This is a genomic window from Mesorhizobium sp. LMG 17147 (assembly GCF_024297145.1).
Taxonomy (GTDB): domain Bacteria; phylum Pseudomonadota; class Alphaproteobacteria; order Rhizobiales; family Rhizobiaceae; genus Mesorhizobium.
Genome location: NZ_JANCTC010000007.1, coordinates 1 through 54,868, shown reverse-complemented (window position 1 = coordinate 54,868; position 54,868 = coordinate 1). Strand labels below are relative to the sequence as shown.

Sequence of the window (54,868 nt, the reverse complement as noted above, 5' to 3'; positions counted from 1 at the left end):
CCCAGCGAGCGCCAGCCGGGAATGGCATCGAGCCAGTCCTGCATCAGGCCGGCAATGCGCGCCGCATCATAGGGGTCCTTCAGCAGCCCGCCCTTGCCGATCGCCTCGCGGCCGGCCTCGAATTGCGGCTTGACCAGAAACACAGCCTTTGCGCCGTTCCCGGCCAAGGCAAGCGCTGGCGGCAGCGCCAGTTTCAGCGAGATGAAGCTGACGTCCGAGACGATGAAATCCGGCACACGCCCGCCGAGATCGGCTGCCGACAGTTCGCGCGCATTCAGGCCTTCAATTACCGTCACGCGCGGATCGCCGGCAACGTCGGAGTGCATCTGGCCGTGCCCGACATCGATCGCCGTGACATGCGCCGCGCCGCGTTCGAGCAGCACCTGCGTGAAGCCGCCGGTCGAGGCGCCGACATCGAGGGCTTCGCTGCCGGTGGGGTCGAGGCCGAAATGGTCGAGACCAGCCTTCAGCTTCAGTGCGGCGCGCGACACGTAACCTTGCGCCGGATCGTCAACGACGATGTTGCACTCAGGCAGAACGGCCTGGCTTGGCTTGCGGGCGACGATGCCATCGACCGTCACGGTGCCGCGCGCCACCGCATCGCGGGCCCGCGAGCGGCTGGCAAACAGGCCGCGCTGGACGAGCAATTCGTCGAGCCTCTGGCGTATGCTGGCTGGCGGAAGGGAAGTCATCGGCCTTCATGGCGAATGCCAACGATGATGGCAAGGATATTGGCGATGAGACAAGGCATGGGTGGAAAAGCGGTGAACGCATCAAGCCGCTCCGCTACCAGTCGAACCTCGCGCCAGGCGCGACGCAATGCTAAGAACGAGATGCCGTTTTGCGGTCGAAACGCGGAGGAGGAAATGCTGACGGGAACCTGCCACTGCGGTGCCGCCCGCTGGACCCTGGAGGGCGATCCCGGTTCGGTAACTGCCTGCAACTGCACACTTTGCCGTCGCTACGGCACGCTCTGGGCTTACGATTTTGTCGACGAACGCATCCGCCTTGCCGGGCCCGTAAGCGCCTATCGGCGCGTCGGAAAGGCTCATCCTTCACTTGAGATTCTCTTCTGTCCAACGTGCGCTTGCGTCCTGGCCTGGCACGGTTTGCATCCCGATGCGGCTGGGCGCTACCGCATCGCCGTCAATGTGAGGCTTGCGCCGCCCGAGGCCGTCGCCGATCTCCCGATCGACCATTTCGATGGTCTCGATACATTCGAGGATTTGCCGAGAGATGGTCGCTGCGTGCGGGATATGTGGTTCTAGTTCTAGAGTCTCTTCGGGATCATGCTTTAGAATATCGTCCGCGAAACCCGCCGTTCGACGGGCGGCGCCAGACCGTCGCTGCTGTCGCCGGACACCTGCGTGCGCGGCCGATCAGCGGAACTGGACGCTTCGGCAAGGTATCGGGCACGACGACGAATTGCGGCGACTGCTTGTAGGAGAAGCCGCCACGGATTTCGCCGATCTTGCGGCGATGCCCATCACTGCCTCTTCGACTTTGCGGTCACAGCGCGTTTCGGCTGTAGCTGTCGCGGCGACGGTGGCCGTTAGCGCGATGCCGCCCAAAAGCGATCTCATTGGTCTTCTGTTCCCCTGCCTGTTGCCGTCTAGCAGGGCAACGTTGAAGAACGGCCAAACGACACGGTAAGCAAATCGCCAAACGGCAGCGTAATCAGCATGTTACGACTGTTCGCCGGCAATTTGATTCAAGCAGTTGAGATTTTGATTCAGACCGGCGTCTTGCAGCCAAGTTGAATCGCTTCGGCGTCGCGGGAAATGCGTCTAAAAACTAGGCGCGCTGGGCCTGCGCGGTATGCCCCAACGCCACGAACACTGTGCGCACGATGCCGGCGCTGTCCAGCCCGGCATCGGCATACATTTTTTCCGGCTTGGCATGGTCGACGAAGGCGTCGGGCAGCACGAGCGGGCGCACCTTCAGGCCGCTCTCCAGCAGCCCTTCATGGGCCAGGAACTGCAGCACATGGCTGGCGAAGCCGCCGACCGCGCCCTCTTCCACCGTCACCAGGATCTCGTGGGAACGGGCCAGCCGCCGGATCAGGTCCTCGTCGAGCGGCTTGGCAAAACGGGCATCGGCGACCGTAGTCGAAAGCCCGGCCGCGCCAAGCTCCTCGGCCGCGGCAAGGCAATCCTGCAGCCTGGTGCCGAAGGAAAGCAGCGCAACCTTGGTGCCTTCCCTGACGATCCGGCCCTTGCCGATCTCCAATACCGAGCCGCGTTGCGGCATCTCGACGCCAACGCCGTTGCCGCGCGGGTAGCGGAAGGCGATCGGGCCGTCATCGTAGTTTGCAGCGGTGCGTACCATGTGGCGCAACTCGGCCTCATCGGCCGCGGCCATGACGACGAAACCGGGCAGCGTCGCCAGGAACGTCGTGTCGAAGGCGCCGCAATGGGTGGCACCATCGGCGCCGACGAAGCCGGCGCGGTCGATCGGAAAGCGCACCGGCAATTTCTGGATCGCCACGTCGTGAACGACCTGGTCGTAGGCGCGCTGGAGAAAGGTCGAGTAGATCGCCGCGAAAGGCTTGAAGCCTTCCGTGGCAAGGCCGGCGGCGAAGGTCACCGCATGCTGCTCGGCGATGCCGACATCGAAGGTCCTCGCCGGAAACGCTTCGCCGAACAGATCAAGCCCGGTGCCGTTCGGCATGGCGGCGGTGATGGCGACGATGCGGTCGTCCTCCCGGGCCTCCTGGATCAGACTTTCGGCAAACACCTTCGTATAGCTCGGCGCATTGGCGGGCGCCTTGGCCTGGGCGCCGGTGATGACGTCGAATTTGTTGACGCCATGATATTTGTCGGCCGCCGCCTCGGCCGGGGCGTAGCCCTTGCCCTTCTGGGTCACGACATGGATCAGCACCGGGCCGTCGGCATTGTCGCGGACGTTCTTCAGCACCGGGATCAGGTGCTCGAGGTTGTGACCGTCGATCGGGCCGATGTGGTAGAAACCCATCTCCTCGAACAGCGTGCCGCCGGTGACGTAACCGCGCGCGTGCTCGACCGCGCGCTTGATGGCGCGATCCGCGCGCTCGCCGAGATAGGACGTCAGCTTCTTGCCGAAATCGCGCAACCCAAGATAGGTCTTGCCTGAGGCGAGCCGCGCCAGATAGGCGCTCATCGCGCCGGTCGGCGGAGCGATCGACATGTCGTTGTCGTTCAAGATAACGATCAGCCGGGCATCGAGTGCGCCGGCATTGTTCATCGCCTCATAGGCCATGCCGGCCGACATGGCACCGTCGCCGATGACGGCAATGACATTGTTGCGGCCATCGGACAGATCGCGCGCCATCGCCATGCCGAGGCCGGCTGAAATCGAGGTTGAGGAGTGGGCTGCGCCGAACGGATCGTATTCGCTCTCGACGCGACGCGTGAAGCCGGACAGGCCGCCCTCCTGCCGCAGCGTGCGGATGCGGTCGCGGCGGCCGGTCAGGATCTTGTGCGGATAGGCCTGGTGGCCGACGTCCCAGATCAGCCGGTCGTCCGGCGTGTTGAAGACGTAGTGCAGCGCGACAGTCAGTTCAACGACGCCAAGGCCGGCGCCGAGATGGCCCCCGGTGTGGGAAACGACGTCGATCAGTTCGGCGCGAAGCTCTGACGCCAGCTGCGGCAGGTCGGCTTCGGTAAGCGTGCGCAAATCGGCTGGGACGCGGACCTTGTCGAGAAGCGGCGTATCGGGCTTTGCGTTCACTGTTTGCGAGCCTGGTCAGATTTTCTGTTCATCGTGAAATATGCCGCTGGCCGGCGAATGTAAATGTGGCGGTAACGCGCATCAGCTTTCGGGCAGCGGGATGAACTCTTGCTCGTCTCCAGGAACGATATCGAAGCGGCCCGTCTTCCATTCTTCTTTCGCCTGCTCGATGCGTTCCTTTGAGGACGATACGAAATTCCACCAGATATAACGTTTCGAACCGAGGGAAGCGCCGCCAAACAGCATGAAGTGGGCGCCGCGATCCGATGAGACAACGATCTCATCGCCGGGCCGGAAAACCAGCAGCCGCTCGGCCGGGAAGCGGTCACCGGATATCGAAACCTCGCCTTCCAGCGTATAGATGGCGCGTTCCTCGGCTTCGGCCGGGATCTTCACGCTGGCACCCGGCGCCAGCCTGAGGTCGGCATATAGCGTGTCCGAAGCGGTGGCGACCGGGGAGCGCAGTCCGGACAATGCACCGATGACGATACGGCCGCTGACACCCTCTGCATCGATTTCGGGCAGGAGCAGGGCCGCGGTGTTTTCGAAGACCGGCGCGACCTCTTCCTTGCCGTCCGGCAGCGCCAACCATGTCTGCAGGCCGGAAACCGACATCGGCAAGCCGCGCAGTTCTTCCGGCGTGCGCTCCGAATGGACGATGCCGCGGCCGGCGGTCATCAAATTCACGTCGCCGGGCTGGATCACCATCTCGGTGCCGAGCGAATCGCGGTGCCTGATCTTGCCGTCGAACAGGTAAGTCACCGTCGACAGGCCGATATGCGGATGCGGGCGCACGTCGAGCGCCTGGCCGGCCCGCAGAACGGCTGGACCCATGCGGTCGAAGAAGATGAAGGGTCCGACCAACCGGCGCCTGGCCGTCGGCAAGGCGCGGCGAACCTGAAATCCGCCGATGTCCTTGGCATTCGGAATGACCATCAGTTCGATCTGATCGCTGGCGAAGGCATCGCCCATCTGCGGATCGTTTCCGGGAAAGAAGCTCACGCGGTCCCCTCAGGCGAAGCGAAGTGCAGATTTGGCCTTCGCCTTGGCCGCCACTTCTTCGCGATTGCGCGGATGCTGCGTCGTCTCGAGGCTGTCGAGCAATTCACGCGCCGAGGCGGCAATGGCCTCGACGGCATGGTCGAACGCATGCCGGTTCTGTTTCGACGGCCGTGTCGTTCCGCTCAGTTTGCGGACAAACTGAAGCGCGGCATCGCGGACCTCGTCATTGGTAGCCGGCGGATCGAAATTGAACAGGGTTTTGATGTTTCTGCACATCGTTCGCAATCTCCTCTCGTCCTGGAGCCGTTTCAAACGGGATGAGTTTTACCCTCAATCGTGATGATGTCCAAAGCCGGTAAGCACAATCGTCGTTCGAGGCCGCGCCTCAGTCCGCATCCAGCGGCTCTGTCCCCACCGGCTTGCCGTCACGCGACAGCCTGATTTTCTCGACCTTGTCCTCGGCCGCTTTCAGCAGCCGGTCGCAATGCGCCTTCAGCGCCTCGCCGCGCTCGTAAATGCGGATCGACTGGTCGAGCGGCACGTCGCCGCGCTCCAGATCGTCGACGATCCGTTCCAGCGCCTCGAGCGCCTGCTCGAAGCTCATCGCTTTGACGTCCTCGTTGGTCTCACCAGCCATCATCTATCCCTTCATCAGCCGCCCGATATGGGCGGCGACCGAAAATGCCAATCCCTGCAGATCGTAGCCGCCCTCGAGAACGCTGACGAGCCGATTGCGGCTATGGCGCCCGGCTCGTTCGAGCAACTGGCCGGTCGCCCAGTCGAAATCATCCTCGGTCAGGTTGATCTCGGCCAGCGGATCGCGGTGGTGGGCGTCGAAACCGGCGGAGATGATGATGAGATCGGGCGCAAAATTGTCGAGCGCCGGCAGGATGCGTGACAGAAAGGCGTCACGGAAAACATCGCTGCCGCTCTGCGGCGCCAGCGGCGCGTTGACGATGTTGCCGGCTCCGGTTTCGCTCGCGGCCCCGGTTCCGGGGTAAAGCGGCATCTGGTGTGTCGAGCAATAGAGCACCGACGGATCGTCCCAGAAGATGTCCTGCGTGCCGTTGCCGTGGTGCACATCCCAGTCGACGACGGCAACGCGGCCGGCGCCATGGTTCTTCTGCGCGTAGCGTGCTGCGATCGCCGCGGTGTTGAACAGGCAAAAACCCATGGAGGTGGTCTTCTCGGCATGATGGCCGGGCGGCCGTGCGGCGACGAAGACGTTCTCGGCACGGCCGGTGAAGACGTCGTCGACCGCGGCGTTGGCAGCGCCGATCGCGGTCACGGCCGCCTGCCAGCTCTTCGGGCTGGCGGTGGTATCGGCATCGATACGGGCGATGCCGGTGTCCGGTATCGCTGCGCGGACACGTTCGACGAATTCGGGCGGATGCGCGTAGAGGATGGTTGCCTCGTCGCCTTCAGGCGCCTGGACGCGATCGAGCGCCGCGAAGGCCTCGTCGTCAAGCACACGCTCTATGGCGCGCAGACGGTCCGGCCGCTCCGGATGACCGGGCGGTGTTATGTGCTCGAGGAAAATCGGATGGGTGTAAAGTCTCGTGACCATGCCCCGATATAGGCGCGCCTTACCGCTTTGGCCATGTTTTCGCGCGCTGGCGACGCGATGTTCAACAGGGTTTAGGCAACCGGCGTCGGCTGAGCCCACCGCGAGCCGCCTGGGATTGGCGAAAAGATGATCTCAGGCCGGTGATCGGTCAACCTCGGGCTGCATCGCTGACGGTCGATCAGGTTGATGCAGCTTGCCGGTGCGATTGAGCAGCCCCTCCAGAAGAACCTTGAACGCCTTCACTGCCTTCTTCGACGTCGCTTCGGGATCGTTCGAATTTGCGATCCACTGCGCCGCATGCAGCGAGGCGCCGCTGACCAGCCTTGCCGCGGCTTCGGGATCGACGGCGAGAATTGTCCCCTCGTCGCTCAGTCTTTGCAGACTCTCTGTCATCGAGCGGATGCATGTGCTCTGGCTTGGCCATTGCGATGGATCGCCGAGCACCGCCGGCCCGTCGCGAAGCACGATACGCTGGATCTCCGGCTCCAGCGCCATCTCGATATAGGCGGTGCATTCGTCGACAAAGCCCTGCCAGAGATTGTCCGGCTTGGCCGAAACGACCTTCAGCCGGGCTGCCATTTCGGCGTCGATCTCGGCGATAACCGCCTGGAGTAGGCCCTTCTTGTCGCCGAAGTGATGATAGAGCGCACCGCGCGTCAACCCGGCCGATGCCGTAAAGTCATCCATCGAGGCTTCGGCATAGCCGAGCGTGCCGAAGGCCTGGCGCGCCGCCCCGATCAGCTTTGCGCGGGTTTCGGCAATCATCTCCTTGCGCGGTCTGTGCATGCTCTGGCCCTATTAACATACGCTTCGTATGCCAATTGACATACGCCGCGTATGATCTATTTAAACTCATACGCTACGTATGTAATCGCCGAAGCGGCCGTTGTCGAGGAGCCAGACCATGCAAAATCCCTATTCCCAGATCTTTCGCGCGCCGGGCGCCAAGGGCTTTGCCGCCGCCGGCTTCGTTGCCCGGCTGCCGATGGCCATGGCTCCGATCGGGATCGTCGCAATGCTCTCGCAGACCGATGGCCAATACTGGCTGGCCGGTGCCGTTTCCGCGACATATGCGCTGGCCAACGCTTTCGTCGCCCCACAGGTATCGCGACTGGTGGACCGCCTCGGCCAGACGCGGGTTGTGGTGCCGACCACCATGATTTCAACGCTCGCCTTCGCGATCCTGATTGCAGCGGCCAATCAGCATTGGCCGATATGGACGCTATTCGTCTCGGCGCTGCTCGCCGCCGTGATGCCCAGCATCCCGGCAATGGTGCGCGCACGCTGGACCGAGATTTTTCGCAACCGCCCCGAGTTGAACACGGCGTTCGCCTTCGAGTCGGCGGCGGACGAACTGGTCTACATCGCCGGCGCATCGCTGTCGGTCGGACTGAGTGTCGCGCTTTTCCCGGAAGCGGGAGTGCTCGCGAGCACATTGTTCCTGGCCTTCGGTTCGACGGCCTTCATCCTGCAGCGCTCGACCGAACCGCGAGCGCGACCGGTGGAACACGGTTCGGGCGGCTCGGCAATCCGCCTGCGGCCGGTCCAGATCATCACCGTGGCCCTGATCTTCATCGGCGCGACTTTCGCCACCACGGAGGTGAGCACCGTGGCGATCACCAAGGAGCTTGGCCAGCCGGGCGCCGCCAGCTTCGTCATCGGCGTCTACGCGCTCGGATCGTTCGTCGTCGGCATCGTCATCGGCGCCCTGAACCTGAAAGTGCCGCTGCAGATTCAGCTTGCCATTGCAATCGCCATTATCGCGCTCACCACGCTGCCGCTGCTCGTCGCCGACACCGTGCCGCTGCTGGCACTGGCCGTCTTCGTCAGCGGCGTGGCAATCTCGCCGACCTTCATCACGGCATTCGGCCTGATCGAGCGGCGCGTGCCGGAGGCGGTGCTGACAGAGGGCGTGACCTGGGTGATGACCGGCATCGGCATCGGCATGGCGCTCGGCTCCTTCGCCGCCGGCTGGGTGGTGGACGCTTTCGGCGCGCAGAACGGGTTCTGGGTCTCGGTGGCATCGGGCAGCATCGCGCTAGCCATCGTGCTCGCCGGCCAGCGCAGCCTTGCCGCCCACACATGCGATCTGGACGGACGCGACGCAGCCTCCGTTCCCGCGGAATAGAAACACATACGTCCGGTTCAGCTCACGGACCGGACGCTGTTTTGTCCGTAGGAACCCCGGCTTGCTAGGACTGTTCAAACCTGGTGCGAATCTCGTCCCCGTCAACAACGACAACAGGACTCCCCAATGCTTCGACCATATCCGGGTTCAGATGGGGTATGGTTTCAGCTCGCCCGACCATCGGCGGGCATTCTCCAGGGCAATAAACGGCAGAATTGGTGGCACGCAGAATTTCCCACAACGCTTTGTAGAGACGCGGATCGTCCGGCGGCCGGGCGACGGTGAAGCCTGAACATCGCGACGCGTCATCGGGGTCCAGATTGAGATAGAGGTCGGCCGACGAATTATCGTCGTAGGTGACGACCCAGCACGAGAATTCAGGTTCACGTCTGGTGATGAACGGCGCGAAGGCATCGTCTACAATCGACGTGGGGAAATAACTCTGCTCCCCATCCTCAAAACAACCGAGATATGCCTCGAAGCTCATCCCGCTGCCCCAAACGTCTAGAGAATTTCGGTCTTGGCGATGTGGATGCCAAAACCTTCGAGGCCGACATAATGGCGCTCGCGCGAGGCGATCAGATTTATCGAGGAAATTCCGAGGTCCTTGAGGATTTGCGCGCCGAGGCCGATCTCGCGCCATTCGTTTTCGCGGCGGCGAGCCTCTTCGTGATCCTCGCGGTCGCCGGCAGCTGGGCGCTTGCGCTCCTGATGGGCGACGCCGACTGAGCCTTCGCGCAGATAGACGATGACGCCGCGCTTACGCTCGCCCATCGTCTTCATGATAGCGTCCAGTCTGTGGCTGGTGCCGAACACGTCGCTGACCACGTCCTCGGAATGAAGGCGCACCGGCACCTCCTCGCCGTCGCGGATGTCGCCGAAGACGATCGCTACATGATGCATCGAATCCCAGGGCAGCGTGTAGGTGAAGACCTGCGCCTTGCCGCCTGCCGTCTCGATGTCGGAACAGGCGACACGCTCGACCAGCGTTTCCTTGCGCTGCCGGTAGGCGATGAGGTCGGCAACCGAGATCTGCTTCAACCCGTGCTTTTCGGCGAAGGCCTGCACCTGCGGGCCACGCATGACGGTGCCGTCATCGTTGACCAGCTCGGAAATCACGCCGACCGGCGGCAGGCCGGCGAGCTTGCAGAGGTCGACAGCGGCCTCGGTATGGCCCGAACGCATCAGCACGCCGCCTTCGCGCGCGATCAGCGGAAAGATGTGGCCGGGCCGGACGAAATCGGAGGCGCCGACATTGCCGTTGGCGAGATTGCGCACCGTCAGTGTGCGGTCGTCCGCTGAAATGCCCGTCGTGGTGCCGTGCTTGAAATCGACGCTGACGGTGAAGGCGGTGGTGTGGGCCGAATCATTGTCGGCGACCATCGGCGACAGGTTGAGCCGCTTGGCTTCCTCGCGCGGCATCGGCGTGCAGACGATACCCGACGTGTTGCGAACGATGAACGCCATCTTTTCCGGCGTGCAATGGACGGCGGCTACGATCAGGTCGCCCTCGTTCTCGCGGCCGTCATCGTCCATAACGACGACGATCTCGCCGCGCTCGAAGGCGCGCAGGGCTTCGACGATCTTCTTCTGGTCGTAAGGCATAAGTGCTCGCTTCGCTCGCAGGGACTAGGGGAGTAGGGCAGTACGGGAGTAGAGAAAAGGAAAAAATGCTGTCGTGGGAGCTGCGTAACCTGCTCCCCTACTCTACTCCCTACTCCCTTCCCGTTTGTCCCCGATGACGCAGATAATGATCGGCAATGGCGCAGGCAACCATCGCCTCCCCGATCGGTACGGCGCGGATGCCGACGCACGGATCGTGCCGGCCCTTGGTCATTATCTCGACGTCGTTACCGTCCTTGTCGATGGACTTTCGCGGCGTCAGGATCGACGAGGTCGGCTTGACGGCGAAACGCGCGACGATCGCCTGGCCGGTCGAGATGCCGCCGAGGATGCCGCCGGCATTGTTGGACAGGAAGACCGGCTTGCCGTCATTGCCCATGCGCATCTCATCGGCATTCTCCTCGCCGGTGATGCGGGCGGCCTCGAAACCGTTGCCGATCTCGACACCCTTGACGGCGTTGATCGACATCAGGCCGGCGGCGATGTCCTGGTCGAGCTTGGCATAGATCGGCGCGCCAAGCCCCGCCGGAACGCCGTCGGCGACGATCTCGATGACCGCACCGACCGAGGAGCCCGCCTTGCGGATGCCGTCCAGATATTTGGTGAAGACGGCGACGGACGCCGGATCAGGCGTGAAGAACGGGTTTTCGGCGTCGCCGACGAAATTCCAGTTCCAATTGGCGCGATCGATCGATTTATCGCCCATCGACACCAGCGCGCCGCGCACCACCATGCCGGGCACGACCTTGCGGGCAAGCGCTCCGGCCGCCACCCGCGCCGCCGTCTCACGCGCCGAGGAGCGGCCGCCGCCGCGGTAGTCGCGCAGGCCGTATTTGACCTCGTAAGTGTAATCGGCATGGCCCGGCCGGAACTGGCGGGCGATGTCGCCATAATCCTTCGAGCGCTGGTCGACATTCTCGATCAGCATCGACACCGGCGTGCCGGTGGTGATCATCGTCTCACCGTCCTCATCGAGGATGAAGCCGGACAGGACCTTCACTTCATCCGGTTCGCGACGTTGCGTCACAAAACGTGACTGGCCGGGACGGCGCTTGTCGAGTTCGGCCTGGATCTCGTCGCGAGTGAAGCGGATGCCTGGCGGACAGCCGTCGACGACGCAGCCCAGCGCCGGCCCGTGGCTTTCGCCCCAGGTGGTGACGCGGAAAAGATGGCCGAACGTGTTGTGCGACATGGAACCAGCCCTGCCGGCGTCGGAGCCGGCCTTGCGCATAACCCCGAAAATCGGAGCGATTTTCGGAAAGGATATGCACAAAATCAAAAGTGCTACAGCGTCCTTTGCGCGCCCAGGAGGGCGCGCGGCGCTGTCGCCTGCCTTCTATTGGCGTTTTCCACAGTGGTCAAACTGTGATCCGGCGGATTTAGTTTTGACACATTCGATTGGTTTCTGCTCAGTTCCGTTCCGTTGGACCGAGCCGCTGTACCGGCAATGATTAAAGAGGACGATGATGCGTATCCTGATTGGCGCTGTTGCCGCCACGCTGTTGATCTCCACCGCCGCCTTCGCCGGCCAGACCGAAGGCCTGATCAAGAAGGTCGACAAGGATGCACTGACGCTGACGCTGGACGACGGCAAGTCCTACAAGCTGAACGCCGAAACCGACCTCGATGCGCTGAAGCCAGGCATGGACATCGTCCTCGCCTATGACGTGACGAATGGCGAGAATGTCGTCACCGATATGGAACTGCCGGACACCGGATCGACCGAGTAGAGTCTTTCCCGCCGATCCATCCCGAAGCCGGCGGGTGGAAACGAGCACATAGCGCCCTGAACGGCATGGGAATGCTTGTCACTGAACGGCTGAAATGAGCCGGGAGCGGACTGGCATCTTTCGAGCATCTAGTTGGCAAAGCAGCCATTCAGCTCATGACCGTATTTACGAGGCGGCCACGCAAGTCCGCAGGTGAGACGCCAATAGTTCGGACGCGGGCTTGCTCGGGCTCTGCAACGGGCTCATTAAGTAGTAGGCGCCACCGGGGATGATGGACTGATTACGGAAGATCACCAACCGCTCTTCCCGGACAAGGTCACCGGTGTTCGCAATCCATCCGAGCATCACTCCCATCCCTGCTAGCGCAGCCTGAGTTGCCTGAATGTGGTTGTCAAATGAGAGATCTCCTTCCCGGTCATGCGGTAGACCGACCGCGTCGAAATATTCGTCCCAGCCGGGCGAAAACTCCTCGTCGGCATTAACGTGGAGGAGGGTAGCTTGCCCGAAATTGCCAGAGCCGAGCCGTTCAACGGCCTTCGGGCTACAGACTGGGATCAAGCGCTCATCGAACAGCGGTTCGCATTTGCCATCAAGCCAGTCGCCCGCCCCATAGCGAATCACCAGGTCGGCTTCGGGCGTAAACTGCGGGCTGCCGGATGTTGGTACAACCCGGACAATAATGTCGGGGTGTCGAGCGTAGAACGTCGCCAAACGTGGCATTAGCCAATATGTGCCAGTGCAGACGGTGCAAGCGATCGTAACGACGTTCTGCTCGCTTCGCTGTAGTGCTCTAATTTTTCCGATTGCGCTCTCGATCCGGTCCATTCCGTCCGAAACTGCGTGAAGCAGAACCTGGCCTGCGTCTGTCAACGCAGAAGGACGCATCCGTCGATCAAGCAGCTTCGTGCCGATGTAGTCCTCGAGATTCCGAAGCGCTTGGCTGACGGCGGGCTGCGTGACATTCAACTCCGCCGCCGCGCTCTGGACACCGCCGGCACGAACCACGGTTTCAAAGGCTGTCAGAAGCCGGAGAGGAGGGAGATGTCGACGCAATATCATAATCCCTTGCTTATGTCAGATTAGACTTTCAGATCTTCCAGACCTAATCAAATAACGCAATTATCGCAACTAGCGAGGGCCGATCCACAGTTACAATATAAGCACACCTTAACCAGAGCGAGTTCATGAACGCCCATCCCCATCCCTCCGAACTGACTGCGGAAGAAACACAGTCGCTCCGGGTCGATCTTGCTGCAGCCTTTCGTCTGGCAGCTCAGTTCGATTGGCATGAATCGGTGGGAAATCATTTCAGTGCCGCACTTTCCGCTGAAGGGAAGAAATTTCTCATGAACCCACGCTGGCGGCACTTCGGGGAGATTCGGGCGAGCGATCTCTTGGTTCTTAACGCTGGCGACAGCGAGGTGATGACTCGCCCTGACGCTCCAGATCCTTCCGCGTGGACGATCCACGGTTCCGTGCACGGCGCGCGCCCGGAAGTCAGGGTTATGCTGCATTGCCATCCGCCGTATACGACGGCGCTAGCCAGCCTGAAAGATCCTCACATGAAGCCTGTCGACCAGAACACGGCCCGTTTCTTTGGCAAGCTCGGCTTTGATCTCGGCTTCGGCGGTATTGCTGACGATGCCGCCGAAGGGCAACGCTTGGCGGCTGCTTTCGGCAACAAGAGCGTCATCATCATGGGCAACCATGGTGTCACGGTCACGGGCCGAACAGTCGCCGAGGCTTTTGAAGACCTCTATTTCGCAGAGCGCGCGGCCAAGATCCTTGTGCTCGCATATTCAACTGGCCAGCCTCTGAATGTCATGTCCGACGACCTCGCCCAGAAGACAGCCGATGGCTGGCTTCCCTACAATGACCAGGCATTCGCGCACTTCGACTACTTGAAGCGGCAATTGGACAGAAACGACCCTTCATATCGCGGCTAGCCCTGGACTTCACGGCGTAAGGAGAAAACGTGCGTAATATTGAAGTTCTGTTCTTTGACGTCCTGGGGACGATGGTCGACTGGCGTGGCAGCATCACGGCCGAGGTCGGAGAGTTTCTGAAACGCCACAACCTTGGCCGCATAGACCCTGCTCGTTTTGCCGACGCGTGGGTAGGACGCTACGACGCTTCGGTCGACCCGATCCGGGCAGGTGAGCGATCATTCGTTTCCCTCGATCAGGTAAACAGAGAAAATCTCGTTGCCAGCCTCGAGGAATTCGGCTTGTCCTCCGCATCATTGCCACCGGAGGAACTTGAAGACCTCAATCTGTCTTGGCACCGCCTGAAGCCCTGGCCGGACCTGGGCGAAGGTCTTTCTCGGTTAAAGTCGCGTTTCATAATCGCTCCGCTGTCCGATGGACACGCCCGGCTTCTGGTGAACGTGTCGAAATTCAATAATCTGCCGTGGGATTTTATCGTTGGCGCCGATATGTCTCAGGCTTACAAGCCTATGCCGCAGGTCTACCTGCGGGCCTGCGAGTTGCTCGAGGTCCAGCCGGAGAATGCCATGCTGGTGGCGGCGCATGACTACGACCTGGAAGCGGCCCGTCGTTGCGGATCGAAGACCGCCTACATCGTTCGCGCCAATGCTGAAGACCCATCCAAGGTAGGTAACCAGAAGGCACAGGACGGCTGGGACTACAAAGCGAAGAACCTGCTCGAACTCGCCGACATGCTCCAATAGCCACCCAGCATGCGTCCTCCAAGTTGGCTGTCCCGGCTGAAGCTCATCGATCGTTCGACAAGCCAGTCCTGTTACCGCCGCAGCGGACACCGGATGCTGCCAGCGACACTTCCGGCATCTATGTCGAGCTTGGAAAAGGCCAACTGATTTAAATGCCAGGGGAAACTGTGGCCAACTTAACACCGTACCCCGAGATGTAGTTTTTTATCTGGTACCGGAGTTCGATATTCTGTCGTTCGGAGGCGCGCTTGAGGTGTTCCGCCTTACGAACTTGGTGTTGGGCTACCAGGCTTACAGCTGGAGGCTTCTCTCTGCAGACGGGAGTGACGTCAGGGCAAGCTGCGGTCTGGATATTCGCTCTTTCCCGCCGAGCTTGATGCCGCAAAATGACAGAATGATACTTGCCAGCTGAATCGCTGACGGTCGATGCCTATGCCGTGAAACTCTGCTGGGCCTGGCGGCCAGCGGCAAATGGAACGGGCCAAGGCAATCCAACTGGCAGCAGTCGCCCGATTAGTTGAGACCGAGTGCCGCTCCTTGCGTACCCTCGAACGGAACTTCGCTGTCGACGATGTCCGCTTTCAGGCAATGGCGAGGGGATGCTGAGCGGCTGATATGCGGCGCAAAGCGGCTATTCGCGGCTCGCCATCTGGAGGTCGGGTCACCTTGCATCGTTCCGACTTGCCTTCAATGCCTGAGAAGGGGCTGATCGTTAAGAGTTTGACCGCTCAAAGCCACTCCAGGCGCCGGCCGTCCAGTCTGAGCACGCGGTCCTGCGGCACGTCCATGCTGACCGCATCTTGTTCGGACATCCGCAGTACCAAGCGGAACATTACGCGCATGACGCCACCATGGGTCACGCAGACCGTCTGGCGATCGAGCGCGTCGAACCACGGCTTCACCCGTTCGAGCAGCATCTGATAGCTTTCGGCGCCTTCGCCGGGCGGCTGGAAATTCCATTTGTCGAGCCGGCGGCGCCTGGTCGAACCAGGATTGTTCGCCTCGAGTTCGGCAAAGGTGAAACCCTGCCAGTCGCCAAAGCTCAATTCCACGAGCAGCGGCTCGGTACGATAGGCGTGCGGATCGAGCTTCATCGCCGCGCGCAGGCGCTCCATCGTCTCGCGCGTGCGCCGCATCGGGCTGGCGACAAAGTCGAAATCTTCGGGCTTGTCGATGAGTTCGGCCAGCCTGCGCCCGTTGCGGCTAGCCTGCTCGCGGCCAAGCTCGTTGAGGTCGGTATCGGCCTGCCCCTGCAGCCGGGCCTCGGCGTTCCACGCCGTCTGGCCGTGGCGCACGATATAGACGAGCGGGTACATCAGGTCTTCCGGAAGAGGTCAGGCGGTGGCGTCAGTCCTTGACCGTCGAAATATCCGGCGCGTCGACCGCCTTCATGCCGACGACATGATAGCCGGAATCGACATGATGTATCTCGCCGGTGACGCCACGCGAAAGGTCGGACAGGAAATAGACGCCGGAATCGCCAACCTCCTCCTGCGTGACCGTCTGCTTCAACGGCGAATTGTATTCGTTCCATTTCAGGATATAGCGGAAATCGCCGATGCCGGATGCGGCAAGCGTCTTGATCGGGCCGGCGGAGATCGCGTTGACACGGATCTTCTTGGCGCCGAGATCGACGGCCAGATAGCGCACGCTGGCTTCGAGTGCCGCCTTGGCGACACCCATGACGTTGTAGTGCGGCATCACCTTTTCCGCGCCGTAATAGGTCAGCGTCAGCAGCGAGCCGCCGTCGGTCATCAGCGCCTCGGCACGTTTGGCAATGGTCGTGAAGGAATAGACCGAAATATCCATGGTGCGCAGGAAATTATCGCGCGTCGTCTCGACATAGCGGCCGGTCAGCTCGTCCTTGTCGGAAAAGGCGATAGCGTGGACGAGGAAATCGAGCTTGCCCCAATGGCTGGCGATACCGGCGAACACCGCATCGAGGCTGGCCGGGTCGGTCACATCGCAATGGCCCGCGACATGCGCGCCCAGTTCCGCCGCGAGCGGCTCGACACGTTTCTTGAACGCCTCGCCCTGATAGGTCAGCGCGATCTCGGCGCCGTGATCGACACAGGCCTTGGCGATGCCGTAAGCGATCGAGCGATTGTTGGCGATGCCAAGGATAAGGCCGCGCTTGCCGGCCATAAGGCCCCGTTCACCCGCCATGTCAGCGCTCTCCGCAAGGTTCTCTGCTTTGTGGAGTGCCTATCGCACAGCCACAGTGCCCCTTCAAGCGTTCAAAGCGGACAGTTCGGGGACAAAGCCGCTGGTGTACAGAGCCGCGCGTCCTTTTGGGCGCGCAAAGGACGCTGTAGCGCTTTGACCTTGCAGCCGTGGGCCAGTGGAAAAATCCGACGCCAGTATCGGTGTCACGGCGGAAGACGACCCTTTGGCGGAAGTTTCGTTGGCCAGCGGCCGAAGTCACGCTCATGACCCCGCGCCGACTTCCATACTTTGGGCCGTGGACGACCGCTTTGCACCTCATCTCGACCATTCAAGTTAGCTCGGCCATTGCCTTAAACCGGACATTATAGGCAACCGCGGTGGGGGCCGGCATTCGAAACCCTTCACAATAGTCGTCATTCCGGAAGCTTCTTAGAAGCGGCCACTTAAGATCAGGCGTCGCCTATTGCAGTCCGATGCGTCCCGTAGCCGACGAAAACGCGGATAAGAAGCTAAACCGCGCTGAAGATCACATCGAAGCCAGTCGACCTCCGCCTGGACAACGGCTCCCGATAAACAGTCCACGCACCGCCGGTATCCCGGCAGCGCGTGGGAAAATTTCAGCCATTGCTCGATCAGGAAGACGCAAGTGTTCCGTCAGCACGGCCTTTATGATCGATCGCACGTCCGTCGTAGCAGCCAAGTCTGTTCCGCCATGAAGCAGGTCTCGAGCAAGACCGGGCCAGCGATTGCCTACTCGCCCGCCGGCAACGGCGCCACCCATTAACAGTGTTACACTCGCGGCCCCGTGATCAGTGCCGCCGTCGGTGTTGGGCATTACGGAACGGCCGAACTCCGTGACCACCAGCACCGCCGTCCTGTTCCAGGCAGGCCCGGACGCTTGGGCAAATGCAATGAGACCCCGCGCCAGCCCATTCAAACTGCGCGCCAGCCTTCCGAAGTCCGCTCCCTGCGCCACATGCGTGTCGAAGCCGGCCACCTCGAGCATCGCGATCCGCGGTCCGCCGGTGGCTGACAGGGCAAGCTCCGCGCTCCTGGCCGCGTCGCCGAAGCGAACCGCGTCGCATGCGGCATGTTGTTCCAGCAGGCTTTCGCTGCCCTTTCCGCCGGACGGCCAAGTGCCCTCGGCGCAGAGGCGGACGAGGTCGAGCCGAGGATTGGCGAGCGCAAGATCGGCCAGCATGTCCATCGATCGATCGGCCGGTCTGGCCTGCCACACCGTCTTCTGCCGGCGCGACAATACAGACGAAGCCCGGTCGAGCCATCCGGCGTTGCCGCCGTCGATGTCGCCGTCGAACAGCGCCGCCTGGGCGGCCGCGTGGGACCGCCCCGCATCCGGAATGGCGGTCGCGGGCACGATGAGCAACTCGCCGCGCGAGTAGTAGGGCAGGAGGGCCCCGAGCGCCGGATGAAGTGCGAAGAACCCGTCGAGCTTGAGCATCTCGGGGACGCCGGAGTTCGGGAAAGGCACGAGGGGGCCGCGCGCCGAGGCAAAATGCGGATCGCCGTAGGGCGGCACCGCAGCCAATGCATCGAGTCCGCCGCGCACGTGGACGAGCAGAAGGCGAGGATCTTCGTCCACAGGCGAGGCACCGGCCAGACGCACGCTACCGAACGCGGACGCCAAGGCCAAACCTTGCAGCGCTGCTCTTCGGGTCAGTTGCATTTAGGCTCGTCCGAACTTGGGTTCACCGGCGTACCCGCGGTCATATACCCTACCAGATCCGTATTCGGGATAAGACTTCCCGTTGTCAGAGCCTTGTTCGTCGGCTGCGCATTGCGAACCAAAAGGCCGGCAAGTGCCGGGGCTGCGAAAGATGTGCCCGAACAGATGTTCCTCTGGAGCTTGCCGCTCTTCCGGCTCTTCCACAGTGACAGGACATTGACGCCCGGTTCGGCATAGGACGCGCCGAACGCCCCCCCGCGCCATAGTGTGTCGCACCAGGCGTTGCTGATGCCTTGGCATTTCCCAGGAGTTGCCACCTGAATATATTCGCTGTTGGAAGCCGACGCGCTGTATATCGCTCCCACCTTGTTTCCTGTCGTCACAGGCGAAAAATAAGTCGCTGCATTGGCCGGGAAATAAGACTGTACCCAAGGGCTCTCTTCGTCTTGCCGGGGATTGCCCGCCGCTACGACAACGCGCACCTGGCGGTCAGCGATCTGATAAAGAAGGGCGTCGAGAAATTTAAGATCTTGCAGCGTGCTTCCGCGTCTGGTGCTCTCCAGATATAATGCACCCCAACTCACGTTCAGAATATCCCCGGCGACCGCATTGTCCCGAACATAGCGAAGCGCGAGAAGAGGCGGGCCGAAAATTTCGGTCTTCAGCTTACTGAAGGCCTTTACGATCTTGAGCGGGGCGTCGGGGCTGACACCAACCAGACCTATATACTGGTCGCCCTGTTTGACACGCTTTCCGCCGATAATTGCTGCCACCATCGTCCCGTGCCCTACCGTGTCGTTGAGGTTCGACACGGTCTGGCATGGGCTGCTCGTGCAATCGATGGCTTCCTGAACCTTGAGGAGCCCGGCGGTGACAACGTTCCAATCCACTCCGCTGTCGATGATCCATACGTTGGGCGATCCTGAAGCCACCGGCTGTGGTGACCCGACGACCCTGCAGACGCTGGGAGGGACAACGTCCGCAGTCGGCGAGATGCCCAGGAGTTCCGGCCCCTCGCAGCTGGCACCATCGAACAGGTTCACCACGAAAGGATCCGGCTCCTCATATCCCCTGGAGCGCAGCTCTTCGACCTCGCTCTCGGAAAAGGTCCCCGTCACGATGCTGATACCGATATCCGGCATGTCCACCGCTTCCAGCTTGCCCTTGCCTGCGATGAACTTGTTCAGCGCGCCGATGTCCTTGCGTAACTCCGCCGCCCTGGCGATGTCGACGATGAAAGTCTTTTCGATGTCACCGCTGTCGGTTAAGCCCTCCTCGCCTGACGCTTCCGGTCTCACTGTTCCGACAGCGGCGAGGAGACAGCCGAGCAACAGCACACGAAGTTGAGCAAGTATCATTCGTGCATCCTCCGGCTGTCGTTACTGATACCGCGAGGATTAGAATGCTCCCAATACGGCTTTCTGTCCATGAAAACATCGAGTCGATGCCTGCATGCCGCCTGCGCACTGCTTGCGACAGATGCAAAATGCGTTTAGGCTATTTGCATTGACCTCGGAGGGGGAGCCTCGGCGATGCCCAGGGCAGAATTAAAGCCAGGTCGGCAAGTCCAAGAGATCGGCGCGGCGATCGTAGGGGCCTGGCTCAAGCTTTTGCCGGCCTCGTCACGTATCCTGTCCATGGATTCGACAAATCCTCTAACAATTACCATTGATCGGCAGATTTTCGCCGTCGGTGATACTATCAGACTTCGCCCGGAAGCAGGCCGTGCTATCGGCGACATCAGGGTCCGGACCGCCGCCGCCGGAACAGCGCCACATTCGCAGACACTGACGATAGAAGATCTGAATGGGCAGCCCATAATCTACGGGGATGCCCCACTCGACCGGGGCGACGCGATCCCGGATGCTCCCGCCTATGCGGACCTGAAGCGTGATCTCGAGATGGTGCTGGAAGACATCGTGGAAACGGGAGTGTCTGTCGAAGTTCACGTGGACGAACCGAACTTGATCAATGTGGTGGTGCCCCAGGTGCCGAGGGGGGTCCTGACCCGCAGCGATCTGATCGATTATCTCCACGACTATCACAAATACGCCCAAGGCAGGCACTACCATGACGAGCTCGCCACGGCGGTGCTCTTCGGCTGCAGGTAGTCGCCAGTCCCTACTCGGGCAATCCCGCTTCCCGCATGCCGTTGAGCAGCGTTTTACGGTCTCCGTCCAGCTTGTAAGGTTCCTTGGTGGCGAACCGCCGCCCGGAGAACTCCGGTGCGCCACGCAGAACCAGATGCGTGTAGCTCTTCGCCTCTTCCTTTCGGCCAAGCAGCGCGTTCGCTGAAGCCAGATAGACCTTAACCCAGGTCGGCATGGTGGACGAGCGGCCCAGATCGACAACTGCCTTATCCGGACGGTGGGCAATGAAATGGGCAAGGCCGCGGAACGGCCAATACCATGAAGGCTCGTACAGGGGATCGAGCACTCGCGCCCGTTCGAACCAGTCCAAGGCACTTTGGGGCTCGCCGGCAAATGTTTGATAAGTCCCTTGGTAGGAGACCTGCTCGGGATCGTGCGGATTGAGTTCGAGCGCGCGTGTGTATAGCTGAGATGCGACGTCGAAATCACGACGGTGGAGGAGCACCCAGCCCAGTATGTTCAGGCAGACTGGATCGTTGGGGGAAAGCGCCACCGCTTTTTTGGCGATGTCATAAGCCTCGGCAAGCACCGCATCCGACGGCCCCATGTCGCGAAACCATTCAAGCTGTTTATAGTGGGCGAGCTTGGCGTACGCGCGCCCGTAGGATGGATCGAGTTCGATCGCCCGCTGATACCACTGTCGAGCTTCCGTTTCGGCCGCGATGTCGCCCAGGGGCAGGGCATTGCCCCGAAGCACGCACTCATATGCCGCGAGATTGGCAGGTGGTTTACGCCGCGCCTTCTCGGCGCCTGCGGCCGTAAGACGGCCGATCACGGTCCCGACGATCTTTCCGATCAGTTCGTCCTGGACATCGAAGATGTCCTGCTCGTCCCCGTCGTAGCGCTCGGCCCACAAGCACTCACCCGAGGTTGCGTCGACCAGCTCGCATGTAATGCGCATTCGCCGGCCCATGCGGCGGATGCTGCCTTCGATGACGAAATCCACGCCATTATCCGCGACCAGATCCACATCCTTGAGTCGCGTCGACGTGTAATGGGACGCAACCGTAAGCTGAGTAAAGCGCGTCAGTTCCGTGACGATGTCTTCGGTGAAGCCGCCACTGAAATAGGGTTGGACGTCGCCCGCGCTCTTGAACGGGCGAACGAGGATGGAGGGCTTGCTCGGACCAGCCATCTGTGCAGTCGATGCAGGTGGCAGCCCTTTGGGCTTATGGAACAATGAGTATACGGGAACCGAGCGTGGAATGTTCTTGAGATGCTGTTCGCCGCAATATTCAAACGGAAGATGAATTTTGTCGCGAACTTCGTCGTGAACTTTTCCGGAAAGGCAGATTCCGCCCGGGCTGGCGAACTGTTCCAGGCGCGCGGCTATGTTGACGGTATCTCCAAACACATCGCCATCGGTATCGACAATGATATCACCGAAGTTGATCCCAATCCGGAGAAAAATTTCCTGGCTGGCCTTCCCCGAAGACTGGCCGACAAGCAGTTCCTGGACTTCCACTGCTGACTGCACGGCTTCGAAGGCGCTTGGGAACTCGGCGAGCATCCCGTCTCCGGTCGTTCTCACAACCCGTCCCCGGTGCTGGGTGATCCTAGGCTCTATTTCGTCCTGCATGAGATGCTTGACGAGGGCAAAGGTGCGCTCCTCGTCCCGGGCCATCAGCGACGAGTAACCGACCATGTCAGCAGCCACGATGGCCGTCAGACGTCGCTGAAGATTGCTGTCGCCCGCGTTCATTCTCTCCCTCGGCGGGTTTATGTTCGACGTCGGCTTGACGATATCAAAGCGTCTCGCAGGAGTTTGCATCATACTCCAGTGCGTGTCAGCGTGCGAATGAGCAATTGGTGCCGATAGTGCAGAGGATTGAAACATGTGAGGGCCGTGCTTGGGTGAAGGGTCCATAATGCCGGAGCGGCAGGCGTCCCAGGCAGGGGCCGGCGGGTCAAGCCTGGTTTACGGCCCCATCGTGATCACCGATCCCACGCTCGGATGCCCGATCACGGTCGCGGTCGGTCCCGTACGAGGCGCCAGACCTTCTCGTTTTGTGTCAGGGTGGGGCAACACCACCCAGGAGGCGGCAACCGTCTGCGGGTATGAGGCCGATGAAACCTATTTCGCCCAGATGATCCCTCATGAGCGACTCTCACGCGCTCGCGCCGGCGAATTGCGCGGGCGCGTGATCGAGCCGCCTGCACTCACACTTTTCAGTGATGCGCAGTATTGCGAGCGGCTGCATTGGAACAAAAACGTCGATGATAGCCGCGCGGTCCCGATCCGCTGGCGCAGGTCACAGCCACTGGACTGGATCCGGAGTGATCCGCGCTTCAGCTCGAGCGAGGCCTGGGTGCCTGCGGGATTGTGCTTTCTCGGGTATCCCAACGATGAGTCATCAGGTCTGCCCCCGGCGGACTCCAATGGTCTTGCGAGGGGATCGAGCATAGAGGACGCGGTCGTGCGCGGCTTCTGCGAAGTCGTGGAGCGCGATGCAACAGCCATATGGTGGTACAATCGGCTGGTTCTGCCTCGGATAGAACTGACTTCGCTGTCGGATGGACTGCCGTCCCAGTACGCCGATTGGCTGCAGACGCAGAACCGCGAATTGCGGCTTCTGCTCCTGACGCTTGACCTGCCCATCCCCATTGTTGCTGCAATTTCTCATCACGTCGGGGGTGGCGCGATTGCGTTCGGATTCGCGGCCGGACGATCCACGTCGGAGGCGGCCCGGCGTGCGGTGGGGGAACTTGCAGAATGTGAGGCGAATCTTACCCTGCTCAAACGGAACGCCGATGCGTCCGGCACGGCGGCCTTCACCCCCGGCGCGCTGCACCTCTATCGGTGGCATATGGACGAGAACATTCATCGCCTTCCTCACCTTTCCGGCAATTCAGCAGTTCAGGCCTCGTCGGCCGAGTTGCGACTGGATTGGAACTATTGCCTCGACATCTGCCACGAGCAGGAACTTGAGATCTTCGCGGTCAACCTGACGCACAACGCCGAATCGCCTGTTGCACGAGTGTTTGTACCTGGACTTCGTCCTACCAAGCCCCGGTTGGGCGGCGGCAGGCTCTATGATGTTCCTGTGCGCCTAGGTTTGAAGCCATCAGTTTCCCAGGCCATCAACGAGGTTCCCTTTCCATTGTGATCCGTATGTCGCGGGCATGCCACCCCTGGAGGGCCCGCTTTTCACACACGGTATTAAGCGCCGGCCTTTTCGACCGTCAGCTCTTTCGCCGGCGCATCAGCGCCTCGAGCTCGGCGTCGCCGCCTTCGGGCAGCATCAGTCGCACATGCGCGTAGAGGTCGCCGTGACCGCCGGCTTTTTCCGGCAGGCCCCTGCCCTTCAGCCGCAGAACCTTGTCCGAGCTCGACCAAGGGGGAACATTGACCGCAATCCTGCCGGTCGGGGTTTCGACCGCCACTTTGGCGCCATGCACCGCATCGGCCAATTCCACCGGCAGGTCGACATGCAGGTCGCGGCCCTCGACGCGGTAGCGCGGGTGCCGGCGGAAACGGATCTTGACCAGTGCATCGCCCGGCTGCCCCGGTCCTTGCTCACCCTGGCCTTTCAACCGGATGGTTTGGCCGTCCTCGACATAGGCCGGCAGCTTGACCGCCACCTTGCGGCCGTCGGGGAACATCGCCGTCACCTTCTGGGCGGTTGCGGCCTCCTCGATGGTGACGTCCAGCGTGACGTTGAGGTCGGCTGCGGTCGGCATCCGGCGGCCGGCGCCCATGCCGGCTCCGCGCTGCTGGCTGAAGGCATCGCCGAAGATCTGGCTGAAGATGTCGCTGTTGCCGTCGAACGGATCACCGCCGGGACGGCCGGTGCGGAATTCGAAATGCGCGCCGCCCGGCCCTTGCTGCCGGCGGAAACCGGCGAAAGGATCGGCGCCGCCAGTCGCGCCTTCGAACCCCTGGAACCGCGGTTTGCCTTCGGCGTCGATCTCACCGCGATCGAAAGCCGCCCTGTTCTTCTCGTCACCGACGATCTCGTAAGCCTGGTTGGCGGCGGCAAAACGCTCCTTTGCCTTGGGATCCGGATTCTGGTCCGGATGGTACTTCTTGGCGAGCTTCCGGTACGCCGATTTTATGTCCTTGGCCGATGCGTTCTTGGCAACGCCCAGCACCTCATAGGGGTCGCGCATGCTTACTGCCCTGGAGAAGGAGTGGTTCCATGATCGCCTCCTATATGCGCTTGCATAGGAAGAAATTCCAGTGGCTTACCACTATGTCTCCTGCGGAAAATCAGAGCGCTTTGAAATCCTGCATTCGCCAGGCGCTGCCGCCGGCCAGGCATACTTCGCCTTTGAACAGCGCGACGCCGTCGAAGCTCTCGCGTGAAGCGGTGAAGCGACGGCATGTCTCGCCGTTAGCCCTGAATTCCGCGAGCTCGGTGATGGAGCCGCGCGAGCCGGTATCGGCATTTGCCCACGGAACGGCCTGCCCGGCCAGTTGCTCAACATCGGCGGAGGACACGGCGTTGCGGATCGTGGCCTGGTCGGAGGCGCGGTCCTGATCGAGCGGCGTGACCGAGGCCGGCGTGCTCGAGGTCAGTATCGAGCGGTCGACCTCCGTCTGCTCCAGACTGAAGCCGCCCCCGCCACAGGCGGTAAGCGGCAGGATGATTGTCACGATCATGGCTTTGGCGCTGGCCGAAGCGATAACGCTCCATTGCCCACTGTCAAAAGCTTGCGCGATACGCGACAATCGGCAATCTCCCCAGCCGGCGATAAATTTGAGAAAACTATGAGCGAAACCGGGTTAACAAGCAGTGACTTTATCGAGGCGGCGGAACCGTTCCGGCTTTTTGCGGCGTGGCTCGACGACGCGACGAAGAGCGAGATCAACGACCCCAACAGCGTGGCGCTGGCGACGGTCGACGCCGAGGGCATGCCGAATGTGCGCATGGTGCTGCTCAAGGGCTTCGACGAGGGCGGCTTTGTCTTCTACACGAACTTCGAGAGCGCCAAGGGCCGCGAGATCCTGGGCAGCATGAAAGCGGCAATGTGCTTCCATTGGAAATCGCTGCGCCGACAGGTGCGGGCGCGCGGCCCGGTGGAGATCGTCACCGACGCCGAAGCCGATGCCTATTACGCGACGCGCCCGCGCGGCAGCCGCATCGGCGCGTGGGCCTCCAAGCAGTCGCGGCCGCTGGAAAGCCGCTTTGCGCTGGAAAAGGCGGTCGCCGAATATACGGCGCGCCACGCGATCGGCGACATCCCGCGGCCAAAACACTGGTCGGGCTTCCGCATCGTGCCGCAGACCATCGAGTTCTGGCACGACCGTCCGTTCCGGCTGCACGACCGTGTCGTCTTTTCGCGCAACGCCGAGGGCGGCTGGGACAAGGTTAGGCTTTATCCGTAGAGGACGATGCGGCAATCCTTGACGAACCACTTTGGTTCACTCCTCGCAAGGCGATTTTGCGGGTGCCAGTGACGTAGAGGCTGTCGTTAGAAAATACGTTAAATCCACCCGCCAGGCATGAGCCATAAGCGAATCCGCTGGACCAAGCGGGCGTTGCGGCGGCTTGATGAAATCGGCACGCATGTTGAGAAAGACAATCCCGAGGCGGCCGCGAGGATCATTGCGCGTATCGTAACGGCGGCGGAACATCTCACCGAACAGCCGGCGATGGGGCGCATCGGGCGCATCAAGGGGACACGGGAACTCGTCTTGGTCGATGTGCCGTATATCGTCCCTTGTCGCATCGACGGCGAAACTGTCGAAATCCTCACCGTCATGCACGCCGCGCAGCGCTGGCCGCAGACCATGTAAGTCGCATCGAGACACAGGAGATCAGGCTCCTGCGCGACCCATGCCGGGCTATAGAGACCTGGCGTTTCCAATCCCACGATCACGATCTCGTGTGCGTGAAACGTTCCAGCGTGCCGCAACGAACCAGGAAAGGGCTCAACGCGCCGTAGGCGCAAATTCAGGAGGACGCAATGCATTCACTCAGGTTGGTCACGATAGCCGGTCTTGCCGGCTTTTTCGCTTCGCAAGCCCTTGCGGAGGACGCGATGGGGACAATGACGATGATGAAGGGTGGGGAGGTCATGGCGATCATGCCCGATGGGCATATGGGCACCATGATGCCCGACGCGAAGATGAGCGCCGAAATGATGAAAATGGCGAAACCGATCAAGCATTGCATGATGTTGATGACCGACGCCAAAGGCAAGACATTCATGATCGACACGTCTTCGGCAAAGGCCCAGGCCGAATGTAAAAAAATGGCGATGTGACAAAGAGAGCATGGCGAAACCGCCCGCCGGTTGCTGCCGGCGGGTCCACGATGCGAAACAAGGCCAGATGGTCTAGGCCTTTTTCCTGGCCATGAAGGCCGTCAAGGCTGCGCGGGCCTCCTCGGATTTGAGCCGCTCGCGGAAATGCTGGCTTTCCTTGCCGATGCGCTCGACAAGGTCGTCGCGCGAGCCGCGCATCAGGTCGCGCGCGATCCTTAGCGCTTGCGGCGGTTTGGCAGCGACCTGGCCCGCCGCCGCCAATACCGATGCTTCGAGTGCCTCTTCCTCGACCACCTCGTAGATCAGCCCGGCGGCCTTGGCGCGCTCGGCCGAAAAGCCCTCGCCGAGGCCAAGCAGCGCGAAGGCGCCTTGCCGGCCAAGGATCTGCGGTGCGAGCAGGCTCGATCCTGCCTCCGGCACAAGGCCGAGATCGACGAAGGGCGTCCGGAACATTGTGCGCGGCGTGGCGAAGGTCAGGTCGCAATGCAGGTTGAGCGTGGTGCCGATACCGACCGCAATGCCGTCGACGCCGGAAACCATCGGCTTCTCCGCTTTGGCCAGCGCCATCAGGAAATCCCAGACTTCGGTGCCGCTTTCGCCGCCCGAGGCGACGACCATGAAATCGGCAAGGTCGTTACCGGACGAGAAGGCACCGGGCACGCCGAGAAAGACATGGACGCGGATTGCCGGATCGGCGTCGCCGCCGACAAGAGCCGCCGACATCGTCGCGTACATGGCGCGGGTCAGGGCGTTCTTCTTGTCCGGACGGTTCATGCGGATGATCTGGATGGCACCCTGGCGTTCGACGAGGATGTGGTCTGTCACGGATTGGTCCTTTGTGAATTTGGGCCTTTGTGAATTTCGGCGCGTGCGAACGTCAGGCTGAAATCAGCGCTTTGCCGGCAACGGCAAGGCTGTAGGCGCCGCCGATGACGCGCTCCTTGAGCGCGCCCACTTCGCCAAGCAGGTTCTCGGCGAAGAACCGACACAGCGCGATGCGGCTTTGGTCGGCAAGCGCGCCGCGCGCCAGATAGGCGCCGCCGGCGGCAAGCGAGATCAGCCTGAGATAAGGTGTGGCGCCCGCCAACGCCTCGTCCGGACGGCCTTCGGCCTGCAGGTCTTGCAAGGAACGGCTCGCCTGTGACAGGTCATCAAGCGCCTGGTCGAGGCGATCGGCGGTGCGGCCAAAGCCTTCAAGGTTCGACGCTCGCACCGCATCGGCGACGGCCTTGAGCTCGGCGATGTAGCCATGCACATGCTGACCGCCGCCGAGCGGCAGCTTGCGCGTCACCAGATCGATCGCCTGGATGCCATTGGTGCCTTCGTAAATGGGTGCAATGCGCGCGTCGCGATAAAGCGCTGCTGCCCCCGTCTCCTCGATGAACCCCATGCCGCCATGCACCTGCAGCCCAAGCGAGGCGACCTCGACGCCAACATCGGTGGAAAACGCCTTGGCCAGCGGCGTCAACAGATTGGCGCGCTCCTGCCAGTGCTTTGCATCCTCGCTCCGCGACGCGAGATCGATGGCGTGGGCGCAGGAATAGCAGATGGCGCGGGCAATCTGGGTCAGCGCCTTCATGGTCAGAAGACTGCGCTGGATGTCGGGGTGATGCACGATCGGCGCCATGCCGGCACCCCGATAGCTCGCCGCTTTGCCTTGCCGGCGGTCGTTTGCATAGGCGAGCGCCTTTTGCATCGCCGCCTCGGCGACCGCCACGCCCTGCATGCCGACGGCAAGGCGCGCGTTGTTCATCATGGTGAACATGCAGGCGAGGCCCTTGTTCTCCTCGCCGACCAGCCAGCCGAACGCGCCGGGCCTGCTGCCTTCGAGGCCATCGCCATAGATCATCGTGCAGGTCGGCGAAGCGTGGATGCCCAGTTTGTGCTCCAGCCCGGAGCAGAAAACGTCGTTGCGTGCGCCCAGCGCGCCATCGTCGCCGACGAGGAATTTCGGTACCAGGAACAAAGACAGGCCGCGCGTGCCGGGCGGTGCGTCCGGCAGCCGCGCCAGCACCAGATGGATGATGTTGTCGGTGAAATCGTGCTCGCCATAGGTGATGAATATCTTTTGCCCGAAGATGCGGTAGGTGCCGTCGCCGACCGGTTCGGCGCGGGTTCGCAAGGCATTCAGGTCCGAGCCTGCCTGCGGCTCGGTCAGATTCATGGTGCCCATCCATTCGCCGGAGACCAGTTTTTCCAGATATCTGGCCTTGAGCGCCAGCGAGCCATGCTTGTCGAGTGCTTCGACCGCGCCCATGGTCAGCGTCGGGGCGATGCCGAACGCCATCGAGGCGGAGTTCCACATTTCAAGCGCGGCGACGCCGAGCATGGCCGGCAGCGCCTGGCCGCCATACGCTTCCGGCGCCGACAGCGCATTCCAGCCACCGCCGATCCAGCGGCGATAAAGTTCCTTCCAGCCGGGCGGGGTAGTGACGGTAGCGCCGTCGAGCACCGCGCCGTGCCGGTCGCCGATCGTGTAGAGCGGCGCCACCTCCTCGCTGGCGAAGCGGCCGGCCTCGGCCAGAATGGCGTCGACGAGGTCCTCGCCGAGTTCGCCAAAGGTGCCGGCATCGAGCGCCGGCTTCAAGCCGGCGACATGCTTCAGGGTGAAGGCGATTTCCTCGACCGGTGCCCGATACATGGCGCTCGCTCCTCCTCCGTCCGGCCGCCCTCAGTCCGGAAGGGTCTACTTAAGACCCGTGCCGAAGCAAAATCATCTGCTTTCGGCTTCCCTGGCGATCTTCTTTTTACGTAAACGTCAAACTTTGTCACGCGGATTTTGCCAATTGCTGCGACGCAGGTTAAATTCGCCAAAAGCCGGGATAAGTTCGACCGGCGGAATCAGGGATACCGGATCGGACCGCCGTGCTCGCCAGACCTGACGCCTATCGCTGCATCGAATGCGGCCTGCCCTACCGGGCCGCGGGTTTTTGTTATCACGAAGGTAAGATGGAGAACGGAGCAGCCTATTGGTCTGATCGCGGCATATTGTGCTCGCCGCAATGCTCGCTCGCCCATCACCGTAAGCGCGAGACGGCGGGAACGCTGTCGCAAGTGCCGGCGCCCGACCCGTTTCAAACCCGCTCTCGACATTGACGACCATCAAAACCATCGACGGAGAAGCTGTCCGATCCGTGGCGTCCGCGGGCTGCGATCGAGAGCATTTCCTTAACCATGGCGGTTCAGGATTTGGCTTTGGCCAGCAAGGATCTGCTGCTTGAAAACGCCGGCGCGCCCCCTTGTCCGCTCAGCGCTTCTCCTTGTCGCGGCGGCGATGACGCTGGCGTTGACGCCGGCAAAGGCCTCGGATTTTTCCGAACCTTGGAAGGATGCCGACCGGGCGCTGGTCGTCGACGCCTACGAATACAATTCCATCGACTGGACCCGGCTAGCCGCCGACAAGCGTCTTGTCGGCTTCATCAACAAGGCATCGGACGGAATGCCGCCACCCTATTTCTGTTTCGGCGACGAGACCGAGCTGCGGCTGTGCAAGACGCTCTGGAAACGCCATGCGATGGCACAGGAACTGTTCCAGACGCGCAAGGTGGTGGCCAAGGCACTGGGCCTGAAATGGGGTGCCTATCATCTCGCCCGCCCCGGCAACCCCGTGGGACAGGCCAATAATTTCATCAATTTCGTGAAACCCGGGCCGGATGACCTGCTTGCCCTCGATATCGAGGACGATGATCCCACCCAATGGATGTCGCTCGAGGATGCCGAGGAATTCGTGCGCCATGTGCATCGTCGGGTTGGCCGCTTTCCGGTGCTCTACACCAACGGCACGACAGCCAGGCATATCGCCGACAACAAGTATAAATACCCGCTCCTGTCCCGGCTGCCGCTGTGGTATGCGCGCTACAAGCCAGACATCGGCCTGCATTTTCCGATGGGCAACTGGCAGGGCTATGCGCTCTGGCAGTTTTCGGCGCGAGCAAATTGCGGCCGATTCCGCTGTCCCTACCGGGTCGCGGGCACACCCAACGATATCGACGTCAGCGTCGCGCCGATGAACGCGACGGAATTGCGCGCGCAGTGGCCGTTCGGCGGCCTGATCGACGTGCAGCCGGATTATCTCGCCTTGATACCGGTGCCGCTCTCACGCGAGGCGGGGCTCGCCGGCACTGCCATGACCTACGCCACCGTGGCAGCACCCCCGAGCCTCGAGCAACTGGTCGCGGTATTTAGAACGCGCTTGGCCAAATTCAGCAGCGGTTTTCAAATGCCTACGGCCAAGACGGCCCCGAGCCTTCCCCGCGGGATTGCCGAATATGTCGCCTGGACGCGAAACGAAAAGCGTGCGGCATCGGACCCTGGAATTGTCTCCGCCGCCGGTGCGGTCAGCACCGTCTCGACCGAATTCTACCGCGGCCTGCACTGAAGCCGGAGGCCGCCTGAAGCGTCACTTCGACTGCTCGCGCGCCAGTGCCAGCCAGCCAATGTCACGGCGGCAAAAGCCTTGCGGCCAGTCGATCCGGTCGAGCGCGGCGTAAGCCTTCTTCTGCGCCTCGCCGACGGTGCGGCCGGTCGCCGTGATGTTGAGCACGCGACCGCCATTGGCGACGAGTGCGCCGCCGTTTATCGCGGTGCCGGCATGAAATATCTCGACGCCCTCGCCCGCCGCCGCCTCGACGCCGCGGATGACCGAGCCCTTTTCCGGCGCTCCGGGATAACCCCTGGCCGCCATCACCACGGTGAGCGCCGCGTCGTCGCGCCAGCGCACCGAGGTGTGCGCCAGTTGGCCGTCAGCGGCGGCGTTGAGCAGGACGAGCAGATCGTCCTTCAGCCGCATCATCAGCACCTGGCATTCCGGGTCGCCGAAACGGGTGTTGTATTCGATCAGCTTCGGCCCCTTGTCAGTAATCATCAGCCCGGCGAACAGCACGCCGGAAAACGGAGCGCCTGTTTCAGCCATGCCGCGCATGGTCGGCTCGACGATCTCGCGCATGGTTCGGTCGATCATCTCCGGCGTCATCACGGGCGCCGGCGAATAGGCGCCCATGCCGCCGGTGTTCGGGCCGGTGTCGCCGTCACTGAGGCGCTTATGGTCCTGCGCCGTGCCAAAGGGCAGCGCAGTGGTGCCGTCGCACAGGCAGAAGAAACTTGCTTCTTCACCGACGAGAAACTCCTCTACCACCACTTCCGCGCCGGCTTGGCCAAAGGAGCCATCAAAACAGGCGTCGAGCGCGGTCCGCGCCTCGTCAAGCGTCATGGCGACGGTGACGCCCTTGCCGGCAGCTAGGCCGTCGGCCTTGATGACGATCGGCGCACCCGTCTTCTCGACATACGCCCTGGCCGAAGCCAGATCGCCGAAGCGGCCATAGGCGGCGGTCGGGACGCCGTATTTGGCGCAGAGGTCTTTGGTGAAACCCTTTGATCCTTCCAGCCGTGCCGCCGCCTTTGACGGGCCGAAGACGCGGATGCCCTCGGCGCGCAGGTCGTCGGCAATGCCGGCGACCAGCGGCCCTTCCGGCCCAACCACGACGAGGTCTATTTCATTCTCGCGGCAAAACCGGGCCACCGCCGTGTGATCCGCAATATCGAGCCTCACCAGCTCGGCTTCGCGGCCGATCCCCGGATTGCCGGGCACCGCATAAAGTTTGGTCAGCAGCGGTGACGCCGCCATCTTCCATGCCAGCGCATGTTCTCGTCCGCCGGAGCCGATCAGTAAAACACGCATGCCCAGATTCCTCGTCATTCCAAGACCAGGACTGCGCTATTGCGCCGCGCCCGACGGGTCAAGACATTTGGCTGCCGAAGCGCCGATTGCGCGCGGCGAGCGTGCGGGGGCTGCTTGACGCTTGACGGCATTCGCCTCTGCTGCCACTTCAGCAAAATGGAAACCGTCCAGTCGAAAGCGGCCCAGGGCCGCGTCGCCGATGCGCCGAGCGGCCACTGGGTCTATCGCGCGCTGCCGCGGGGGTTGTGGCCCTATGCGCAGCTTGCCCGGTGGGACCGGCCGATCGGCTGGCAATTGCTGCTGTGGCCATGCTGGTGGTCGGCTGCACTTGCCGCGAGCGCCTATCCGCGTCCGACGGATCCGCTGCTCTCGCTGCTGCCGTCGCCGTGGTACCTGCTGCTGTTTTTTCTCGGTGCGTTCGCCATGCGTGGCGCCGGCTGCACCTACAATGATTTGGTCGACGAGGACATCGACAACCAGGTGGAACGCACGCGCTCGCGGCCGCTGCCGGCCGGCAAGGTCACGCGCCGACAGGCTTGGATGTTTGTTGTCCTGCAGGCACTGGTCGGCCTCGCCGTGCTTTTGCAGTTCAACAGCTTTGCCATCTCGCTCGGCATCGGCTCGCTGGTCATCGTCGCCATCTATCCGTTCATGAAGCGATATACCAATTGGCCGCAACTGGTTCTCGGCCTTGCCTTTTCCTGGGGAGCGCTGATGGGATGGGCGGTCGAGTTCGGCGATCTCGATGGGCCGGCAATCATGCTCTACATCGGCTCGATTCTGTGGGTGATCGGCTACGACACGATCTATGCGCATCAGGACAAGGAAGACGACGCCATCGTCGGCGTGCGCTCGACGGCGCGCCTGTTCGGCGATAACACCAAAGCCTGGCTGGCCGGGCTTTATGGCGGAGCGCTGGTCTGCTTCGCCATTGCCTTTGCCTCGGCGCAGGCACCGGTGCCGGCGCTCGCCGGGCTGATCGCCGCCGGCGCGCATATGGCGCGGCAGATCGCCGTGCTCGACATCGACAATCCGGACCAGTGCCTAAGGCTGTTCAGATCGAACAACCAGGTCGGCTGGCTGATCTTCCTCGGCCTGATCGGCGGCGCGGCCTGGGTGACGCTGAAGCCGCTGGTTTAGGAGCCTTTTGCCTTCTCCCCCTGTGGGAGAAGGTGGATCGGCGCGTAGCGCCGAGACGGTTGAGGGGTGCTGGAAGAAATGAGGCGTTGGCGTTCCCTGGAATACCCCTCATCCGACCGAGCTCCGCTCGGCCACCTTCTCCCACAGGGGGAGAAGGAAGAGGCGCTCAGGCCTACTCCCGCGAAATTAGCTCCTCGCCGCCGATGACCAGCCTGAGGCCGAGATCGCCGGCGCGGCGGCGGGCAAGGAAGCGCGGGCGGCGCATGGTCGAGACGCGACCCTTGCGGCGGTCCTGCGCCGGCAGCGCCTTGATGGCGGCGCCGAGCGATTCTTCCAGCGTGCGGGCAATGCCGTCGGCCTCGATCAGCAGCATGGGCAGGCGGTAGGCGTCGGCCCAGGCGCGCCAGTCGGCGGCGACATCGTCGAGATCGTCGGCGACCAGCAGCGGCACCGACAGCATCGGATCGTTGTGCAGAAGCTCGAGCGTCACTGTGACATTGCCATCCGGATCCTCCATGGCGCGGGCGGCGACGCCGCGAAACGCATTGGCGGGCAGAGCGATGATCGCCGGCACGCCGCTCATCTCCAGCGTGCGGCGGATAACCGCGCCTCGCTGGTCGATGGTGAAGGTAACGTCGCCATAGTCGTCACGCGTCGCGTAGCTCACCACCTGCGGCAGGCGGAATGGGTCGAGACGCATATTGCGGCCGGCCCAGACTGGCTTCAGTCCAGTGTTCATGTCGTGCCTTTCCTGTTTCTCCTGAGAGCCGGTGTCTCCGGTTCTCCGGGCCGGTTTTCCCAGCCTCGTTGTGGAGAAACATTAGCGCGAGCTTCTTATCCTCGCGCTTAAGAAAGTCGGTTAAATTTTGCTGATCCGGGGCGGATGGTTATCGGATTGCGAACCGGCGCAGGCCGGCGAAAGGATCAGATAACCTTACCGGGATTCATGATGCCGGCCGGGTCGAACGCGGCCTTCACCCGGCGCATCAGCTCGATTGCCATCGGCGGCGCCGTCGCGATCAATTCGTCCCGCTTCAACTGGCCGATGCCGTGCTCGGCTGAGATCGAGCCATGAAACGAGCGCACGACGTCGTGCACGGCCTTGTTCATGACGTGGTAAAGGCCGAGAAACGCGTCGTCATCGCCGTCGACCGGCCGGGAGATGTTGTAGTGCAGGTTGCCGTCGCCCATGTGGCCGAAGCAGACGACGCGTGCGCCGGGACTGACCGACTGCACGGCGCCGGCGGCGCTTTCGATGAATGGCGGGATTGATGCCACCGGCACCGAGATGTCGTGCTTGATCGAGGCACCTTCCGGTTTCTGCGCCTCGGGCAGCACCTCGCGGAAATTCCAGAACGCGTCGCCCTGGGCAATGCTTGCCGCGATCACCGCATCGCCGACGATCCCTTGCTCGAGGCCTGCCTCCAGCACCTCCTCGATCAGGGCCCTGGCATCGTCGGCCGAACGGCCCGACGAGATCTGCATCAGCACATACCACGGCCAATCGCCGGCCAGCGGCCGCACCACGCCTTGTGCGTGGGCAAGCGTGAAGTCGTAAGGCCTCTGGCCGATCAGTTCGAAGGCGGTGAGCGCTGCACCGGCACGATCCATCGCCAGGCTGAACAGCGACAGTGCCGCCTGCGGCGATGACAGGCCGGCAAACGCCACCTCGCGCCCCTTCGGCTTGGGGAAAAGCTTGAGCACGGCGGCGGTGATGATGCCGAGCGTGCCTTCCGCGCCGACGAACAGGTTCTTCAAATCGTAACCGGTATTGTCCTTTTTCAGCTTGCGCAGATCGTCGAACACTTCGCCGGTCGGCAGCACCACTTCGACGCCGAGGCACAGCTCGCGCGCATTGCCGTAGGCAAGCACGCCGGTGCCGCCGGCGTTAGAAGAGAGATTGCCGCCGATCTGGCAGGAACCTTGCGCGGCAAGCGACAGCGGAAACAGCCGGTCGGCGGCATCGGCCGCTTCCTGCAGCGTCTGCAGGATGACGCCGGTTTCGACCGTCACCGTGTTGGACAGCGTATCGATTTCGCGGATGCGGTTCAGCCGCGACAGCGACAGCACGATCTCGCGGCCGGAAGAGTCGGGCACCTGGGCACCGACCAGCCCGGTGTTGCCGCTTTGCGGCACGATGGGCGTGCCGGTTTCGGTTGCCAGCCGCATGATGCGGCTGACCTCCTCGACGGTCCCCGGCCTCAGCACCAAAGCCGTTCTGCCATGCCAAAGTCCGCGCCGCTCGGTGAGGTACGGTGCGATGTCCTGCTGGTCGCGCAGCGCATATTTGTCGCCGACGATTGCCGCAAAGCGCGCGACGACGGCGGGGTCGAGGTCGGGGGAAATGTCGTTCATGGGTGGAAACTATGGTGCCCAATCCATCTTGTCACGAGGGGCGATCTTGTCACGCGGGGCGGCGGCGCGCGAAAGCCTGTCGTTGATCGCCTCGCCCAAGCCGTCGAACGGGATCGGCTCGACGGCGATGGTTCTGGCGCCGCTGCGATCGAGATTCTGCAGATGGGCGAAGAGATTGCTCGCTGCCTCGCGCAGGTCGCCGGTCTCCGACAAATTGCGCAGTGCGGCTGCATCGCGCCAGCCTTCGGCACGGCTGCGGCCGAAGGCCAGCAAGGCTTCGCCCGGTGTGACCTCCGCAGCGTTGAGCCGCACCGCCGCACCTGGTGCATAGTGCGAGGCGAGCATGCCGGGCGCCTCGATGCCCGAAGCGCCGCGCAGCAACTTCATCCCAGCGACCGCTTCGATCTCTCCGGCGGCAATACCGCCCGGCCGCAACAGCCGCAGCTTTCCAGTTTCGACCTTGAGGATGGTCGATTCCAGCCCGACCGGCGTCGCGCCGCCATCGACCACCAGCTTGATCCTGGGGCCGAGGTCGGCGGCCACGGCTTCCGCCGTCGTGGCGCTGATCCTGCCTGAGGAATTGGCGCTGGGCGCCGCCAGCGCGCGACCGAACCTGGCGATCAGCTCGCCGCCAAAGCCTTTCGGCATGCGCAGCGCGATGGTGTCCAGCCCTGCGGTGACCAGCGGATGAATGCCGTTGCCGGGCCGTTGCGGCAGCACGAGTGTCAGCGGCCCCGGCCAGAATGCCTGCGCCAATCTTTCCGACAGCGGATCGAACAGCGCGATGCGCTCGGCCATCGCCGGATCGGCAATATGGGCGATCAGCGGGTTGAAGCGAGGTCGGCCCTTGGCTTCGAAGATACGAGCCACGGCAACGCCGTTGGTCGCGTCGCCGGCCAGCCCATAGACGGTCTCGGTCGGGATGGCGACGACATCGCCGCTCTCGAGCAGCGCCAACGCCCTTTCCATCGCCTCGCCGACGGCACGAATTTCAGCCACTGTCGTCACCTCACGGATGCGGGTGCCTAATACGGCGACGCCGGGCGGGCAAGCCCAGGCGTTGGCGAATCGCAAATCGCTAAAATGCTATGCTTCCTCGCAAGCCGGCATCAATTGCCCTCGGCTAGGGTGCCGTCTTCTTGGACAAGGGGACCTATCATGTTTTCGATGCGTATCGTTGGTGCGCTTGGCCTGGCGGTTATGGCCGGCACGGCGCAGGCTTCATCGCTGGTTTTTGTCGGGCAGACGACTGCAACGCCGTCGGTGGTAAGTGTCGGCGCGCTCGAACGGGCGAAAACACCGTCGATCGTCGCGCTCGGCGCGCCGTTGCCTGACATTAATGAAAACGTCACCGATGAAAAGGTCGCGGCAATCCCGAGCCAGCCGAGTCATGGCTTCAACGGAAGCCCGATGATCATTCGCGGCGGTATCGTCGGCGATGCCTTTGCAACGCCCGCGCCCAAAGCCGCGCCGGCCACCGCTGCCGCGCCCGCCGCGAACAGCAAGGCCGATCCAAAGGTCGCCAGCAAAACCCCTGAGCCGGCCGCGCCGCAGCCTGCGCCGCTAGCAGCTCCCGATCAGCCCAAATAGCGCCTGAAGCACAAGCGATGATTTTTTCGCGGATGTCAGCCGGCTATTTTCGAGAAATCGGCGACCCGGTCCGTCGCCGCGCGGATGCGGGCGAGCAATGCCAGGCGATTGGCGCGCACAGCCTGGTCCTCATCGTTTACCAGGACTTTCTCAAAGAATGAATCAACCGGCTCGCGCAACACGCTAAGCGCCAGCATGGCGGCGGAAAAGTCTTCGTTTTGAATTGCTTCGCCGGCTTGCCTCTCGGCCTGATTCACCGCGGCAAACAAGGTTTTTTCGGCGTTCTCCCGGAACAGAGCCGGCTCAACGCTGGTTGCGATCGCCGTCCCCTTCTTCTCTTCGGCAGCCACAATGTTGGCCGCGCGCTTGGTGCCGGCAAGCAGGTTCCTGCCGTCCTCGGTGTCGAGGAAGGAGCCAAGCGCCTCGACACGGCGGACGATCTGCAGGAGGTCGTCGTTGGACGATTGGCCGATCTCCCCCCTAGAGGGGGAGATGCCCGGCAGGGCAGAGGGGGGCGCGACAGAATGAGAGGCTGGCGGGACAGCGCCCCCCTCTGTCGGCTTCGCCGACATCTCCCCCTCTAGGGGGGAGATTGGGCGCGAACCTGCCGCCAACACCGCGTCGATCAGATCATGCCGCGCGCCCTGGTCGCGGAGATAGACCTTTAGGCGATCGTGGAAGAAGGCGAGGAGGTCGGCAATTATCTCAGCCGCGGAGTGGTCTGGCAGTTCGATGCCACGTACCTCCGAGGACAGCGAACCTGCTTGTTCACTGATCAAATCATCGGCTGATCCCACACCGGTCGTGAAATCACCCCCATCGTCAGCTCGCCAGACCACCGAAAACCGATTACCGCCATTGAAGGTAAGCCCGAATAGCGCGTTTAAAAACTGGCGCTGGAGCGGCAGTCTTACCCCATTCTCGACCAAAATTCTTACCACCCCCAGCGCCGCTCTTCTCAACGCATAGGGGTCCTTCGATCCCGTCGGCTTTTCATCAATGGCCCAGAACCCGACCAGCGTATCAAGCTTGTCGGCCAGCGCCACGGCAACCGACACCGGGTCGGTCGGCACGCGATCGGACGGTCCCTGCGGCTTGTAGTGTTCCTCGATCGCCGCGGCAACGGAAGGATGCTCGCCCTGCAGCAGTGCGTATTTGCGCCCCATGGCGCCTTGCAGTTCCGGAAATTCTCCGACCACCTCGGTGATGAGATCGGCCTTGGCCAGGACTGCAGCGCGGCGTGCGAGCGCGGGAATCTCCCCCCTTGAGGGGGAGATGTCGCCGAAGGCGACAGAGGGGGTCGGCACGTCCTGACGCGGCTTCCTATTTTGGGCAGAGGATGCCGGCGCTTCACGCGAGACGACCCCCTCTGGCCTGCCGGCCATCTCCCCCTCAAGGGGGGAGATTGCGCGCACCACGACCGGCGCCAGTTCTTCCGCCAGCCGCTTGATGCGCTCCACCCGCTCGCCCTGTGTGCCGAGCTTGGCGTGGAAGGTGACGCCGAGATGGTCGAGGCGGGCCATGCGCTGGTCGAGCGGTTTGTTCAGATCGAGCCCGAACTTTTCGGCCGATGCCTGCAACTGGTCGAGATCCGGCAGGTCGCCCTGGTCGGTCTTCCAGAAATAGAGCGCGTCGGACAGGCGCGCGCGCACCACCTTGCCGTTGCCGTGGGCAATCTCCTTGCCGCCGTCCTTGGCCTCGATGTTGGCGGTCAGGATAAAGCGGTTGGAGAGGTCTTCGCCGGTACTGTGCGGCCGCGTCACGAAACACTTCTGGTTGGCGCGGATGGTGAGCCTGATCACCTCGGCCGGAATGGTCAGAAAATCCTGCTCGAATTCGCCCATCAGCACGACAGGCCATTCGACCAGGCCCGACACTTCCTCCAGCAGCCCCTCGTCCTCGACGAGGTCGAGCCCACTGGCGAAGGCGAGGTTCCTGGCATCGGCAAGAATGATCTCCTTGCGCCGGTCGGCATCGAGCACGACCTTGGCTGCCTCAAGCTTGGCGACATAATCGTCGAAGCGGCGCACCGTGATGGCGCCCGGCGCATGAAAACGGTGGCCGTAGGTGACGTTGCCCGAGCGGATGCCGTCGATCTCGAAATCCACCACAACCGGCTCCTCGGTTTCCGGGCCGAAGGTGCACAGGATCGATTGCAATGGCCGCACCCAGCGCAACGAGCCGGGCTTGGCCGAAGCCGGCCCCCAGCGCATCGATTTCGGCCAGGGAAAGTTGCGGATGATGCCCGGCACCAGCTCGGCGATGATCTGCTCGGCCGGCCTGCCCGGCCTGGCAATATGGGCGACATAGAAGTCGCCCTTCTTCGGATCGGAATGAACATGCGCCGCGGCAATCGAGGCAAGGCCGGCCTTGCGCAGAAAACCTTGCACCGCCTGCTCGGGCGCCTTGGTCGAGGGGCCCTTGATCTCCTCGTTTATGTCCTTCGAGCGGGCGGTCAGCCCGCGGATGTCGAGCGCCAGCCGGCGCGGCGTCCAATATTCGCGCGCCGCCTCATAAGTCAGCCCGGCTTCGACCAGACCGTCGGTCAGCAGCTTCTTCAGGTCGCCGGCAGCTTTTCTCTGCATACGAGCAGGAATCTCTTCCGAACGGAGTTCTAAAAGCAGGTCGGGCATTGAGTGTGCTCACGCGGCAAATGGTCCGGGCGGGGCATAGCAACTCGGCCGGCCGCTGTCACCCTTCCCAGCAAGATCGGGCCAGCACGATCAAGGCATCCAACGGCGATTTCCGAAAAAATTCAGCCGCCTGTCGGACACGAAGCGGTCCGCCCGTCCTTGGGTCAAAGATTTCCATGAACCGAACGCAGCGCTGAAGCGACCACCGCTCAGGCAGAGAGCTATTGGCTAAACGAATGAAAACGGCATCGACATTCCTGCAAATCCTCGCGCTCAGCGCCTGTTTTACAGCACAGGTGCATGGCACGTTCTCGATGCCCGGAGTCAGGCAAGCGCTGCGGACGATAGCCGGTGCAAGCGGCCAAGGTACGTTGCCAATCAGCGCTCCTGTCGAAATCGCCTGGAGCTTATGTGCATGTCGCGCAAAAGCGTGCAGCGGTTTTGCGATAACGACATGCATCAAAACAAGAACTTAAAGCGCGTTGCATGAGGCCGGTCGAACGCGACGCGCTTTAAGCCGCCATTCCGCCCGCCTGCGTCAGCAGAAACGCCTCGCCGCAGGCTTTGGCCAGATTGCGCACCCGCAAGATGTAACTCTGGCGCTCGGTGACCGAAATCACGCCGCGTGCGTCGAGCAGGTTGAAGACGTGGCTGGCCTTGATGCACTGGTCGTAGGCGGGGAATACCATGCGGTGATAACCCTCCCCCTTGAGGGGAGGGTGGCCCGAAGGGCCGGGTGGGGTCGCTCGTGCAGTGCTCGACGCTTGACTTGAGGTGCCTTCTGAGATGACCCCCTCTGCCCGCTTCGCGGGCATCTCCCCCTCAAGGGGGGAGATAGGGGCGCCGGCTTGTAGCAGCGCCTTGCACTCGGCTTCGGCGTCTTCGAAATGGCGCAGCAGCATCGCGGTGTTGGCGAATTCGAAATTGTGGCGCGAATATTCCTGCTCGGCCTGCAGGAAGACGTCGCCATAGGTCACCTTGTCGGCGCCTTCGCGGCCGTTGAAATTGAGGTCGTAGACATTGTCGACGCCCTGCACATACATGGCCAGCCGCTCCAGCCCGTAAGTGAGCTCGCCCGCTACAGGTGCGCATTCGATCCCGCAGACCTGCTGGAAATAGGTGAACTGCGACACCTCCATGCCGTCGCACCAGCACTCCCAGCCCAGCCCCCAGGCGCCCAGCGTCGGGCTTTCCCAGTCGTCCTCGACGAAGCGGATGTCGTGCAGCAGCGGATCGATGCCGATCGCGGCCAGCGAGCCGAGGTAAAGCTCCTGCAGATTGGGCGGATTGGGCTTCAGGATCACCTGGTACTGATAATAGTGCTGCAGTCGGTTCGGGTTCTCGCCATAGCGGCCGTCCTTGGGGCGGCGCGACGGCTGGACATAGGCCGCGTTCCAGCGTTTTGGGCCGAGCGCGCGCAATGTCGTGGCCGGATGGAATGTGCCGGCGCCGACTTCCATGTCGTAAGGCTGGAGGACGACGCAGCCATAGTCCGCCCAGTAATTATGCAAAGTCAGGATCAGCCCCTGGAACGAGCGGCTGGGATGCATGTGGGCAGGAATATCAACGGTCACGGCGGCCTCCGGCGGGATGCGGCACCTCGTAGAGTGCCGCTCCGCGACCGTCAAGGCGATGGGGTCACCCCTTCGGGGCGGGCGCCGGCTCGGGTTTTACGTTCGGGGTTTCCTGCGCCGTGTTGGATTCGATCGGCGGCAGGCCCTTCATCAGCTTTTGCTGCAAGGCGGCAAGCACATCCGGGTCCGGCTTCAGGTCGCGGGCCTGGTTCCACTGGAAGGTGGCTTCCAGCTTGCGGCCGACGCGCCAGTAGGCGTCGCCGAGGTGATCGTTGAGCACCGGATCCTCCGGCTTCAACGAAACGGCGCGTTCCATTTCGCGCACCGCGTCGTCGAACTGGCCAAGGCGGTAATAGGCCCAGCCCAGCGAGTCGACGATGTAGCCGTCGCTCGGCCTCAGGTCGACGGCCTTCTGGATCATCGCGAGGCCTTCCTTGAGGTTCATGTTCTTGTCGACCCAGGAATAGCCGAGATAGTTCAGGACCTGCGGCTGGTCGGGGTAGAGCTCCAGCGCCTTGCGGAAATTCGGCTCGGCCTTCGGCCATTCCTTCAGCCGCTCATAGGCGATGCCGCGCTGGTAGAAGATGTTCCAGTTGGCGGCGGTCGGCGTCTTCAGCACCTCGACTGCCTTGTCGTAAAGATTGGCGGCGGAGCGGAAATCCTCCTTCGCGGAATAGACGCCGCCGAGCGCCAGATAGGCGCGCATGTCGTCTGGATGCGCATCGACGATGGCCTTGAGGTGAGCGATCGCCTCGTCATTGCGGTCAAGATCGGCGAGGTTGAGGCCAAGCTGCAGGTCCGACAGCTCCTTCAGCGGCGAGCCGGCGGGAATGCGGCGATAGAGCGCGATGGCGCCCTCGCCGTCTTTCAACTGCTCGGCGACCGCGGCAAGCTGAACGAGCGCCGCGTCGTTGCCGGGCCGCAGCGCCAGGGCATATCGCAGATAGAGCCGCACGAACGGCTCGCCGCCGCCGCGGTTGAGCGCGGTGGCGAGATCGAGCAGGATCTCCGAGGCGCCGTCCGACGGACCAGCAACGAATGGTTCGATCTTTTCGCCCTTGTTGATCTTGTCGCGAAGCGCTGCAATCTCGACCTTGCCGGGCGCAAACGCCTCGGCCTTGTCGAGCACCGACAGCGCCTTGGCCTTGTCGCCTTTGCGGGCGAGGAAAGAGGCGTAGGCCTGCGCGTTGCGCATCCATGTTTCGGGGGCCGCACCGCCAGCGGCCGTGTCTTGCAGGGTGGCGGTGTAGAGCGCATCCGCCCTGTCGGGCAGGCCCGAGACGTCGGCAATCAAGGCACGGTGGAACGACTTGAACGGGCTAAACCAGTCGGGGCCCTGCAGCTTGTCGATGGAAGCCATGGCCTCGCCGGCGTCACCCGCACCTTGCTTGGCCCAGCCGGTCATGACGCCGGAGATCAGCCGGTCGAGATCGGATTCGAGCGAAAGCTTGAGCCAGTATTCGGCCTTGGAGAAATCCTTCTTGTGGAAGGAATCGATCGCCAGCGCCAGGCGCGAGAAGCGCTCGACGTCGGGAACCGCCTTGAGTTTGTCGGCATAGACCAGGGACTCGTCGAAGCGCCCCTGCGCGATCAGCGACAGCATCAGGCTTTGCTGCAGTCCCGTATCGTTCGGATCGAATGCAAGCGCCTGCTTGTAATAGGAAATGGCGCTGTCGAGGTCGTTGTCGCCTTCGGCAATCCGCGCGGCGAGATAGGCTCCCGAGAAGGATGTGATCCTGACCGGCTCGGCGGTCTGTCTGGCATGCGCCGGCAAAGCCGAGATCGCCATGCCCGTCGCGATTGCCAGCCCCGTCAGCCAGCGCGCATATCCTTGCCGCATCATATCCCTTTCAGCCAAACGCCATCTCCGCGTCAGCGGGATCGCCGTAGACTCGATCTTTACAGGTAAAGCATGGCCTTTTTGGGGTCACGCATCAACCCGGCCCGAATTCACAATCGGGTCAAGCAATTAATAAACCATGCCGAAAGAGGTCGCACGACCGCATTGCGACAATCCGGCAATGGGAAACCGGCGTCACGGCCCGGAACTCAGGACGTTTGCGAAAGGCTTGCATCGAGCGCCTGCATGGCGACGGTGACAAGATCGTGCAGCCGCTTTTTCGGCACGCCGTCACGTGCCTGCACCGAAAGGCCGTGCATCAGCGTGGCGTAATAATCACCTAACGTCCCGGCGTCGGTACCCGGCTTCAATTCGCCATCGCGCACCGCTTGCTTCAACCGCTCGACGATCGATGCGGTACGCGCCAGCCGGTGCTCCGCCAGCCATTGCTGCACGGCGTCGTTTTCGACGGCGCAATTGGTGGCGGCCGTCACCACCATGCAGCCCTGCGGCTGCCCCGGCCGCGTATAGATTTCGACCGCGTCGCGAAGCATGCGCTCGATGACGCGCCGGACGTTTGGTTCTTCCTGCAGCGCGCGTGTGGCAAAGCCACCCTCATTGGCCTCGTAAAGTGCCACCGCTTCGCGAAACAGATCCTCCTTCGAGCCGAAGGCGGCATAGATGCGCGCCGATGCGAGGCCAAGCGCCGAAACGAGATCGGCCATGGAGGTGCCCTCGTAGCCACGTCTCCAGAAAGCGTCCCGGGCTTTCTCCAGCGCCTGGTCGCGGTCGAACTCCCTTGGCCTTCCCGCCATTGCGACCTCCAATTTTTGTCGATCAACAAATAATCCGCTTGACTTCGGATTGCAAATCCCAATTCTTTGTCGATCATTAAATAATTGTCGACAAGGAGACCGACATGAGTTCACTGGATCAGGGCGCGCCGCTCGGGGCAATCGCAACGCAAGGGACAACCGGTGTGAAGCGCGGCGCAACGCTGGCGCTGCTCGCCTTCGCGCAGCTCATCATCTCGCTCGACCTCAACATCGTCTTCGTGACCCTGCCGGAGATCGGCGCCGGCCTCGGATTTTCCGGGCAGACCCTGCAATGGGTGGTGAGCGCCTACACTGTCTTTACCGGCGGGTTCCTGCTGTTCGGCGGCCGGGCCGCCGACCTGATCGGCCAGCGCCGCGTCTTCATCTTCGCACTCTGGCTCTACGCGCTTTCTTCGCTTGTCGGCGGCCTGGCATGGTCACCGGAAATCATCATTGCGGCACGTGCGGTACAAGGCATCGGCGCCGCATTCCTGTTTCCGGCGACGCTGTCGCTGATCAACCGTCTGTTCGCCGAAGGACCGGAACGCAACCGGGCGCTCGCCGTCTGGGGCGGCGCGGGCGCCAGCGGCCTGACGCTCGGTTCGCTTGCCGGCGGGTTTCTGACCAGCGCCTTCGGCTGGCCGTCGGTCTTCTACGTCAACGTGCTGCTGGCCGGGATCGCCATCATCGCGGCTTTCGCCATCATCCCGCGCGATCGCAAGCGGCACGAGCAGCGCAGCTTCGATCTGCCGGGCGCATTGACCGTCACCGCTGGGGCGACGCTGCTTGTCTTCACCCTGGTTCAGGGGCCTGAATATGGCTGGGGATCGACCGCAATCATCGTCAGCGCAGCACTGGCGGCATTCTTCCTGATCGCCTTCACGATGATCGAGGCGAAGAGCGCCGATCCGCTGATGCCGCTGCGCCTGTTTTACAACCGCAGCCTCGTCGCCGGAATGACGATAACCTTCCTCTACATGGCGACTTTCGGAGCGCTGCCCTACTTCCTCACCGTGCTGTTGCAGAACGTACACGGTTTCACTGCCTTGCAGACGGGCCTCGCCTTTCTCGTGCCGTCGGTCGCCATCGCCACCGGCACGCAAGCCGGCGAGCGTCTGGCGACGCGCTTTTCGACGCGCAGCACGCTGGTCGGCGGCATGATCCTCGGCGCGGTCGGCACTGCATTGATGGTATCAGGCGCAACCGCGGAGAGCAGCTATCTGTCCCTCGTACCCGGACTGATCGTCTCCGGCGTCGGACAAGGCATCGTCTGGACCGCCATGTGGATTGCCGCCGCTTCCGGCGTTGCCCATGATCAGCAAGGCGTCGCCTCGGGCATGGCTTCGACGACACTCAATGTCGGCAACGCCATCGGCATGGCCGTGCTGATCGCGATTGCGAACAGCCAATCGGCGAATTGTCCGGCGATGCGTTGAAAATTGCCGTCGCCGACGGCATCCAGGTCGCCTTCTGGTTCGCGGCGGCGGGCATCGCCGCCAGCCTGCTCGCAGCAATGGTTCTTCCGGCAAAGGCGCGATGAGAACGGCGCGGGGCGCCGATGGCTGTCAATTCACCCGGCTGATGCAGAAATCGATGACGTCGATCAGCGCCGATTTCTGCGGCGTCGCCTCGAGCGGCGCCAGCGCGTCGCGGGCGATCTCGCCGAAATGGCGGGCGCGCCCGATGGTGTCGGCGATCGCCCCGTGGCGGAGCATCAGGCCGATTGCCTTTTCCAGTCCGGCATCGTCGGCGGCATTGTCCTCGATGGCGCGTTTCCAGAAGCTGCGCTCGGCCTTGGTGCCGCGCCGATAGGCGAGGATCACCGGCAGCGTTACCTTGCCTTCGCGGAAATCGTCGCCGACATTCTTGCCGAGATCCTTGCTGGTGCCGCCATAATCCAGCGCGTCGTCGATCAGCTGGAAAGCAAGGCCGAGATTCATGCCGTAGGAGCGGAGTGCTGCGCGATCGTTGCGCGTCGCCTGGGCGATGACCGGGCCGACCTCGGCGGCGGCTGAGAACAGCGCCGCGGTCTTGGCCTTGATCACGGCGAAGTGCTCGTCCTCGGTGGTTTCGAGGTTCTTGGCGGCGGCAAGCTGCATTACCTCGCCTTCGGCGATCACCGAGGCCGCACTCGACAGGATGTCGAGCGCTTCCAGCGAGGCGACATCGACCATCATGCGAAAGGCCTGGCCGAGCAGGAAATCGCCGACTAGAACACTGGCCTGGTTGCCCCAGATCATGCGCGCCGTCTTCTTGCCGCGCCGCATGCCGCTTTCGTCGACAACGTCGTCGTGGAGAAGTGTCGCGGTGTGCATGAATTCGACCGACGTGGCGAGCTTGACATGGCCGTCGCCGGAATAGCCGAACATCTGGGCGGCGGCGAGCGTCAGCATCGGCCGCAGCCGTTTGCCGCCGGATGAGATCAGATGGTTGGCGATCTCCGGGATCATCTCGACATCGGAGCCGGCCTTCGACAGGATCAATTTGTTGACGCGCCCCATGTCGGCCGCGGTCAGGTCGATGAGGTCCTTTATCGAGGCGGCTTCGCGCTTCCCGTTTTCAATGTTGAGAACGACACCCACGGCAAAACTCCCAACCTCGATATGCACGACGGCAACATGGTCCCTGGACGGACTCTAGGGTGTCACCCACCGGTGCGGCAAGAGGCGAATTGGCGCGCCGGCTCTGGTACATGATCACGCCTACGTTTACATCAACGCCGCAAACTGCGAGTTTCATCCGATGATAGAGCTCATCCGCACCAACGACGCTGTCATCATTTCGTTTGTCGAATCGCTGATGCGCGATGCCGGTATCGGCTGTTTCGTCGCCGACCAGAACATGAGCGTGCTCGACGGCTCGATCGGCATCCTGCCCCGCCGTGTCATGGTGGACGCCGACAAGGCCGATGCGGCGCGGCGCATCCTGACGGATGCCGGCATCGCCAACGAGATCCGCCAAAAATAATGTCCGCGTCGCCCGCTGCCCTTGTCCCGGACATGCCGGCTCACACGGTCGATGCCTTCCATCGCGGTCGCTTCTGGCTGGTGCAGCCGAGAAAGGCCGGCCACCGCGCCGGCATGGATGCGATGATGCTGGCGGCTGCCGTGCCGTCCTCCTTTGCCGGGCGGCTGGCCGACTTTGGCGCGGGTGCCGGTGCCGCCGGCCTGGCGGTGCTGTCGCGCTGCCCCGCTGCCGCGGCCGTGCTTGTCGAGCGTTCCCCGGAAATGGCGGCCTTCGCCACCACCACGCTTGCCCATCCCGGCAATGCGCATCTCAGCGACCGCGCCTCGGTGCTCGTCGCCGATGTCGCGCTGTCGGGCCGGGCGCGAACGGCCGCCGGCCTCGAGGACAACAGCTTCGATTTCGTCATCATGAACCCGCCGTTCAATGCCGCCGAGGATCGCGCGACGCCCGATCCGCTGAGAAAAGCCGCACATGTCTCGGAGGATGGATTGTTCGACAGCTGGATCCGCAGCGCGGCCGCGGTGGTGAGGCCGGGTGGCGGGCTGGCCGTCATCGCCCGGCCGGAACAGCTCGGCGCCATCCTCGATGCCGTTGCCGGCCGCTTCGGCGACGCCGAGATGCTGGCCGTCCATCCTCGCCCCGAAGCGGCAGCGATCCGCATCGTCGTCCGGGCAGCACTCGGCGCACGCGGCAAACTGTCGATCCAGCCGCCGCTGATGCTGCATGCCTATTCCGGCAACGGCCCTTCGGAACGGGCAGAGCTGATCAATAACGGGCTGGCGTCGCTGTTCGGAGACTGATCCATTCTGATTGCCGGGGTGACGGCATTGCCGTTGGCCGGCGAATTCCTACATGCCTCAAGCAAATCGACCGGAGACCGCCCCCTCGTGAAACGCCTTTTCAACCGCCTGCTGCCGAAATCCTGGCGCTCCACCGTCGTCACCATTCCGGTCATCCGGCTGCACGGCACGATCATGCCCGGCGGCGGCCAGTTCCGGCCGAGCCTGTCGCTCGCTTCCACCGCCGGTCTTCTCGAAAAGCTGTTTTCCTTCGACGCGCCGGCGGTCGCCATCTCGATCAACTCGCCAGGTGGCTCGCCGGTGCAGTCGCGGCTGATCTTCAGGCGCATCCGCGACCTGGCGAGCGAGAAGAACAAGAAGGTCCTGGTTTTCGTCGAGGACGTGGCGGCATCGGGCGGCTACATGATTGCGGTCGCGGGCGACGAGATCTTTGCCGACCCGTCCTCCATCGTCGGCTCGATCGGTGTGGTGTCGGCCTCGTTCGGCTTTCCCGAGCTGTTGAAGAAGATCGGCGTCGAACGCCGCGTCCACACCGCCGGCCAGAACAAGGCGGTGCTCGACCCGTTCAAACCGGAAAGGAAGGAGGACGTCGAGCGCCTGAAGGCGCTGCAACTGGAGGTCCACGAGACCTTCATCGACCTCGTCAAGGACAGGCGCGGCAGCAAGCTCAAGGACGATCCCGACCTGTTCACAGGCCTGTTCTGGACGGCCAAGAAGGGGCTTGAACTCGGGCTGGTCGATGCGCTCGGCGACATGCGCAGCGTGCTGAAGAGCCGTTTCGGGCCGAAAACCCAGCTCAAGCTGATCACCGCGCCGCGCGGCCTGTTCGGCCGCTTCGGCCTGTTCGGCTCGAGCTTTTCGGCGCCCGACATCGCTGCCGCCGCGGCAAGCGGCGTCATCGATGCGGCGGAAGAGCGCGCGCTGTGGGCGCGCTTCGGGCTTTGAAAAGCCGGTGAAAGCGTCTAGCATAAATCATCAACCGACCCGACCGGCGGCCTTGCCGGCCTTGCGAGGGAGGAGTTTGACATGCCGCAGATCATTTTCTTCGCCGTCGTCGGCATTGCCGCCTATTTCGGCTACCGCTCCTTCATCAGGGAAGCCGAGCGGGTGACCGCCAAGGTACGTCGGGCCGAAAAGCAGACGGCCAACGGCACCATGGGAACACTGGTCAAGGATCCGAAGACCGGCGAATACCGTCTGGCCAAGGATTGACCGTCGTCCCCCTAGCGGCCGAGCCCATGAACGCCGAGGCCAGCATCCGGGCATTGCATGCGCACGCCAAGATAAATCTCGCGCTGCACGTCACCGGCCGGCGCGCCGACGGTTATCACATGATCGAAAGCCTGGCTGTGTTCACGCGCTTCGGCGACCGCATCGAGACAGAACTTGCCGACAGCGATGGGTTTTCCGTGTCCGGCAAATACGCCTCCGCGGTGCCGGTCGACGACAATAATCTGGTGGTGAGAGCGCGCGACGCACTGCGGCGCGAGGCCGGTTCCCAACACGCGCCGGCTGTCGCCATCCGGCTCGAAAAGAACCTGCCGGTCGCGTCCGGTGTCGGCGGCGGATCGAGCGACGCGGCGGCTGTGCTGCGCGCCCTGGTCCAGACCTGGGGACTTGATGTCGGCGATGCCGAACTGGCGCGGATCGGCCTGTCGCTCGGCGCCGACGTGCCGATGTGCCTCGCTGCCAAGCCGCTGATAGCCCACGGCGTCGGCGACGAGCTGACGCTCGTGCCGGGTTTCCCGGCGCTGGGTCTGGTGCTCGTCAATCCCGGCACTGCCGTCTCGACGGCCGACGTGTTCGAGGCGCTTGGCCGCCGGGACAATGCGGGGCTGCCGCCGCTGCCGCACAGCCTCGACTTCCACAGCATCCGCAACTGGCTGGAGATCACCCGCAACGATCTCGAGCCTGCGGCGCGTGCAATCCAGCCCGCCATCGGCAAGGCGCTTTCCGTGCTTAACAAGGCCGGAGCCGGTTTTGCCAGGATGTCGGGTTCCGGCGCCACCTGCTTCGGGCTGTTCGAGACCGGCAACGTGGCCAAGCGCGCGGCCGTCGATATTCGCGGCCGCCATCCAGACTGGTTTGTCGCAGCGACGCGAAGCATGACATCGGAGGCTGAGGCCCATGGCCAGGATTGACGTGAGCCGCCCCTTTGTTCCCGTGCGCATCGCGGTACTGACCGTTTCCGATACGCGCAGCCTCGTCGACGACAAATCCGGGCAGACGCTGGCCGACCGTATTGCCCAGGCCGGCCACATCCTCGCCGCCCGCGACATCGTCACCGACGACCGCGACAAGATCCGCGACAAGGTCCTGGGTTGGTCAAGGGACGAAGCGATCGATGTCGTCATCACCACCGGCGGCACCGGCTTCACCGGCCGCGACGTGACGCCGGAAGCGCTGGAGCCGATCTTCGAAAAGCGCATGGACGGCTTTTCCGAAGTGTTCCACCGCATCTCCTACGACAAGATCGGCACTTCGACGATCCAGAGCCGGGCAACCGGCGGCGTCGTCAACGCCACCTTCGTCTTCGTGCTGCCGGGCTCGCCCGGCGCCTGCAAGGACGCCTGGGACGGCATCTTGAAGCCGCAGCTCGACTACCGGCACGTGCCCTGCAACTTCGTCGAGATCATGCCGCGGCTGGACGAGCATTTGCGGCGCGGCTGAGGCGGGCCAAGGTGTCAGCCAAGCGACCTCGGTTTAGCGAATGACCGGCTCGCCGTGAAAACGGCGGCGCGAGGGCGGCGACACGCCGAAGCCAACCTCCATCATCAGCCGCGGGGTGCGCGTCGGCACGGTGCCCATATGGAAGCCGAACGGGTCCTCGACAAAGCCCAGGCCGGCCTGCCCGGTCAGCGTGACCGGGCTCTGCTCTCCATAGACGCCCAGCACCTCCTCCGCCGAATGGCCGACCAGCAGCGTCAGCTGATGCTTCAGGATGCGGCGGTTGTGGGAGCCGCGGACATAGACATGCGGCCCGGTGTCGGCGTCGACCGGCACCAGGTAGAAAAAGAACTTCAGCATGCGCCAGTCATCGAGGTCGAAATGGTATTTGCCGAGCGAGGCCATGTTCTTGTCCGCGTCCGAGACGCCACCGGTCGGAAAGCTCCACCAGACGCGGGTGGTGATCAGCTTGGCCTGGCTGCCGAGATAGTGCGCTGCGATATCGAGAAGCAGCGGATCGCGCTGCACGGCGACCGCAGCGTTGCAGTCGAGGACCCGTTCGAAATAGTGACCGCTGAGCAGCGGGCGGCCGAAATGCTTTTCGGCATCGGCGTGTTTTTCGGGCAGGAATTCCAGCCGGCGGTCGAAATTGCCGAAGCATGGCGTGCGCTCGGCGAAGCGGGCAATCTCCTCATGGATGGCGGCCGGCAGCATCAGGCCCGAATAGAGCCCTTCCGTGCGCAGCGCGCGGACGACGGCATCGCGGTCGACGCCGGCGAACATCGTTTCACCGACATTGCGCGCCGGCGGAACGGGCTTTGCGCCGCGCCAGTGCAGGCGCCGTGCCGGCATGGTGCGCGCCAGCATGAACATAGGCAGCCATGCCGGATTCTCGCGAAGGTCGGAAAGATAGGTCGGGATGCGGGCGGCGATGCGGCGCAGCGTACCGCCGTTGCGTGCGATCGCCTCGAGGCTTGCAGCGCCGGACTTGTCAGGGCTTGAAAGGGTCATCGGGGTCCTCAAATGTCGAGGGAACAGCATCGACGACAATCGTCGTCACCGCTCCGGCACACCCAAACCCATTCGCCCGTATCGCTGGGAATGGTAACCCCCAGTCAGATTTTGTGCAATGCACAATAAACGACGACCCGCCAGAAAATTGCTTGGGCGGAGGTCCCATAACGGGGATGGTAAGCCGTCACTTCCGCGGCGCCACCCAGATCTCGGCGTGGAGCCTTCTTGTCGCTAGGCCGCGGGCGATCGCTTCGGCGCTGCGGGCGCTCTTAGACAGCGCGGCGGCCTGACGCTTGCTGATCACCAAGCCTTCGGCGAGAGCGCGATTTCCGGCAAAGACGCGCGACAGGAAGGGCGCGCGGCTGCCGCGTGCCCGCGAAAATCGCGCCGCCATGGTTTGCCTGGCGGTATGGGCGACGACCTCGTCGATCCAGCCCTCCCCCAGCCGCGCGCCCGGTTCCAGCAAGAGCAGCCAGTCCCCCTTGGCCTGCCTGATGCCGGCAGCAATGCCGCCGCTGAGATAGTGGCAGCCGGCATGTTCGGCGACGCGGTGCGTCTGATCGGTCGAGCCGGTGTCGCAGACGAGAACGTCGCGCACAACGCCCTCGACCGCGCCGCCGATCAGCGAGGCGAGTGTGCGGGCAAGGCCCTCCTCGTCATTCAGGGTTTCGATCAGGACGCTGAGCATGTTTAGCCGAATAGCGGAAAGCGGTGGGCAGCGCCAGTTTTTGCGGCGCGCCGCGAGAAAGTTCTTGCTTTGTTCTCATCGATGCGATAGGAATACATTCATGAGCAGAGCGATTCGACAGCGGGCGGACAGTCCCTGGGAAAGGGCCAAAATGGAACAGATCGTGCGTGCCGACATTGCCGCCTTCGGCGCTGGCAGGGCCGAGATGGCGAATGCGATGATCGAGCAGAGCGGCATGCGCGTCCGTCCGGACCGCAATCGCGGCAGGTCGGCGGGCATCAATCCGTCCGGCCGTTTCGAGCCGGTCAGCCGGCATGTGTTCGATGACGGCTGGAATTCGCTGGAGGAGCTGCCGCCCTTCAAGACCGAGGTACAGGTCGAGAAGCCGCGCACCATCATCACCCGCAACGAATCGCCCGATATCTCCTTCGACCGCTCGATCAATCCCTATCGCGGCTGCGAACATGGCTGCGTCTATTGTTTCGCGCGGCCGACGCACAGCTTCATGGGCCTGTCGCCGGGGCTGGATTTCGAATCGAAGCTGTTTGCCAAGCCGGATGCGGCGCGGTTGCTCGACAAGGAATTGTCCAGGGATAATTACCAGCCGCGCACCATCGCCATAGGCACCAACACCGATCCCTATCAGCCGATAGAGAAGCAATACCGGATCATGCGCGAGATCCTCGAAGTGCTGGAGGCGCGCGGCCATCCGGTCGGCATCGTCACCAAATCGGCACTGGTGACCCGCGATATCGACATTCTGTCGCGCATGGCCGAGCGCGGGTTGGCCAAGGTGGCGCTGTCGGTGACGACATTGGACAGGATGCTGGCCAGAACGATGGAGCCGCGCGCGTCGACGCCGACCAAGCGGCTGGAGGCGATCAGACAGCTTTCGGACGCCGGCATTCCGGCCTCGGTGATGGTCGCGCCGATCATCCCCGGACTGACCGACCCGGAAATGGAGCGCATCCTCGATTCGGCGCAGGCAGCGGGCGCGCGTGAAGCCGGCTATGTGCTGCTGCGCCTGCCGCTGGAGGTCGCGCCGATCTTCAAGGACTGGCTGCTGCGCCACTATCCCGACCGCTATCGCCACGTCATGTCGCTGATCCGTTCGATGCGCGACGGCAAGGACTACGATTCGGAATGGGGCAAGCGCATGAAAGGCTCCGGCCCCTATGCCTGGCAGATCGGCAGGCGTTTCGAGATCGCCGCCAAACGGCTCGGCCTCAATGCCGAACGGCGCTCGCTCAGGACCGACCAGTTCGTCCCCGCTGCCAAGGCAACCGAGCAGCTGATGCTGCTGTGACAAAGCGTCTCGCGCCAGCCGCTTTGAAGCGGCCGCAGCAGGCGAAAAATCCCGTCCGGCCTGTCCTGTCCCCGGGCTTGCAGACGGTAGCCCCCTCTTGGTCCGGTGCCCCGCCCGACCCGGAGGGGACTTGCGGAGAATCGGAGCCGATGCGAACCTCGCCGCACCATGGCTCGCCCGCGTTCCGATTCTCCGCTTCTCTTCGAAATCGTCGAGAAACCCGACTTCTCGTTCGAGACGAGAGCGATGGCCGAAGGCCTTTGGCCGGTGGCGGGGATGGACGAGGCCGGCCGCGGCCCACTCGCCGGGCCGGTGGTGGCGGCAGCGGTGGTGCTCGATCCCGCCAACATCCCCGACGGCCTCGATGATTCCAAGCGGCTGACGCATTTGCAGCGTGAGGCGCTGTTCATGAAAATCCTCGGCTCCGCACTCGCCGTGTCGATGGCCTCGGTCAGCGCCGAAGGCATCGATGCCTCCAACATTCTCAGGGCCAGCCTGGAGGCGATGCGCCGTGCAGTGGCCGGCCTGTCAATCCGGCCGAAGCTGGCACTGGCCGACGGCCGCGACGTGCCGCCCGGCCTGCCCTGCGAGGGCAAAGCGCTGATCAAGGGCGACCAGCGCTCGCAGTCGATCGCCGCAGCCTCGATCGTCGCCAAGGTGTTGCGCGACCGCATGATGTGCGGCTGCGGCAGCCATCATGCGCGTTACGGCTTCGAACTGCATATGGGCTACGCCACTGTGCGCCATCGCACGGCGATCGATCTGCACGGGCCGGTGGCGCGGCTGCACCGCGCCTCCTTCGCGCCGTTCCGGTTCGGCGGCACCGAGGTGCTGGAGGAAGAGGTTTTTTCGGGTTTGGATTGAGCGATTCGGCCAGGCGTCATCCCCCTCGAGGGACCCTCGATGGGGAGATGGTCGGCAGGCCAGAGGGGGTCGCCTCGTGTGAAGCGCCAACGTTCTCTTTCGTCCCGGTGGCGTCGCGCCAGGACGTACCGACCCCCTCTGTCGCCTTTGGCGACATCTCCCCCTCAAGGGCAGGGGAATCGCATATGGCGATTTTGGGGTTGAGTTTAGGCTGAGAAAGGATTCTTTGGAGAGGCAGTTGAGCGAAGGAGCGACTGCCATTTCCTGCCTTGAGAGCTACT

At 63.0% G+C, this 54,868-nt stretch carries 54 protein-coding genes (1 of these 54 cut by a window edge); 23 read left to right on the top strand and 31 right to left on the bottom strand.

Features of this window, described 5'->3' with window-relative positions; genetic code table 11:
• A protein-coding gene (locus NMG46_RS15115; RefSeq protein ID WP_254818446.1) for a TlyA family RNA methyltransferase crosses the window boundary here: on the bottom strand, positions 1 to 692 show its 5' portion. It extends 88 nt beyond the left edge of the window; 692 of the gene's 780 nt are visible here — the first part of the coding sequence; its start codon is at positions 690 to 692; its stop codon lies beyond the left edge, outside the window.
• Positions 693 to 866: 174 nt separating this feature from the next.
• On the opposite strand from NMG46_RS15115, the gene NMG46_RS15110 reads away from it, so the two are divergent.
• A complete protein-coding gene (locus tag NMG46_RS15110; protein WP_254818654.1) occupies positions 867 to 1,268 on the top strand; it encodes a GFA family protein in 402 nt (133 codons plus the stop codon).
• Between the two features lie 526 nt (positions 1,269 to 1,794).
• On the opposite strand, the gene dxs is transcribed toward NMG46_RS15110, so the two are convergent.
• The 6 genes from dxs to NMG46_RS15080 all read right to left on the bottom strand — a co-directional run bounded on the left by dxs (position 1,795) and on the right by NMG46_RS15080 (position 7,063).
• Positions 1,795 to 3,708, bottom strand: coding sequence for a 1-deoxy-D-xylulose-5-phosphate synthase (gene dxs / locus NMG46_RS15105; protein WP_254818445.1), 1,914 nt, complete (start codon positions 3,706 to 3,708; stop codon positions 1,795 to 1,797).
• A gap of 81 nt (positions 3,709 to 3,789) precedes the next feature.
• Positions 3,790 to 4,710, bottom strand: coding sequence for a pirin family protein (locus NMG46_RS15100; protein ID WP_254818444.1), 921 nt, complete (start codon positions 4,708 to 4,710; stop codon positions 3,790 to 3,792).
• A 9-nt stretch (positions 4,711 to 4,719) separates the two neighbouring features.
• On the bottom strand, positions 4,720 to 4,986 hold the full coding sequence (locus NMG46_RS15095; protein WP_254818443.1) for a DUF2277 domain-containing protein: 267 nt from the start codon (positions 4,984 to 4,986) through the stop codon (positions 4,720 to 4,722).
• Between the two features lie 109 nt (positions 4,987 to 5,095).
• The gene (locus NMG46_RS15090) at positions 5,096 to 5,347 is read right to left on the bottom strand and encodes an exodeoxyribonuclease VII small subunit (RefSeq protein ID WP_031211056.1); all 252 of its coding nucleotides are present in this window, start codon (positions 5,345 to 5,347) and stop codon (positions 5,096 to 5,098) included.
• A 3-nt stretch (positions 5,348 to 5,350) separates the two neighbouring features.
• Positions 5,351 to 6,277: a histone deacetylase family protein gene (locus NMG46_RS15085; protein WP_254818442.1), complete on the bottom strand. Its 927-nt coding sequence runs from the start codon at positions 6,275 to 6,277 to the stop codon at positions 5,351 to 5,353.
• A 132-nt stretch (positions 6,278 to 6,409) separates the two neighbouring features.
• Positions 6,410 to 7,063 (bottom strand): TetR/AcrR family transcriptional regulator, encoded by a 654-nt coding sequence (locus NMG46_RS15080; RefSeq protein ID WP_254818441.1) that lies wholly within the window; start codon positions 7,061 to 7,063, stop codon positions 6,410 to 6,412.
• A 118-nt stretch (positions 7,064 to 7,181) separates the two neighbouring features.
• Between NMG46_RS15080 and NMG46_RS15075 the strand changes: the two genes are divergently transcribed.
• Complete coding sequence (locus NMG46_RS15075; protein ID WP_254818440.1) at positions 7,182 to 8,405, top strand: MFS transporter; 1,224 nt, start codon at positions 7,182 to 7,184, stop codon at positions 8,403 to 8,405.
• Positions 8,406 to 8,469: 64 nt separating this feature from the next.
• Here NMG46_RS15075 and NMG46_RS15070 read toward each other — a convergent pair whose 3' ends face one another.
• The 3 genes from NMG46_RS15070 to aroC form a co-directional block, all read right to left on the bottom strand.
• On the bottom strand, positions 8,470 to 8,892 hold the full coding sequence (locus NMG46_RS15070) for a hypothetical protein (RefSeq protein WP_254818439.1): 423 nt from the start codon (positions 8,890 to 8,892) through the stop codon (positions 8,470 to 8,472).
• A gap of 17 nt (positions 8,893 to 8,909) precedes the next feature.
• The gene (gene ribB, locus NMG46_RS15065) at positions 8,910 to 10,010 is read right to left on the bottom strand and encodes a 3,4-dihydroxy-2-butanone-4-phosphate synthase (protein WP_254818438.1); all 1,101 of its coding nucleotides are present in this window, start codon (positions 10,008 to 10,010) and stop codon (positions 8,910 to 8,912) included.
• Positions 10,011 to 10,119: 109 nt separating this feature from the next.
• Positions 10,120 to 11,220, bottom strand: coding sequence for a chorismate synthase (gene aroC, locus NMG46_RS15060; protein WP_254818437.1), 1,101 nt, complete (start codon positions 11,218 to 11,220; stop codon positions 10,120 to 10,122).
• Positions 11,221 to 11,494: 274 nt separating this feature from the next.
• On the opposite strand from aroC, the gene NMG46_RS15055 reads away from it, so the two are divergent.
• The gene (locus NMG46_RS15055; protein WP_023716902.1) at positions 11,495 to 11,758 is read left to right on the top strand and encodes a DUF1344 domain-containing protein; all 264 of its coding nucleotides are present in this window, start codon (positions 11,495 to 11,497) and stop codon (positions 11,756 to 11,758) included.
• A 165-nt stretch (positions 11,759 to 11,923) separates the two neighbouring features.
• On the opposite strand, the gene NMG46_RS15050 is transcribed toward NMG46_RS15055, so the two are convergent.
• Positions 11,924 to 12,811, bottom strand: a complete 888-nt coding sequence (locus NMG46_RS15050; RefSeq protein WP_254818436.1) for a LysR substrate-binding domain-containing protein — start codon at positions 12,809 to 12,811, stop codon at positions 11,924 to 11,926.
• A gap of 131 nt (positions 12,812 to 12,942) precedes the next feature.
• Here NMG46_RS15050 and NMG46_RS15045 point away from each other — a divergent pair, with 131 nt between their 5' ends.
• Positions 12,943 to 13,704, top strand: coding sequence for a class II aldolase/adducin family protein (locus NMG46_RS15045; protein WP_254818435.1), 762 nt, complete (start codon positions 12,943 to 12,945; stop codon positions 13,702 to 13,704).
• A 29-nt stretch (positions 13,705 to 13,733) separates the two neighbouring features.
• On the top strand, positions 13,734 to 14,447 hold the full coding sequence (locus NMG46_RS15040; protein ID WP_254818434.1) for a haloacid dehalogenase type II: 714 nt from the start codon (positions 13,734 to 13,736) through the stop codon (positions 14,445 to 14,447).
• 728 nt (positions 14,448 to 15,175) lie between these two features.
• Here NMG46_RS15040 and NMG46_RS15035 read toward each other — a convergent pair.
• The 4 genes from NMG46_RS15035 to NMG46_RS15020 all read right to left on the bottom strand — a co-directional run bounded on the left by NMG46_RS15035 (position 15,176) and on the right by NMG46_RS15020 (position 19,655).
• Positions 15,176 to 15,763: a histidine phosphatase family protein gene (locus tag NMG46_RS15035; protein WP_254818433.1), complete on the bottom strand. Its 588-nt coding sequence runs from the start codon at positions 15,761 to 15,763 to the stop codon at positions 15,176 to 15,178.
• A 31-nt stretch (positions 15,764 to 15,794) separates the two neighbouring features.
• A complete protein-coding gene (gene fabI, locus NMG46_RS15030; protein WP_254818432.1) occupies positions 15,795 to 16,613 on the bottom strand; it encodes an enoyl-ACP reductase FabI in 819 nt (272 codons plus the stop codon).
• Positions 16,614 to 17,139: 526 nt separating this feature from the next.
• Entirely contained in the window at positions 17,140 to 18,297 is a 1,158-nt protein-coding gene (locus NMG46_RS15025; protein ID WP_254818431.1) for a DUF1501 domain-containing protein, read from the bottom strand.
• Positions 18,288 to 19,655, bottom strand: coding sequence for a S8/S53 family peptidase (locus tag NMG46_RS15020; RefSeq protein WP_254818430.1), 1,368 nt, complete (start codon positions 19,653 to 19,655; stop codon positions 18,288 to 18,290). The genes NMG46_RS15025 and NMG46_RS15020 overlap by 10 nt, the downstream gene beginning before the upstream one ends.
• Before the next feature lie 174 nt (positions 19,656 to 19,829).
• On the opposite strand from NMG46_RS15020, the gene NMG46_RS15015 reads away from it, so the two are divergent.
• The gene (locus NMG46_RS15015) at positions 19,830 to 20,408 is read left to right on the top strand and encodes a hypothetical protein (protein WP_254818429.1); all 579 of its coding nucleotides are present in this window, start codon (positions 19,830 to 19,832) and stop codon (positions 20,406 to 20,408) included.
• Positions 20,409 to 20,418: 10 nt separating this feature from the next.
• Here NMG46_RS15015 and NMG46_RS15010 read toward each other — a convergent pair whose 3' ends face one another.
• On the bottom strand, positions 20,419 to 22,149 hold the full coding sequence (locus NMG46_RS15010; protein ID WP_254818428.1) for an adenylate/guanylate cyclase domain-containing protein: 1,731 nt from the start codon (positions 22,147 to 22,149) through the stop codon (positions 20,419 to 20,421).
• A gap of 229 nt (positions 22,150 to 22,378) precedes the next feature.
• Between NMG46_RS15010 and NMG46_RS15005 the strand changes: the two genes are divergently transcribed.
• Positions 22,379 to 23,554, top strand: coding sequence for a YcaO-like family protein (locus tag NMG46_RS15005; protein ID WP_254818427.1), 1,176 nt, complete (start codon positions 22,379 to 22,381; stop codon positions 23,552 to 23,554).
• A 76-nt stretch (positions 23,555 to 23,630) separates the two neighbouring features.
• Here the strand turns inward: NMG46_RS15005 and NMG46_RS15000 are convergent, their stop codons facing one another.
• Together NMG46_RS15000 and NMG46_RS14995 are read right to left on the bottom strand one after the other, a co-directional pair.
• Positions 23,631 to 24,557: a DnaJ C-terminal domain-containing protein gene (locus NMG46_RS15000; protein WP_254818426.1), complete on the bottom strand. Its 927-nt coding sequence runs from the start codon at positions 24,555 to 24,557 to the stop codon at positions 23,631 to 23,633.
• Between the two features lie 100 nt (positions 24,558 to 24,657).
• Positions 24,658 to 25,119 (bottom strand): RT0821/Lpp0805 family surface protein, encoded by a 462-nt coding sequence (locus NMG46_RS14995; protein WP_254818425.1) that lies wholly within the window; start codon positions 25,117 to 25,119, stop codon positions 24,658 to 24,660.
• Between the two features lie 39 nt (positions 25,120 to 25,158).
• Here NMG46_RS14995 and pdxH point away from each other — a divergent pair, with 39 nt between their 5' ends.
• From pdxH to NMG46_RS14980, 3 genes are all read left to right on the top strand, one after another.
• Positions 25,159 to 25,776 carry a pyridoxamine 5'-phosphate oxidase gene (pdxH, locus tag NMG46_RS14990; protein WP_254818424.1) on the top strand — a complete coding sequence of 206 codons (618 nt, stop codon included), beginning with the start codon at positions 25,159 to 25,161 and terminating at the stop codon, positions 25,774 to 25,776.
• Between the two features lie 117 nt (positions 25,777 to 25,893).
• A complete protein-coding gene (locus NMG46_RS14985; protein ID WP_254818423.1) occupies positions 25,894 to 26,187 on the top strand; it encodes a type II toxin-antitoxin system RelE/ParE family toxin in 294 nt (97 codons plus the stop codon).
• Positions 26,188 to 26,357: 170 nt separating this feature from the next.
• Positions 26,358 to 26,657, top strand: coding sequence for a hypothetical protein (locus NMG46_RS14980; RefSeq protein WP_254818422.1), 300 nt, complete (start codon positions 26,358 to 26,360; stop codon positions 26,655 to 26,657).
• A gap of 72 nt (positions 26,658 to 26,729) precedes the next feature.
• Here NMG46_RS14980 and NMG46_RS14975 read toward each other — a convergent pair whose 3' ends face one another.
• Together NMG46_RS14975 and NMG46_RS14970 are read right to left on the bottom strand one after the other, a co-directional pair.
• Complete coding sequence (locus NMG46_RS14975; protein ID WP_254818421.1) at positions 26,730 to 27,482, bottom strand: crotonase/enoyl-CoA hydratase family protein; 753 nt, start codon at positions 27,480 to 27,482, stop codon at positions 26,730 to 26,732.
• A 52-nt stretch (positions 27,483 to 27,534) separates the two neighbouring features.
• Entirely contained in the window at positions 27,535 to 29,298 is a 1,764-nt protein-coding gene (locus tag NMG46_RS14970) for an acyl-CoA dehydrogenase (protein WP_254818420.1), read from the bottom strand.
• A 224-nt stretch (positions 29,299 to 29,522) separates the two neighbouring features.
• On the opposite strand from NMG46_RS14970, the gene NMG46_RS14965 reads away from it, so the two are divergent.
• A complete protein-coding gene (locus NMG46_RS14965; RefSeq protein ID WP_254818419.1) occupies positions 29,523 to 29,753 on the top strand; it encodes a hypothetical protein in 231 nt (76 codons plus the stop codon).
• A gap of 178 nt (positions 29,754 to 29,931) precedes the next feature.
• Positions 29,932 to 31,035, top strand: coding sequence for a glycoside hydrolase family 25 protein (locus tag NMG46_RS14960; RefSeq protein WP_254818653.1), 1,104 nt, complete (start codon positions 29,932 to 29,934; stop codon positions 31,033 to 31,035).
• Positions 31,036 to 31,056: 21 nt separating this feature from the next.
• On the opposite strand, the gene purD is transcribed toward NMG46_RS14960, so the two are convergent.
• Positions 31,057 to 32,334, bottom strand: coding sequence for a phosphoribosylamine--glycine ligase (gene purD / locus NMG46_RS14955; RefSeq protein ID WP_254818418.1), 1,278 nt, complete (start codon positions 32,332 to 32,334; stop codon positions 31,057 to 31,059).
• Positions 32,335 to 32,490: 156 nt separating this feature from the next.
• Here purD and ubiA point away from each other — a divergent pair, with 156 nt between their 5' ends.
• Positions 32,491 to 33,474 (top strand): 4-hydroxybenzoate octaprenyltransferase, encoded by a 984-nt coding sequence (ubiA, locus tag NMG46_RS14950; RefSeq protein WP_254818417.1) that lies wholly within the window; start codon positions 32,491 to 32,493, stop codon positions 33,472 to 33,474.
• A 172-nt stretch (positions 33,475 to 33,646) separates the two neighbouring features.
• Here the strand turns inward: ubiA and NMG46_RS14945 are convergent, their stop codons facing one another.
• The 3 genes from NMG46_RS14945 to NMG46_RS14935 form a co-directional block, all read right to left on the bottom strand.
• Complete coding sequence (locus NMG46_RS14945; protein WP_023674094.1) at positions 33,647 to 34,213, bottom strand: DUF6101 family protein; 567 nt, start codon at positions 34,211 to 34,213, stop codon at positions 33,647 to 33,649.
• A 185-nt stretch (positions 34,214 to 34,398) separates the two neighbouring features.
• Complete coding sequence (locus NMG46_RS14940; protein WP_254818416.1) at positions 34,399 to 35,829, bottom strand: FAD-binding oxidoreductase; 1,431 nt, start codon at positions 35,827 to 35,829, stop codon at positions 34,399 to 34,401.
• 9 nt (positions 35,830 to 35,838) lie between these two features.
• Positions 35,839 to 36,828, bottom strand: coding sequence for an L-threonylcarbamoyladenylate synthase (locus tag NMG46_RS14935; RefSeq protein WP_254818415.1), 990 nt, complete (start codon positions 36,826 to 36,828; stop codon positions 35,839 to 35,841).
• Between the two features lie 201 nt (positions 36,829 to 37,029).
• Here NMG46_RS14935 and NMG46_RS14930 point away from each other — a divergent pair, with 201 nt between their 5' ends.
• Positions 37,030 to 37,419 carry a hypothetical protein gene (locus tag NMG46_RS14930; RefSeq protein WP_254818414.1) on the top strand — a complete coding sequence of 130 codons (390 nt, stop codon included), beginning with the start codon at positions 37,030 to 37,032 and terminating at the stop codon, positions 37,417 to 37,419.
• Positions 37,420 to 37,454: 35 nt separating this feature from the next.
• On the opposite strand, the gene glyS is transcribed toward NMG46_RS14930, so the two are convergent.
• From glyS to NMG46_RS14910, 4 genes are all read right to left on the bottom strand, one after another.
• Entirely contained in the window at positions 37,455 to 40,052 is a 2,598-nt protein-coding gene (gene glyS, locus NMG46_RS14925) for a glycine--tRNA ligase subunit beta (RefSeq protein WP_254818413.1), read from the bottom strand.
• 512 nt (positions 40,053 to 40,564) lie between these two features.
• The gene (locus NMG46_RS14920; protein ID WP_254818412.1) at positions 40,565 to 41,626 is read right to left on the bottom strand and encodes a glycine--tRNA ligase subunit alpha; all 1,062 of its coding nucleotides are present in this window, start codon (positions 41,624 to 41,626) and stop codon (positions 40,565 to 40,567) included.
• A 64-nt stretch (positions 41,627 to 41,690) separates the two neighbouring features.
• A complete protein-coding gene (locus NMG46_RS14915) occupies positions 41,691 to 43,466 on the bottom strand; it encodes a tetratricopeptide repeat protein (RefSeq protein WP_254818652.1) in 1,776 nt (591 codons plus the stop codon).
• Between the two features lie 209 nt (positions 43,467 to 43,675).
• Positions 43,676 to 44,281, bottom strand: coding sequence for a TetR/AcrR family transcriptional regulator (locus tag NMG46_RS14910; RefSeq protein WP_254818411.1), 606 nt, complete (start codon positions 44,279 to 44,281; stop codon positions 43,676 to 43,678).
• A gap of 104 nt (positions 44,282 to 44,385) precedes the next feature.
• Here NMG46_RS14910 and NMG46_RS14905 point away from each other — a divergent pair, with 104 nt between their 5' ends.
• A complete protein-coding gene (locus tag NMG46_RS14905) occupies positions 44,386 to 45,717 on the top strand; it encodes an MFS transporter (RefSeq protein WP_254818410.1) in 1,332 nt (443 codons plus the stop codon).
• Between the two features lie 129 nt (positions 45,718 to 45,846).
• On the opposite strand, the gene NMG46_RS14900 is transcribed toward NMG46_RS14905, so the two are convergent.
• The gene (locus tag NMG46_RS14900; RefSeq protein ID WP_254818409.1) at positions 45,847 to 46,863 is read right to left on the bottom strand and encodes a polyprenyl synthetase family protein; all 1,017 of its coding nucleotides are present in this window, start codon (positions 46,861 to 46,863) and stop codon (positions 45,847 to 45,849) included.
• Positions 46,864 to 47,023: 160 nt separating this feature from the next.
• Between NMG46_RS14900 and NMG46_RS14895 the strand changes: the two genes are divergently transcribed.
• The 6 genes from NMG46_RS14895 to moaB all read left to right on the top strand — a co-directional run bounded on the left by NMG46_RS14895 (position 47,024) and on the right by moaB (position 50,718).
• Entirely contained in the window at positions 47,024 to 47,248 is a 225-nt protein-coding gene (locus NMG46_RS14895; protein WP_023674082.1) for a DUF2007 domain-containing protein, read from the top strand.
• On the top strand, positions 47,248 to 48,048 hold the full coding sequence (locus NMG46_RS14890) for a tRNA1(Val) (adenine(37)-N6)-methyltransferase (protein WP_254818408.1): 801 nt from the start codon (positions 47,248 to 47,250) through the stop codon (positions 48,046 to 48,048). The genes NMG46_RS14895 and NMG46_RS14890 overlap by 1 nt, the downstream gene beginning before the upstream one ends.
• 87 nt (positions 48,049 to 48,135) lie before the next feature.
• Positions 48,136 to 48,993 (top strand): S49 family peptidase, encoded by an 858-nt coding sequence (locus NMG46_RS14885; protein ID WP_254818407.1) that lies wholly within the window; start codon positions 48,136 to 48,138, stop codon positions 48,991 to 48,993.
• Positions 48,994 to 49,074: 81 nt separating this feature from the next.
• On the top strand, positions 49,075 to 49,260 hold the full coding sequence (locus tag NMG46_RS14880; RefSeq protein ID WP_254818406.1) for a hypothetical protein: 186 nt from the start codon (positions 49,075 to 49,077) through the stop codon (positions 49,258 to 49,260).
• A gap of 26 nt (positions 49,261 to 49,286) precedes the next feature.
• Positions 49,287 to 50,189: a 4-(cytidine 5'-diphospho)-2-C-methyl-D-erythritol kinase gene (locus tag NMG46_RS14875; RefSeq protein WP_254818405.1), complete on the top strand. Its 903-nt coding sequence runs from the start codon at positions 49,287 to 49,289 to the stop codon at positions 50,187 to 50,189.
• Positions 50,176 to 50,718, top strand: coding sequence for a molybdenum cofactor biosynthesis protein B (moaB, locus tag NMG46_RS14870; protein ID WP_254818404.1), 543 nt, complete (start codon positions 50,176 to 50,178; stop codon positions 50,716 to 50,718). Before NMG46_RS14875 ends, moaB begins: the two co-directional genes overlap by 14 nt.
• 33 nt (positions 50,719 to 50,751) lie before the next feature.
• Here the strand turns inward: moaB and NMG46_RS14865 are convergent, their stop codons facing one another.
• Both NMG46_RS14865 and NMG46_RS14860 read right to left on the bottom strand, forming a co-directional pair.
• The gene (locus NMG46_RS14865) at positions 50,752 to 51,726 is read right to left on the bottom strand and encodes a hypothetical protein (protein ID WP_254818403.1); all 975 of its coding nucleotides are present in this window, start codon (positions 51,724 to 51,726) and stop codon (positions 50,752 to 50,754) included.
• 187 nt (positions 51,727 to 51,913) lie between these two features.
• Positions 51,914 to 52,417 carry a glycosyltransferase gene (locus NMG46_RS14860; RefSeq protein WP_254818402.1) on the bottom strand — a complete coding sequence of 168 codons (504 nt, stop codon included), beginning with the start codon at positions 52,415 to 52,417 and terminating at the stop codon, positions 51,914 to 51,916.
• Positions 52,418 to 52,568: 151 nt separating this feature from the next.
• Between NMG46_RS14860 and NMG46_RS14855 the strand changes: the two genes are divergently transcribed.
• Together NMG46_RS14855 and NMG46_RS14850 are read left to right on the top strand one after the other, a co-directional pair.
• Positions 52,569 to 53,723, top strand: coding sequence for a PA0069 family radical SAM protein (locus NMG46_RS14855; protein ID WP_254818651.1), 1,155 nt, complete (start codon positions 52,569 to 52,571; stop codon positions 53,721 to 53,723).
• A 168-nt stretch (positions 53,724 to 53,891) separates the two neighbouring features.
• Positions 53,892 to 54,587, top strand: a complete 696-nt coding sequence (locus NMG46_RS14850) for a ribonuclease HII (protein ID WP_254818401.1) — start codon at positions 53,892 to 53,894, stop codon at positions 54,585 to 54,587.
• The last annotated feature ends 281 nt before the right edge of the window (positions 54,588 to 54,868 follow it).

What these genes read in the sequence shown, in the direction of transcription:
- NMG46_RS15110 (WP_254818654.1), top strand. Translation starts at nt 867, where the DNA reads ATGCTGACGGGAACCTGCCACTGCGGTGCCGCCCGCTGGACCCTGGAG.
- NMG46_RS15095 (WP_254818443.1), bottom strand. Translation starts at nt 4,986, where the DNA reads ATGTGCAGAAACATCAAAACCCTGTTCAATTTCGATCCGCCGGCTACC.
- NMG46_RS15090 (WP_031211056.1), bottom strand. Translation starts at nt 5,347, where the DNA reads ATGGCTGGTGAGACCAACGAGGACGTCAAAGCGATGAGCTTCGAGCAG.
- NMG46_RS15085 (WP_254818442.1), bottom strand. Translation starts at nt 6,277, where the DNA reads ATGGTCACGAGACTTTACACCCATCCGATTTTCCTCGAGCACATAACA.
- NMG46_RS15080 (WP_254818441.1), bottom strand. Translation starts at nt 7,063, where the DNA reads ATGCACAGACCGCGCAAGGAGATGATTGCCGAAACCCGCGCAAAGCTG.
- NMG46_RS15075 (WP_254818440.1), top strand. Translation starts at nt 7,182, where the DNA reads ATGCAAAATCCCTATTCCCAGATCTTTCGCGCGCCGGGCGCCAAGGGC.
- NMG46_RS15070 (WP_254818439.1), bottom strand. Translation starts at nt 8,892, where the DNA reads ATGAGCTTCGAGGCATATCTCGGTTGTTTTGAGGATGGGGAGCAGAGT.
- ribB (WP_254818438.1), bottom strand. Translation starts at nt 10,010, where the DNA reads ATGCCTTACGACCAGAAGAAGATCGTCGAAGCCCTGCGCGCCTTCGAG.
- aroC (WP_254818437.1), bottom strand. Translation starts at nt 11,220, where the DNA reads ATGTCGCACAACACGTTCGGCCATCTTTTCCGCGTCACCACCTGGGGC.
- NMG46_RS15055 (WP_023716902.1), top strand. Translation starts at nt 11,495, where the DNA reads ATGCGTATCCTGATTGGCGCTGTTGCCGCCACGCTGTTGATCTCCACC.
- NMG46_RS15045 (WP_254818435.1), top strand. Translation starts at nt 12,943, where the DNA reads ATGAACGCCCATCCCCATCCCTCCGAACTGACTGCGGAAGAAACACAG.
- NMG46_RS15035 (WP_254818433.1), bottom strand. Translation starts at nt 15,763, where the DNA reads ATGTACCCGCTCGTCTATATCGTGCGCCACGGCCAGACGGCGTGGAAC.
- fabI (WP_254818432.1), bottom strand. Translation starts at nt 16,613, where the DNA reads ATGGCGGGTGAACGGGGCCTTATGGCCGGCAAGCGCGGCCTTATCCTT.
- NMG46_RS15025 (WP_254818431.1), bottom strand. Translation starts at nt 18,297, where the DNA reads ATGCAACTGACCCGAAGAGCAGCGCTGCAAGGTTTGGCCTTGGCGTCC.
- NMG46_RS15020 (WP_254818430.1), bottom strand. Translation starts at nt 19,655, where the DNA reads ATGATACTTGCTCAACTTCGTGTGCTGTTGCTCGGCTGTCTCCTCGCC.
- NMG46_RS15015 (WP_254818429.1), top strand. Translation starts at nt 19,830, where the DNA reads ATGCCCAGGGCAGAATTAAAGCCAGGTCGGCAAGTCCAAGAGATCGGC.
- NMG46_RS15010 (WP_254818428.1), bottom strand. Translation starts at nt 22,149, where the DNA reads ATGAACGCGGGCGACAGCAATCTTCAGCGACGTCTGACGGCCATCGTG.
- NMG46_RS15000 (WP_254818426.1), bottom strand. Translation starts at nt 24,557, where the DNA reads ATGCGCGACCCCTATGAGGTGCTGGGCGTTGCCAAGAACGCATCGGCC.
- pdxH (WP_254818424.1), top strand. Translation starts at nt 25,159, where the DNA reads ATGAGCGAAACCGGGTTAACAAGCAGTGACTTTATCGAGGCGGCGGAA.
- NMG46_RS14985 (WP_254818423.1), top strand. Translation starts at nt 25,894, where the DNA reads ATGAGCCATAAGCGAATCCGCTGGACCAAGCGGGCGTTGCGGCGGCTT.
- NMG46_RS14980 (WP_254818422.1), top strand. Translation starts at nt 26,358, where the DNA reads ATGCATTCACTCAGGTTGGTCACGATAGCCGGTCTTGCCGGCTTTTTC.
- NMG46_RS14970 (WP_254818420.1), bottom strand. Translation starts at nt 29,298, where the DNA reads ATGTATCGGGCACCGGTCGAGGAAATCGCCTTCACCCTGAAGCATGTC.
- NMG46_RS14960 (WP_254818653.1), top strand. Translation starts at nt 29,932, where the DNA reads ATGACGCTGGCGTTGACGCCGGCAAAGGCCTCGGATTTTTCCGAACCT.
- purD (WP_254818418.1), bottom strand. Translation starts at nt 32,334, where the DNA reads ATGCGTGTTTTACTGATCGGCTCCGGCGGACGAGAACATGCGCTGGCA.
- ubiA (WP_254818417.1), top strand. Translation starts at nt 32,491, where the DNA reads ATGGAAACCGTCCAGTCGAAAGCGGCCCAGGGCCGCGTCGCCGATGCG.
- NMG46_RS14945 (WP_023674094.1), bottom strand. Translation starts at nt 34,213, where the DNA reads ATGAACACTGGACTGAAGCCAGTCTGGGCCGGCCGCAATATGCGTCTC.
- NMG46_RS14940 (WP_254818416.1), bottom strand. Translation starts at nt 35,829, where the DNA reads ATGAACGACATTTCCCCCGACCTCGACCCCGCCGTCGTCGCGCGCTTT.
- NMG46_RS14930 (WP_254818414.1), top strand. Translation starts at nt 37,030, where the DNA reads ATGGCCGGCACGGCGCAGGCTTCATCGCTGGTTTTTGTCGGGCAGACG.
- glyS (WP_254818413.1), bottom strand. Translation starts at nt 40,052, where the DNA reads ATGCCCGACCTGCTTTTAGAACTCCGTTCGGAAGAGATTCCTGCTCGT.
- NMG46_RS14915 (WP_254818652.1), bottom strand. Translation starts at nt 43,466, where the DNA reads ATGCGGCAAGGATATGCGCGCTGGCTGACGGGGCTGGCAATCGCGACG.
- NMG46_RS14910 (WP_254818411.1), bottom strand. Translation starts at nt 44,281, where the DNA reads ATGGCGGGAAGGCCAAGGGAGTTCGACCGCGACCAGGCGCTGGAGAAA.
- NMG46_RS14905 (WP_254818410.1), top strand. Translation starts at nt 44,386, where the DNA reads ATGAGTTCACTGGATCAGGGCGCGCCGCTCGGGGCAATCGCAACGCAA.
- NMG46_RS14895 (WP_023674082.1), top strand. Translation starts at nt 47,024, where the DNA reads ATGATAGAGCTCATCCGCACCAACGACGCTGTCATCATTTCGTTTGTC.
- NMG46_RS14890 (WP_254818408.1), top strand. Translation starts at nt 47,248, where the DNA reads ATGTCCGCGTCGCCCGCTGCCCTTGTCCCGGACATGCCGGCTCACACG.
- NMG46_RS14880 (WP_254818406.1), top strand. Translation starts at nt 49,075, where the DNA reads ATGCCGCAGATCATTTTCTTCGCCGTCGTCGGCATTGCCGCCTATTTC.
- NMG46_RS14875 (WP_254818405.1), top strand. Translation starts at nt 49,287, where the DNA reads ATGAACGCCGAGGCCAGCATCCGGGCATTGCATGCGCACGCCAAGATA.
- moaB (WP_254818404.1), top strand. Translation starts at nt 50,176, where the DNA reads ATGGCCAGGATTGACGTGAGCCGCCCCTTTGTTCCCGTGCGCATCGCG.
- NMG46_RS14865 (WP_254818403.1), bottom strand. Translation starts at nt 51,726, where the DNA reads ATGACCCTTTCAAGCCCTGACAAGTCCGGCGCTGCAAGCCTCGAGGCG.
- NMG46_RS14860 (WP_254818402.1), bottom strand. Translation starts at nt 52,417, where the DNA reads ATGCTCAGCGTCCTGATCGAAACCCTGAATGACGAGGAGGGCCTTGCC.
- NMG46_RS14855 (WP_254818651.1), top strand. Translation starts at nt 52,569, where the DNA reads ATGGAACAGATCGTGCGTGCCGACATTGCCGCCTTCGGCGCTGGCAGG.
- NMG46_RS14850 (WP_254818401.1), top strand. Translation starts at nt 53,892, where the DNA reads ATGGCTCGCCCGCGTTCCGATTCTCCGCTTCTCTTCGAAATCGTCGAG.